The following is a 57,671-nucleotide window of genomic DNA, read 5'->3' as shown; positions in this document are numbered from 1 at the left end:
AGACTTTAACTGAGCTTTCGCAATCGAAGTACCTTGCTGATATTGAGAACTCGATGTACGTTGTAGTGAAATACCTAACTTAGAATAAACGATTTGTGTATATGCTGAGCAATCTACACCTGTCTTAATATCCGTTCCTCCATATTGATAAGGTACACCTATATATGATTTTGCTGTATTCGTTAAATCTTCTACTGTTGCTGCTTTCGCATCATGAACACCCATGCCTGTGAAAAACATAAACGATGCAAAAATGGGAAGTAACCATTTTTTCTTCATGTAAACTTACTCCTTTCAAAAAGCTTTCAGTTTTTAATAAAGTAAGAATAGCATGAAACAGCCATGAGTTATTTTTCAATCATATTACCGATTACCGTTAAACAGCAAAATTGAAACCTTATTTTTAAATGTGTAAAACTTCTGCAATAATCATGGGCAATTTTACTAAAAATATTTTAAATAAATGGTTATAGAGGGTTTAAAGGGTTAATTTAGCGGTTCCATCCAACATAAAAACGTTAAGTGATTCATTGCTTTTCCACATATAATCCAATCTAGTGCTTTATGGCACTGTTGTCCTTTTTAGTTTATCGCCTCGTTTAATAGCTAGATTTTTATACTTATATACGAAGACTTTCTTTACGAGCTAGTTCACAAAGGGGGAAAAAGCAACTTTCATCCCCATTGTATTTTCATAAAGACAATTGGACATTCTCCATAAATTTTTCATATTTTTTATTTATACTAAATAATTGATGTGTTTAATTAAATAAGGAAGGATTGGTGAATGGCTTTGGCAGGAGAATTGAATTTGTTTCTTTCCTTTGCAGCAGGGTTATTATCGTTTATTTCCCCTTGTTCATTACCACTTTACCCAGCATTTCTGTCGTATGTTACGGGGATGTCCTTTAATGAACTAAAGGATGACAAAGGCGTATTTCATAGGAAAGCTTTGATACATACACTTTTATTTTTATTTGGTTTCTCTATAATTTTTTTGGCATTAGGACTCTCTACATCTTTTATAGGCACTCTTTTTATTATGCATAAAGATTTGCTGAGACAAATTGGCGCTATTATTATCGTAATATTTGGTTTGATCATTTTAGGTGTTTTGAAGTTCGATTTTTTACTTTCAGATAAGAGAATACAGTTTTCGAAAAGACCTAAAGGATATTTTGGTTCTATTCTTATCGGTGTGGGCTTTGCTGCTGGATGGACTCCGTGTACTGGTCCAATTCTTGCCGGAGTGATTGCATTAGGCATATCCGATCCTAGTAGAGGAATGTTATATATGCTATTTTATGTACTTGGTTTCTCTATTCCATTTTTAGTTATGTCTCTATTTATTGGGAAAATGAAAATGTTTCAAAAACGAAGTTCTCTCTTTATGAAAATAGGTGGTGTGTTAATGGTTATTATGGGAATCATGTTATATTTTGATATGATGACTAAAGTGATCGCATTTTTAACACCGTTTTTAGGAGGATTTACAGGATTTTAGACGATATATAACGCGAGATAAGGAGGAGCATGCAATAAGGTGAATAAAATCTCTACTAAATTAGCAGCTAGTTTTTTTGTTGTCGTGCTAATTATGGAATTATTTCTTATGTTTTACCTACATCGAAATATTATTAAGTCGAAAGTTGAAGAAGAACTAGTCAGTTTATTAGCAAATGGAGAAAATCATAGAGATGTATTACTCGAGAATTATTCAGATATGACTATAAAGCATATCGTGTTAATGGAAAAGAATAAAGATCGAGAAGTCATGATCACAGATAAAAATGGGCGTATTATTGGTCGTTCCACTTTAAATAACACAATTATAGAAGAATACATGCCTTTAGTAAAAAATCTAAGTAAAAAAAAGGATCAAATACTAGTAGCAGACTGGCGAAACTCCCCATATATAGTCAGCGCGCACCCTTATAAAATAAATAACAACCAATCTGGTTATGTGGTCATGTTTCAAAGTACAAGTGCTATCAAAGAAATGGTTCATAATTTGAATAAACACTTTTTCATATCTGGTATTACTAGCATTGTTGTTCTTCTTGCTATATACGCATTATTATCGAAAGTTCTAACGAGACCATTAATCCGTATGAAAGCAGCTACTGAAAAATTAAGTCATGGTGACTTTAATGTAAGTCTAGCTGATATAGGAAAAGACGAACTTGGTGAGTTAGCAAAATCGATTCAGAAGTTAGCCGATGATTTAGAAAGGTTACAAAAAGAAAGAAATGAATTTCTAGCATCAATAGCGCACGAATTAAGCACACCCTTAACCTATTTAATTGGGTATTCAAAAGTAGCGATGAGAGAAAATTTGAACGAAAATGATCGAAATCACTATCTTGAAATTATTACAGAAGAGTCAAATCGAATGAAAGAACTTGTGAAAAACTTATTAGAATTAGCAAAAATGGATCAAAACACGTTTAGTGTGTTAAAGGAATATTTTTCTGCACATCTATTTTTAGATCATATATGTAAACGAGTTGCTCCTTCTTTTGACATGGATAACATAAAGTTAATTCTTGTTTGCGAAGAGGATTTTGACATATACGCAGATTCCATACGACTGGAGCAAATCATGCTAAATTTATTAGATAATGCTATGAAGTATTCAGATAAAAACACGAGAGTAATAATAGAAGCAATGAAACAAGAAGAAAGAACAGTAATAAACGTAATTGATGAAGGGATCGGTATTCCTTCAGACGAACTGGAATTGATTTTCGAAAAATTATACAGAGTGGAAAAATCACGTTCGCGAACTTTTGGGGGTTCAGGAATAGGACTTGCTGTAGTTAAAGAACTAGTCGAGGCCCATGGAGGTACAATTAAAGTGAAAAGCAATTTAGGCAAAGGCAGTACATTTACAATCACAATATAGAAGGGGATAGGAATATAAATGAAAACAATTTTATTAGTTGATGATGAACTAAGAATGTTGGATTTAGTAGAATTATTTCTATTGCCATATGGTTTTAATTGCATAAAGGAAACAAGTGGCATTAACGCAATTGAGCTCGCAAAGAAAGAAGGCATAGCTCTTATCATCTTAGATGTTATGATGCCCGAAATGAATGGATGGGAAGTTTGTGAAGCGATCCGCGAATTCTCAAATGTTCCAATTATTATGCTAACGGCACGATCCGATAAAGTAGATTTAGCAAAGGGTCTAAATACAGGAGCGGATGATTATATTTCGAAGCCTTTTGACGAACGAGAGTTGGTTGCAAGAGTAAATGCGATACTACGTCGAACTTATCGTGATGAGAATAAAATTATTCGTTACAAAGATTTCACATTGGATAAAGAAACATACTCCTTACACTATCAAGATTTAACTGTTCAGCTGACATTAAAAGAATTTAATATTATAAAAACTTTAATTTCTCGACCATCTAAAACGTATACTAGAGAAGAATTATTACGTTCTGCATGGGAATATGATGCTGATATCGATACACGAACAATAGACTCTCATATTCGAAATTTAAGAGAAAAATTAGTGAATGCTGGTTTTCCAAGTGATAATTTTATTAATACCGTTTGGGGAATCGGATATAAATGGGGGTAAAGAAGCGCAATGTATCTATAAAATAATGTTTTTTAGATGTCCATTAGTCAATTTTGACATGGATATCTTTTTTTATTGTCCGAAGGGCTATCATGATGTTTTTTAAGTATGATCTTGTAACTCCATAATTTCTTCATATTTATTTGCTACAGTTAGTTTGTATTGAAATGCAAGGAGGAAACATCATGAAACCTAAATTTTTGATTACTTCTCTATTAGTGAGTAGTGTGATCATTGGAGGATGTAGTGCTAGTAGTTCAAAATCAGATGAAACGATGGACCATTCTAAGATGACAAAAGAAGAAATGTCGAATATGGAGGGGATGGATCATTCCAATATGTCGGGAAAAGATATGGAAGCAATGAATGGACACGAAAGCCACACGAATCCATTAGCATTAAATCATTCGACTGGAGAAAATGAACTAGCTCTTCCACCTTTACTAGAAGCTAAAGATGGCATTTTTACCATTACTGCACAAGAAGGAATAAGTGAAATTTTCAAAGGCATTAACACCGAAACATATGGCTATAATGGCTCGTATTTAGGTCCTGTCATTAAAGTGAATGAAGGCCAAAAAGTAACGTTTAAAACAAACAATCAACTATCAGAGCCAACGACATTTCATTGGCATGGTGTAGATATACCAGGAGAAGCAGACGGAGGTCCACATCATCTATTACAACCTGGAGATACGAAAAATGTGAAGTTTACAGTAAAACAAGGAGCATCCACATTATGGTTTCATCCTCATCCTGTAGGAGCGACTGCAGAACAAGTATATAAAGGGTTAGCAGGATTAATATACGTGGAAGATGAACATTCTAAAAAGCTAGATTTACCGAGTGAATATGGGGTGAATGATTTCCCTTTAGTATTTCAAGATAGAAAATTTGACGATAATAAACAATTAAACTTTAAAGCTGCAATGAATGAGGATGGTACTATAGGTGGTACTTTGTTAATAAATGGCACAGTTAATCCTAAGCTAACAGTTGGCAAAGAAAAGGTCCGTTTACGTTTATTAAACGGTTCAAATGCTCGTAACTATACATTTAAATTAAATACTGGAGATTCATTTCAACAAATAGCTACTGATGGTGGTTTTGTAAATAAACCAATTTCGATGAATGAACTATCATTAACGCCAGGCGAACGTGCAGAAATTATTGTTGATTTTTCAACATACAATGAGTCAACGGATATAGCTTTAATGAATGAAGAAGACACTAAATTACTGTTATTTAATATCGTCGATAAAAAATCAGCAAACTCTAGTAATTCTCCAAAAAACTTAAATAATTATGTAGTAACCGATGAAGAAAGAAAATTGCCTGTTTCTAAAAAGCTGGAACTTTTCGGAATGGGGAAGATGGTCACTATTAATAATAAACAATTTGATATGAATCGAATCGACTTTACGCAAAAACAAGGAGAGACTGAGATATGGGAAATTTATAATAAACCAGATATGATGGGTGGCATGACACATCCATTCCATATACATGGTACTCAATTTAAAATTCTTTCCATTGATGGGAAAGAACCTCCGACAAACGAATATGGTTGGAAAGATACTGTCGCAATAGATGCTGGAGAAACAGTAAGATTAGCTGTGAAATTTAATAACAAAGGCATTTACATGTTCCACTGTCATATTCTTGAGCATGAAGAAAATGGTATGATGGGGCAAGTTAAAGTGGAATAGTACTAAATAATTAATGGAACGAAATGTCTTACGGTTTGAAGCCCTTTACAAAATGATGATTTGTAGAGGGCTTTTTCTATTGAAAATTAATAAAAATGCTAACATAAGACCAATTTACTATATTTTAACAAAATGGTTTTGTGGTATAATATCCCTAAGAAAGGAGTGGTAATTTTGGGAAATCGAAATCATTTTAACGTAATAAAATTTCTAGTCAGCTTATCTGTTATATTATGCATGATAAGTTATCCGGTTATTACCTTTGCTGAAACACTTGATACTCAACCTAGTGAAAAAAGCAATTCGAATGACATTGACACGGGTATAGCAAACTTGAACTACAATAACAACGAGGTTTTAGCAGCGAAAGGAGAGAAGATTGATAGTTTCGTTCCAAGAGAAGGTATTAACTCAAATGATAAATTTATAGTGGTGGAACGAAATAAAAAATCACTTACAACCTCACCAGTGGATATTTCAATTATCGATTCTATGGCGAATCGTACTTATCCAGGTGCATTACAACTTGCAAATCAAGCTTTTGTAGACAATCAACCTAGTTTATTAGTGGCGAAAAGAAAACCGCTAAATATTAGCATAGATTTACCTGGCATGAAAAGAGAAAATACTACGACCGTGGATAATCCTACATATGGTAATGTTTCTGGTGCAGTAGATGAGCTAGTATCTACTTGGAGTGAAAAATATTCAACAACCCATACTTTACCCGCTAGACTACAATATTCAGAGTCTATGGTTTATAGCAAATCACAAATAGCAAGTACGCTAAATGTGAACGCCAAAGTTCTTGATAATTCACTAGGAATTGACTTTAATGCCATCGCTAATGGAGAGAAAAAAGTGATGGTTGCGGCATATAAACAAATATTTTATACCGTAAGTGCAGAACTACCTAACAATCCATCAGACCTTTTTGATGACAGTGTGTCTTTTGAAGAGTTAACACGTAAAGGGGTAAGTAATGACGCTCCTCCCGTTATGGTGTCAAATGTAGCTTATGGCAGAACAATTTATGTAAAATTAGAAACAAGCTCTAAGAGCAAAGATGTACAAGCTGCATTTAAAGCCTTACTAAATAATGTGAATACGAATGTAGAAACTAGTGGACAGTATAAAGATATTTTTGAAGAAAGTTCTTTTACTGCTGTAGTATTAGGTGGAGATTCACAACAGCATAATCAAGTTGTCTCAAAAGACTTTAATGATATTAGAAAAATAATTAAAGATAATGCAGAATTTAGTCTTAAAAATCCAGCATACCCAATATCCTATACAAGTGTTTTCTTAAAGGACAATTCAATTGCTGCTGTCCATAATAATACAGATTATGTCGAGACGACATCTACAGAATACTCTAAAGGCAGCATCATCCTTGATCATTATGGGGCATATGTCGCTCAATTTGAAGTTGCATGGGATGAATTTTCATATGATGAAAATGGTAAAGAAGTGCTATCTCATAAAACTTGGAATGGAAACTGGAAAGACAAAACAGCTCATTTCTCTACTGTAATACCACTTCCGCCTAATTCGAAAAATATAAGAATTTATGCGAGAGAATGTACAGGTCTCGCATGGGATTGGTGGAGAACAATTATTGATGAATACAATGTTCCATTATCTAAAGAAATAAAAGTTTCAATTGGAGGAACTACATTACACCCAACAGGTACTATTAATTAGGTACCTATCATGATTCAATCTAAACTAGGACTTGAAGCGGGTGAATTGTCAAACTAAGTATTAAAAATACGATCATCCATCCTGGATAAACAAACGGCTGAGACTCTTGTTATACAAGAACTCAGCCGTTTCTATGTTCACAATTAGAAAGAACACCCACAAAGAATGTAGCAAGTGTTGTAGAAGAAATTTTACCTTTATTACATAATACGGAAAATGTTTTGTAACGTAGTTTAAACGAGTTCGTCGAATGGTAAGGAGGGATGTGCATGAAGAAATATTTTTTATATGTAGTAGCTCTTTTAGGACTTACTTTTATAACGGGATGTTCAAATGGATTGTCGGGAGAAAAGCCTCCTAAAGCCTTTATAGAGATTGAAAATAAAAAATTTGAAACTACACTCGGTACTTATTGTTGGCAAAATGGATGTGTTGATACTGCTGGGCCAATTGAACTTTTAGAAGGCCAAAAGCCTATAAAAGTTCAATCAGGTGAAACTATAACGCTTGTAATGGACTATGAAATAAAACCGAATGAATTTCATGTTGCGCAAATAAGTGGTAACAAGGAAACAGATGTCGTGGTCAAAGACAATCGTTTTACTGCACCTACACAACGTGGCGTATATTATTATTCTTATGGCGTTTGGTGGATGGATGAAAAGCAGGCGAATGTATCTAATGGAGACGCTTTCTATGCCTTTGTTTTAGAAGTAGAATAGCTATTACATTATAAAGCGCGGTATGGATCAACTACAGGTGAAAAAGTTGTGAATATGAATGGGGGAAGCGATGATCTCGAAGCGGTGTTATGGTTAATACCTGAAGAACTATTAAGCCACCCCCATTTAAAGGAAAGCATTAAACTTGGCATGCGTTGATTCAAATTCATTTGTCATCACTGCTTTAAATTAATCATAGAAGTAAAGTAGTTATACATAAATGGAGGGCTTTGTAATGAAAAAAAGGATATATATTGTAAGACATTGTGAAGCACAGGGGCAACCACCAGAGTCACAACTTACGGAAAAAGGATTGATACAAGCAAACTATTTATCTGAATTTTTCTCAAATAGAGAAATTGATCGAATTATTTCAAGTCCTTTTTTACGTGCAATTCAGTCAGTAGCACCGATTCGTGAGGAAACAAACATAGACATAGAGATTGATGAACGTTTATCAGAACGTACACTAAGTACTACGGATTTACCTGATTGGTTTGAAAAACTTAAAGCAACATTCAATGATTTGGAGCTGAAATTTCAAGGTGGAGAGTCAAGTAAAGAAGCTATGAGCCGAATAGTAACAGTTGTAGATGAAATTTTTAAAAGTGAAGCTGAAAACACAATAATCGTTACTCATGGAAATTTAATGTCTCTTCTGCTAATGCATTATGATAACAGCTTTGATTTTGATTGCTGGAACAGCCTTAGTAATCCTGATGTGTTTGTATTATATTACACAAACAATGAAGTAAATATAGAACGTTTATGGCAAGAAGAACTAATAGAAAAATAGTAAATTTAGGAATGTCTCCACTCACCAAAGTTTAAAACAAAAAAGCAGATTTATTCTACCCGTTTTGTAGAGTAAATCTGCCTTTTAGTTTTAGCCGCAATGACCTTTGGGAAAGACTGTTTTCTCAAATCTTCAACTAAGCATCCGGGCTATACGTTTATATAGCTAGCAAAAGTGAAAATAGTGTAATTCTTAATTTTGTCATACTCTATTTTGTACTAACGATGATTTCTTGGGTATTTCGAAAAGTGGAACAGAAAATAAAAGCGGTTCGAAAGCTATAGTTACTATGATAGAAGAATAGGAGCCGATGCAAAAGGTGAACGACTTTAAAGGTTCATCTAGCTGGGGTAAAATGTCTATTTTCGTGAAGATTAATCTTGGTCTAAGGCAACTTATTTTTACGCTCGAATTTTATTTAGTAATGGTGAAAAAGATTGCTGTAGACCCACTCGATATTCGTCTGATATCATAGTTGAGTATTAATTGGAGGAAGAAGAGTAAAGAGTATTTGAGAATAATTCTTCCCACATTTTTTATGGATAAAACTCTTACTCGGAGGAGATATAAATGGTTAGTGAGAGAGAACAAATTAGCAAAAAGGTTGCATGGATTGCACTTATATCCAACGTAATTCTTATGGTAGGTAAAATCTTCTTTGGTCTTTTTGGGGGAAGTGAGGCCGTTTTTGCAGATGGTATTCACTCTGGAGCAGATGTAGTTGCTTCGATTGCTGTGCTAGCGGTGGTTGGTATTTCTAATAAACCACCTGATAAGGATCATCCCTTTGGGCATGGTAAGGCGGAGGTTATTAGTGAAGCAATCGTTGGAATTATTTTAATATTAGTTTCACTATATATTTTAGTAGAAGCAATTTTAGCATTTTTTGATAAACCTAGCGTACCACAATACAGTGCATTGATTGCAGCTATTATTTCTTACATAGCGAAAGAAATACTATATAGATACTCTATAAAACAGGGGAAAAAGTGGAATAGTAAGGCGATTATAGCGATTGCGTTAGATCATAAAGGTGATATTGTTGCTTCACTTGCTGCATCTATTGGTGTCCTCTTAGCGATAATAGGAAATGCCATTGGATGGACATTTTTGTTATACGCTGACGCTATTGCCAGTGCTTTAGTAGCTTATTTTATTTTTAGAATCGCAATGGAATTAGTTAAACCTTCTGTTGACGTTTTAATGGAAAAAAGTGTAGATCAGGAACTTTTAGACGATTATGAAGCTACTATTCATGAATTTAATCAAGTGCAACGAATAGACAAAATTCGTGCAAGAGAACACGGTCACTATAAGCTTCTCGATATTCGTCTATCCCTTAATCATGATTTAACAATTAAACAAGGTCATGATATTGCTCGTGACATTAAAAATGCGATATTAAAAAAATACCCCGATGTCGGGGAAGTCCTTATCCATGTAAATCCATACTATATGGAACCTAATCAAGAGTAGTGCTACCGAGTTGCACAGCTTGAACTGGTGGCCCTACTATCTATGCAGCTATTGATTGTTTTATAGCTTAAATAAATGTTGCGTCCATATGATAAAAACAAGAAGCCTTCGAGTAAAAGGCTTCTTGTTTTTTCTTTGCTTATCGACCAAGAGGCTATAGAACTGTTCCATGTATCACAAAAAAGAGTGTCTTCAAAGTTCAACTTTGAAACACTCTTTTTTGTGATATCCAATATAAGGTGGAAGGGAAATCATTACACCGTTGATTTTTTGTCATTAAGCACGCTTTTTGTCCTACGATTGATAACATTTAAGAGTGTAATATACTTTTCGAAATCTTCAGCTGTAAACTGCTCGAGGTTCTTCAGATAATTTCGATACTCCTCTAGATCTAGCTTCTTATGATAGTCATAAACTAATTTGCCTTTTGGTGTTAATTCAATATTCAATTCTCGATAATTGTCCGGGTTTCTATATTTAACGACTAAATCCTTTTTAATTAATTTATCAACCATTTGAGAAACGGCACTTTTAGTACAATTTTTAATTTCCGCAATTTCGGAAGTAGTAGTTTTTACTTGATCCCCAATTACGTTGAGTGTATGAACCTCAATCATATACAATTCATCATCTATTCCATATTTCCTCGGAATACTTTCATATGAATTAATTACCCTAGACGTCTCATAAATCGTTTCCATTAGTTCATAAAAAATCTCTTCTTTATCCACAATGTATCCTCCTCTCCAGAATTAGAGGCAAATATAATTTTATTTTACCATCTGTTTCGAATCTATATAATTTTTAAAAAATTCTGAAATCTATCATTGACCATTTTACAGTTAAGGTGTTAAACTGAGAAAAATTTAATCTAAACGATTTTAAAACTGAGATTAAATAGAAAATTTGAACACAATCAAGAGGAGGGGAAGAGTTGAAATATAATTTTGATGAAGTGGTTAATCGTCGAAATACGTATTCTTTAAAGTGGGATGGCGAAGATTTCATTAAAACAATGGGTTATACAGAAAGGTATGACTATGAGACCATTCCACTATTTACAGCTGATATGGATTTGCCTGTACCGCAACCCTTGATCGATGCTCTTCATAAAACGGTGGATCATCGTATTTTTGGATATTCTACTTTTCCAGAGGCGTACTATGAATCCATTCAGCATTGGTTTATTAAGAGACATGATTGGACTATCAAAAGAGAAGAGATTGTATATAGCCCTGGAACTGTCCATGCTTTGAATATAGCTGTAAAAGCATTAACTAAGCCTGGTGATGGAATTATCATACAACGACCTGTTTATCCGCCATTTACTACTACGATCGAAGAAAATGGAAGAGTCGTTCGAAATAATGCGTTGAAATGTGACGCTGAAGGTTATTACACAATTGATTTTGAGGATTTTGAAGCAAAAGCAAAAGAAGAAAATACTACAATGTTCATTCTCTGTAGTCCTCACAACCCTACTGGAAGGATTTTAACATATGAGGAACTAAACAGGCTTTCAACTATTTGTGCGGAAAATAATGTGATTATTATAGCTGATGAAATTCATGGGGATCTCATTAGAAAAAGCAAAAAATTTTTACCAATCGCAAAAGTTGCTAAGGGTACGAACCATATCATCACATGTACAGCCATTAACAAAACATTTAATGTTGCTGGTCTGCACTGTACAAATGTAATTATTTCAAACCCCGAAATTAGAAAAAAATTTAGCGACACAATGGGGACGCAGTTACCATCACCGTTTACAATTGCAGCGCTTATAGCTGTTTACAACGAAGGAGAAGAATGGTTAGAGCAACTAATAGATTATATTGACGAAACAATAGTGTATGTGAAAAATTTCTTAGCTAAAAAAATGCCTACAGTCAAAGTGAGGATCCCTGAAGGTACATATGTAATGTGGATGGATTTTAGTGGGTATGATCTTTCAGCTCAAGAAGTTCATGATCGTATTTATAACAAAGCCAATGTCATCCTTGAAGATGGCCACTTCTTTGGAATAGAAGGTGAAGACTTCCAAAGAATTTGTATCCCTTCGCCAAGATCCCTTATACAAGAAGCACTCGAAAGAATCGCAATAGAATTTCAAGATGTCGAAACTAAAAATCATTTGGAAGAGGTGTATAGATAATGAAAATGATCGAATTGGAGCTTGATGCATGTAAAGCTGCAAAAGAAATAGAGGGTTATGTAATCGAGATAAGAAGAGATCTCCATAGACACCCTGAAATTGGATTACATGAAGTACGGACAATGAAAGTGGTGACAGACGAATTAATTAAATTGGGCGTTGATTACGAAATCGTTTCTGATGGAGGGATTATTGGTTATATCGAAGGGAATCAACCAGGAAAAACGTTAATTCTTAGAGCAGATCTAGATGCATTGCCGATGAAAGAAGAGGAAAATAACTTAAAAAAGAAAAAAGTAGTATTTTCTGAGACTGATCAAGCTGCTCATACTTGTGGCCATGATGGTCATACAGCAATGCTTTTAGGTGCAGCAAAAATCTTGACTCAAAACAAAGATAAAATTAAAGGAAGAGTACTTCTCGCTTTTGAACAAGGGGAAGAAATGGGCGGAGGAATTTATAATCTCTGTAAACGATTACACGAAATCGGAGGAGACGGAATTTGGGGAATCCACTTAAAATCTGATCTTCCGACTGGGAAAATATCTATTGACCAGGGCCCAAGAATGGCCGCTTCTTTTGTTTTCAATGTCTTAATAAAAGGAAAAAGCGGACATGGTTCAAGACCAGATTTATCAGTTGCTCCTTTAGATTGCTTTACCGATTTTTATAACAATTTAAAAGCGATGCGGTTAAATACTTTAGATCCCTTTAAAACCATTACCTATTCAATTGGAACGATTATTTCAGGTTCCGCAGCAAATATTATTCCAGAAAGTTTACAGTTTTCAGGAACAGTCAGGTATTTAGATGTTGATCAAGGTGCCCATGCAGCAAAAGAATTTAAGAGAATTCTAGAAAAAGTATGTGACCTGCATAATTGCACCTATGAATTTATTATAGAGCCTAAAGAATCGGACTTAATCGTCTACAATCAAAAAGAATGTGCACAGATTGCGATCGATGCAGTGAAAAAGGCAATTGGTACAGATACATTACATTCAATTCCCGCTTGGATGGCATCAGAATCATTTGCGTTTTATGAAAAGTACTTCCCAGGTGTGTTTGCATTCATTGGAATAGAAAACCTTGAAGAAGGGATAGGGGCTGAACACCATAATGGTTTCTTTGACTTAGATGAAGATGCTTTAAAACTAGGTGTGGCGGCAACAGTACAATATACAATCGATTTTCTAAATTACAAAAACCAATTTGAATTTACTCCTGATAAAAGAGATATAAAGAGTCTATTTATTGATAATGGATTCCAACAATTAATAAATGAATAAAAAAGGAGATAGGAATAATGACACGAAAAAAGCTCTGTTATTTGCTCACGTTCATTGCATATTTTGGGATGCCTTTAGGAATTCCCTTTATTAAAAGTACCGAGCCATATATTTTGGGTCTCCCATTTTTATTATTTTGGATGGTTTTATGGATCTTTTTAGGAACGGGTTTAATGATTTTAGTTCATCGTATAAATCCTGATGCAAAAGAGGAGGTGGAATAATATGATCATTTCAGTTGGAATCATTGCCATCTTCTTAGTGAATGCTTTATTTTTAGGTATTGCGGCAAGTAGAGGTAAAGATATGAGCCTTGAACAATGGAGTGTTGGAGGCCGTGGATTTGGATCTATCTTCATTTTCTTATTAATGGCTGGAGAAATTTATACTACAAATGCATTTTTAGGAGTAAGTGGTTGGATGTATGGAAAAGGTGGCGTAGCATTTTACAATATCGCGATGCTGAACTATGTAATTGCTTACTGGTTAACACCTAAAATATGGGCTTATGGAAAGAAACATAATTTATTATCTCAATCTGACTTTTTTGAACAGGCATATAACAGTAGAATTCTCGGCACACTCGTAGCCATTGTAGGGTTAGTAGCATTAATTCCTTATTTAATCATTCAATTAAAAGGGCTTGGCATTATTGTTTCCGAAGCTTCCTATGGAGCGATTGATCCGAAAATAACAATTTGGATTGGCACAATTGCAATGATTGCATATGTTATGGTTTCAGGAATTCATGGCTCGGCTTGGACAGCTGTAATAAAAGATTTTCTTATTCTTGGTGTTGTGATATTCCTAGGTATCTACTTACCTATACATTATTATGGTGGGATTCAACCAATGTGGGAAGCAATCGAAGCTGTTAAACCAGGGTTTTTAACACTTCCAGACTCAGGTTTTAGTGCCTCATGGTATATTTCAACGATCATGTTAACATCCTTAGGGTTTTATATGTGGCCGCATACATTTGTTGCTACTTTTTCAGCGAAAAGTGGAAATGCCTTAAGAAATAATGCGATTATGCTTCCTATCTATGCATTATTTTTATTATTTATCTTATTTGTTGGAGCAGCAGCAATTTTACAAGTACCAGGGTTAGAAGGAGGCGCTGTGGATTTAGCTTTATTTAAAATTTCCACGCAAACATTTAATCCCGTTATCGTTGGCTTTATTGGAGCAGCAGGGTTATTAACTGCCATTGTACCAGGTTCATTGATTTTGATGTCTGCAGCTACATTGCTTGCGAAAAATGTCGTAAAACCTATTCGACCTCAAACTACCGATCAACAAATTGGTATCATTGCTCGTTATTCCGTTCCAGTAATTGCACTTGTAGCACTATACTTCACTTTTAGTGGTGGCGGAGCAATTACGTTATTATTCTTAATGGGGTATGGACTAGTTACTCAATTTGTACCAGGGGTTGTATGTAGCCTTTTGAAGAAAAATCCATTAACTTTACAAGGTGTCTTTGCTGGGATTATCGTAGGTGTTACGATTGTGGGTTGGCAAGCAGCTACAGGTGCTCATTTAAGTAAGCTGTTTCCAAGCTGGCCATCCTATATACAAGATATCAACATTGGTTTCCTTGCACTGAGTGTTAATATTTTAGTAAGTATAACTGTTAGCGCATTTACAAGGAAAGTAACTGTTCAAAATGTATAACTACACATAAGTAAACTACTAAAATCAATGGTCTACCATGAAAGTCGGGGACTTTCCAATACTAGATTATTTCGACATCACATATAATCAAGGGAATGTAGTTATTGTAATGTTTTAGTAAGTAAGAAACATTCAGTAGCCTTATTGAAAAGCTGCTTTCATACAGCGTGGATCCAATATAAATAGCACTTTTTTTCTCCCCGCAGGAAAGGTGCCAACCATAAAAGGTCGTAAAAGTTCAATCATATTTATGCTCGCTCTTTGTTAACGGATATCTATCGCTAAAATGATTCGAAAAGGCACTGCAAAAATAGCAACAATCTTTGAGAAATGCTATTTCGTATGGATTGTTGCTATATTGATATCCAAATAGCCTTGATCAAGTTTTTTAGAAGTAATTTATTTTTGTTCTTGATAATTAATGGCCTCTTTAAATTCTTCGGTAGTGTAGATATTATAAAACATATTTCTACTATTTACGTTTGCTATTGTCCCTGTAAATGTATTGTCTATCCATAAATAGTATTCATCATCGTTTAGTTTGATCTTATATTGCGGGACTACATTGTTATCTACTTCACCAAACTCTCTAGCCTTTTTAAACGTTTTCTCTATAATTTTAATATCCTTTGCATCGGATATTAACTGTAATGTGTCGGGTTTTTCTTCTTCGAAATTAATTAATTCTTGAATTTCTATCGTTTTTGATTTTTCTTCATTACTGTTACAAGCCACTAACCACATAGTACAAATAAATAAAAACAAAATTGTTTTTAACTTCACCTTACCTTCACCTCTTATATACTATTTCTTCGCCATAATCGTTGAATTAATATATTCCCTTATAAGCACTTCTTCACATTGTAAGAAACCACCTGCTTTATCCGACAATTTAAAATTCTACTTATCTAAAATCAGGGAGCAACAACCTATAGTAAAAGAGCTATTAAATAGTTCTTCTAGATTTTATTTAGTTTCTTCATCAAATACTTCATTCAAAATAATCTTATCAACATTTTTTGCTTTCATTTTTGATGTAATTGATGGAAAGTAGCAGTTAACTTAATTGCTTATTGATGTATCTGTATGTATATACGTATGCATTATTGTATTGTTTAAAGGCTGCCAAGATACTTTGAAAAAGCAAGTATCCGTGAGAAACAGTGTTTGAAAGAAGTGGTTATGGTGTTATGTAGTTAGAGACTACTTTTTGTAAATATCAAAAAAGAGTATAAAAGCGAATTTTTTCATATTAAAATTCCAAAAACATTCGTGTTATTGCTATAAAAGTGCGATTTGTCCATCGGCTGTATACTTTTCAGATGAAATAAAACACGAATATTAAATTTGAAAATTATTTAACGTAATTAAAAAATGCCATAAGTGATGTAACGTGAAGCGGGTGGGTGGAAGGTCTGTCTTTTTTATCACATTTTTAAAAATATCATGCAAATCGTGCGGATCTAATGATTTTGTTTTATATTCAGGAAACTAGTTCTGATGGATCTGAACTTGAACTGATCTTAAAGTTGCTTGATTAGTTACTAGAAGCGGGTGAAGAGACAATATCCAAATAAGTTCAGAACGGCTCAGACATAGGGATGCAGCTGTACCTATATGTCGGCCCATAGAGAATGGATGTCTTTTAGGGGCATTCAAAATCGCCTGTCCATTCAGCAGTATAGGAGGATAAGATCAGACGCTCCTAAAAAGTGAGTACCTGGTCTTTTTGTGTTTAATTTATCTAGATTCCTCTTTTTCAAAATTGCTACGAACCTTAATGAAGGGTTAATGATAAGCCGACCAAATAACCATCTTCGTAGATTAAAGCGTACAGATGTAATTGCGTTGGAAATAATCAATCTTTAGTTTTATTAAGACGTAAAATCAAATTGGAATTTAAGGGGTAAACCGTTTTGAAATTAAGCCAACGATAAAAGTATAAATCGCCCTAAAACGGACAATTTAATAGTTATTGGAGGAAAGTACATTGGCAAAAGAAAAGCTAAAGAAAGAATTAGAAGTACCTGAAGAAAAAGAGCAAAAGAAAGAACAAAATGAAAATAAAGAAAAGCAGTAAAAAATGAATGCTATCATAAGCTTCAGATCGTGGTAAATAACAAAAAAGCCATAACGCGGTCGTTATAGCTTACGTATTGTTTACACTATATATTATTTTGTTCTAATTTCAGTTTATTTAGCTATGAAGGATAGCAGAGTGCATTAACAACTTGGGGCGATGCATGCAACAGATTGCTATCCCAAAACAAGTGTATGTACTTGTATTTAAAAACATTACAACCGTGGAAATGTAAGAAATGAAATTCGAGCTTTTTCTTAAAATTAGGCTGTTTTCGTATAGATTGTTGCTTATACGAATTTGATAAATGTCGAATATAATGCGGGTTCAAGGAAGCGTTTGATATTGTAGAGATATGTTTATGAAGTGGCTATGGAAATAAAGAATGCAGACCAAAAAACCTTATTTAAGACACTAGAACAAGGTCTCTATCTAAAAGATGTGATTAAAACGTCGAAGTGCAGATATAAAAGAATTAACGGCTGAACTATCATACCAATACCGATCATCATCAACGTCTTATTATTCTCTCTTAAATCACCCGATTCTTTTTTCATCGCTTTGTAATATTTTGTCGTCATAAACACGCCGCACATCAATAAAAAGGCGCCAACAATAAACGAAACGTTGTACGCTCCTAAGTCTTTACTAGTTTGGAAAGCCGCTACTGCATTAAAATATATAAAGGCTGCAAGCAAATAAGGGGCTCTTTCTTTCCTAAGCAATTTTCTACTTTTCTTTTTCGCCACTTTATACCGATGTATCAGATCTTCTTGCGACACATACTGCGTAACAAAGGCTTCCGCTTGTTTTGCATATTTTTTTTGAACCTTGACCGTATAAAAAAGCTCGTATACTTCAGACGACGGCTTTAAAAAGGTTTCGATATCTACTTCCAATGGGACATTACTTTTCTCTAAGTATTCGAGAATTGTCTGGACAGTATCTTCAAATGGAATGTTACTTGTCTCTAAGTGTTCGATCATTGCCTGGACGGTCTCTTCTGGCGGAACGTTCCCTTTTTCTCTGTGTTCAATCATTGCCTGGGCAGTATCTACTGAATGTCCAATCAATATTTTCTTTTTAAACATACTAAGCACCTCTTACGAAATAAGTTAAATAACGCTTAATTATACTATTTCATTCGACCTTTCTTGCAATCCAAAATATAACATACTCTTTTAAATATAGGCCCCTCGTTCGATTAACAACAATCATTAAGAAATCAGCCTAAAATTAAAAAGGCCACTTCCTAAAAAGAAAGTGACCAATACTAATTAAACACTCGCCATCTGGTTTTTCAATTTAAAAAAATCCTTATGAACAATGTTATACAAATTATAACCAATAGAATTAAAGTTATAATAATTGTGAGAAGTCCTCTAACGATAGCAGTTAAATTTTTTACATTCTTCAATCCATAATTGGCAAGAAAAAAAGTAATTATTGTTGCTACTAATAAAAATATTAGGGGATCTACGTGAAAGTAAGATTCAAAAAATAGTGTGAATTGAGTAGAGTTAATTGTGATAAAGAAAACTATTAGCCAGCATAATGACAGTAGGAATGACAATAAATTTAGATGTATAACTGTGGATTCCTCCTTTTAATATAAAGTGAATTGAAGAAGGAGAAGCGTATAATAATTATTGCGTCCATAAGGAACTGCTTTATCTTAACACTACTATTTATATGATTTAATAACTAAGGTTGGTTAGTTCATGGCCTTAAGAAATGAAAAAAGAGTGACAGTACTATAGCTCTTTATTCCAGTTATAAAGGCAAAGAAAAAAAGCAGAATAGAATAATCTATTCTGCCTCTGGTTTTTCGCTTTTTTCCATTTCCTCTTTCTTACTTCTAAGTAGCAATGCAATGAATAAAAAACTTGCTACCCAAAAGGAAAAGAAAAAATTCTCTAGTAAAGGCAAATTATTATTTTCGAAATAATCCCAAACCGATGTCAATAAAAATAGTGTTACAAAAAAAGCGATGTATAAACATTTTCCGAATTTAGTCATTTAAAGCACCTCGATATGTAATATAAATAAATTTTTACGTTTATAGGGGCAGTGGATGGATTGACCCACAAATGGGGAGGTCGTGACGGTCAACTAGCGCCACAACCTAAGTGCGTGCGAATACACTCAATACTAATGTGTACATATTTATGTTTTCTATACATAAAGAAGCCGCAACGTCGTCACACCCACAATGGAATGCTAAATACTCGATTTAATACAGTTATTACAAATCAAACCATTGACATTAAAAAAATTTTTTACTATTATTTAAAAATAGACCGGTCATTATAGAAAAAGGGAGGAGAACAATGAAAAAAAGTTCGACACGTGATCATTTGCTTGAAGTAGCTACAAGACTTTTTCATTTGCAAGGTTATCAGGCTACAGGTTTAAATCAAATTTTGAAAGAATCAGGGACACCAAAAGGTTCTCTTTATCACTATTTTCCTGATGGGAAAAATCAACTCGTTAAGGAAGTTGTTGAGTCGTCATCTCAACGTTTACTTGCTAACATTCAAATACACTTAAATTCTGATCCAAATCCAACAATCGCGGTGCAAAATTATTTGAATCATTTGAGTGAAAACTTTAAAAACCTAGACACCCCCGATATGTTAAATATGCCACCATTTGCATTGATTTCAATGGAGTCAGCTTTTGAGAACGAAGAAATTCGGGTAGTTTGTCAAGAAAATTACAGCAAGGTGCAACAGCACTATTATAATAAGTTTGTTGAATCAGGTATGGCTACAGATAAGGCAAAGATACTTGCAGTATCACTTAACGCAGCTATCATAGGTGTTTTAGTATTATCCATTACAGAGAAATCGAATGAACCTATTAAAATGCTTCAAAAAACAGTTCCAAGTTTCTTTTTATAAGAGCTTAGGACTTATTTTTTGAACTTAAAATATATAGACTGGTCTAATATTAGGATCGTTAATACGATTTATAATAAAATTATATAGACCGCCTTAAAAGGAGTAATTATGAATACAGAACAGCAACGAAACCCAAAACCAATGATTGCATTATTAATGATTGCAGCATTTGTTGGCCTTTTTGGAGAAACAGCCATGAATATGGCTATGACTGATGTGATGAGAGACTTCGGCATCAGTGCGCCGAGTGCACAATGGTTAACAACAGGTTATTTATTAGTATTGGGGATTTTAGTACCCATTTCTGCCCTTATTATTCAATGGATCTCAACACGTTGGATTATTATTATAGCAATTTCATTCTCCATTGTTGGTTCAATTATTGGGGCATTAGCACCAACATTTTCAATTTTATTACTATCACGTGTAATTCAAGCAGTTGGTACAGGATTAATTTTACCACTTATGATTAACGTTATTTTCATGGTTGTACCATTCGCAAAGCGCAGTGCAACAATGGGGATTATGGGAATGGTCATTACACTTGCTCCAGCAACTGGGCCAACAATCGCTGGCATTATCGTTGATATATCTAGCTGGCATTATATTTTCTGGATAAGCATTGCCCTATATATCGTTATTTTCTTTACCTTTATGCCAAAAGTGTACAATGTCACAACACTAACAAAACCGAAAATCGATTTTTTATCTATCGTTCTTTCAACAATTGCATTTGGTAGTATTATCTATGGATTAAGTACTATTTCAGAAGATTCTACACTGGCAACAATCATTATAGTTGTAGGTATTGTAGCTCTTTTACTTTTCATATGGCGTCAACTTACAAGTAAGCATCCGATGATTGATTTACAAGTTTTCAAATATCGCAATTTCACTATTGGGTCAGTTTTAATATTTATTGTATTCTCATTACTTTTAGCAATTGCGATTCTTATGCCTTTGTATTTAAAAGGATCTTTATTACTTTCAGCGACGAATGCTGGGTTAGCGATGTTACTTGGAAACATATTGAACGCCGTCTTTGCTCCAATTGTTGGTAAAACTTTTGATCGTGTTGGTCCAAAATTTTACTTGCGTTTTGGGTTCTTATGCTTAGTTATTTCAACAAGTATATTATTCTTTGTCATTAGCGCCACAACACCACTTTGGTTAGTAATAGTTTCATGTATGATTTTCTACGTAGGTGTATCAACAACTATTATTCCAGCGCAAACAAACGCACTTAATGATTTACCCAAAAAATTGTATTCACACGGTTCCGCTGTCATAAACACACTTCAGCAAATTGCAGGTGCAGCAGGTACCGCATTAGCAATTACACTTATGACAACAAGACAACACAGCTATACAGTAGAGCATTCTACTGCAACCCCTGAAACACTAGTTGCAGTAGGCACTCAATTTGCATTTGGGGCTATAGTGATTGTGGCCGTAATCGGTCTACTATTAGCATTTTTTGTGAGACGCCCAGAAAATAACTGAACACATATAAAATAATAGAATCAAACGCTAGGATCAATGGTAAATCATTGATCCTGGCGTTTTTAGTTACCCTTAAATTTGAAAAACAGCGTTATGGTATTCTGATATACATACGAATAAATGACAACAAGAAGATCGCGGGTTATTGTAGGCGGTCATTCAGCTATCAATACTTTTTTATTATCTCTGGTTGAATTACAAAAAGAGAATCCTTCAGCGAAACTTGTTTGGATTATGCGTAAAAATTTTGTTGAAGAAGTATATGGTGGGGAAGAGAAAGATGCCTTGAAAGTATGCGGGGCGCTAGGTATACGTATTCATGAATTAGTAGATGCAGGTAAGATTGAAGTATTGACACAATTTTATATGGCAACAGGTTTTGAACAAGTTTTATAGATATAAATTTTTCACCTAAATATTACATTGACAACGATAATCTTTACTGATATTCTTTTTGAGAATGATTATCATTGTCGATTAAAGAGGGTAAGTATTTCGAAAAGTAGTTGTGGCATGTACATAAAAAAACCTGGAAAAATGGCTATACCCTTATCGGAAAAGAGGGAAGATCTTTGAACTCGTCAAGTTGAAAATGTGAAAGAGTTTAAAAACCAAAGGAATAAAAATTAATAGTAAGCAAGAATTATACAGAGGAGGGCAAACCTTCCCAAATAAACGGTAGAGGACAATTAAGCATATGAAATTATTATCAACACGATTTGGAGAGCAAGCCTTTCAATCACTAGTTACTTTAATGCGACTGCTTTTTGGGATTGGCTGGCTTTTTGCGGGTATAACGAAAATTACAGAGAAAAATTGGTTTAGTGAACCAGGAATATTTATTAAAAATTACTTAATGATGGCACTAGACAAACCGAATGTGCCAGAATTTTATAAGTATTTCATCGAACACTTCGCATTAAAGCATATTATGTTTTTTAATTACACGATTCCAATCGTTCAAATTATTATCGGGATTGTTCTGATAGTAGGATTAATGATCATTCCCTCTGTTCTTATTTGTCTTTTTATGCATATAAATTTTATTCTTTCTGGGAATATGAATTTAATTAGTTTAACTCTTTATACTAGTGCATTTTGTATATTGCTATTTTTAAACAAAAGTTATGTTTTAAGCTTAGATCGTTACCTTGGGATTGAACATCGATTTAAAAACATAAAACAAAAGGTTAGAAAAAACATTACGTATACACCATCAAAGGCTTCTTAGAGTAAACTGCTAAAGTGTTTTTAGTAATGTCCTACCTATATTTGCTGAAGCCAAAGGTGGGAGTATGGAATGAAGCACATTCTCCAACTTTACACTTAGTAGCAGAAGAACATAATTAGTAACTGCATAATTTTAATGCCCAGGTTTCAATTATTATTGAGCCTGGGCATTTGTGTTGATTATAACTTCTCTAAAATTTTTATTAGGGCTGTTAAAACAATTGTAGTGATAGCTGCAATTATTAAAATTCCAATGGTAGATAACTCAACAGAAGTAAGGTGGAGAGTTTTCATCCAATAATATCCTACAACTATAGAGATAAATGACGTCAAAACAGTGATAATAAAACCTAGAAAGCCTAATTCTTCTATTTTTTGTTCAGTTAAACCTACAAGGCTTAATACTTTAGTGAAAATACCAGCAATTATAAATAGCGCAATTGATAATATAAATAATGAACTTATTCTTGAGTGAGTAATTTCATTAGGCATGAAATTAACTAGGACCATCATTATAAATGCAGGTAGAAAGATTGGTAATATTAAACCAGCAATAATAGCTAATGAAGATAAATATTTATTTTTATTAGGGTTGCTCATAAATCCTCCGAAAAAATAATATAAAAATGCTGATTCATTATATCAAATCGCAGTAATCAACTGGACTTTATTATTTTTTCTGATAAGAATCACATTTTGCATGTATAGTGGGTTGAAGGAAATCATGCAACGTTGCATTTTTTGTTCTAGGCATTTCACAACCTGTAGTTAGTCAGCATCGCGAAAATTAAAGGATGCAGGTATTATTACTGAACGTGTTATAGTTTAGCGAAGGTTCAAATGCAGTTGATAAAGGGCATTTTAGTTCAGATTGAGTCTTTAAGTGGATGTAATTGTGGCACCGATTGGGCTAATTATGATGATGTATCCACCGTTGGCAAAAGTAAAATATGAGGAAATGTGGCGTGTGTTTAAAGATTAGAAAGTTCTTTTTCTTTTCATTTATAGTTAGTTGTATTATAAGAGCCATGTACATGTATAGCGTAGCATGGCTCTTTTGGTTTTTACAATAAATAACTGTTCCATTAAAAAACAAAAGTTGGATAATTTAATGGCTGTGTCCTTCATAGTCTTTTTTTATTGAGATGAGACAAGCAGGAACTTAACTGGTTTATCTCGGTAATTGTACCAATAATGTGTTTTTCGAGCATCAAACATTTTAGATTCGTTTTCTTTTAAAACATATTCTTGTTCCTCAATAATAACGGTTAATTCACCTTCTACAATATAAAGAAATTCATGACCGTCATGTGAAAGAGCATTTCCCTCATTTTCTCCAGATTTTAACGTAACAAGGATCGGGAAATAGGAAGCACCTATACTACCATCTGATAAGTCCGAATAATGGAATTGGGAACGTATTTCGTTTAATTCTTCATTGTTAGTAGTAAAGAAAACACTTGGATTTACTCCTAAAGCATCTGAAATTTTCTTCAAAGAGTCTAATGTTACATTGGATTTTCCTCTTTCAACCTGAGATAAGAAGCTAATAGAAACTCCTGTTTGAGAGGCAAGCATTTTTAAGGTAAATTGTTTTTCTTTACGTATTCTTTTTAATGTCTCCCCTAGAAAATCTGATGTCATTTTATCAAGCTCCTTTATTGCTTATAATATTTTATTCTATACACGTTTCAATAGAAAGTCATAATAAAAAAATAATCTACATTATTGACAGATAATTCAGGCGATTGTAAAGTAAGAACAAGGAGAAATTGAAGTTCCACTTCAATTTTGAACAAAGGGGGAAACTATATGGGTGCAAAACAAATGAGAAAGATTTGGATTGCTAGTTTAGTAGGGAGTTCAATTGAATGGTTTGATTACTTTTTGTATGGTACAGTTGCTGCACTCGTTTTTAATCAATTGTTTTTTGTGAATGAAGATCCAACAGTAGGTTTGTTACTTGCTTACGCATCATTTGCTTTATCATTTTTTATTAGGCCGTTTGGTGGAGTAATTTTCAGCCATATTGGAGATAAGATTGGCCGTAAAAAAACATTAGTATTAACGTTGAGTTTGATGGGGATTGCAACTTTTGGGATGGGGTTACTTCCTACATATCAAGCCATTGGCATCTGGGCTCCAATATTATTGATTACTTTAAGATTAGTGCAAGGGTTAGGTATTGGTGGTGAATGGGGCGGAGCACTTTTACTTGCTGTAGAATACGCACCAAAAGAAAAAAGAGGATTATATGGAGCTATTCCGCAAATGGGTGTAACGATTGGTATGGTATTTGGAACTGTTGCATTGTCTATTATGACTTTACTTCCTGAAGGTTCTTTTATGACATGGGGATGGCGTATACCATTTTTAATAAGTGCATTTTTAGTTTTATTTGGTTTATGGATTCGTAAAGGAATTGATGAGACGCCTTCATTTAAAAAAGTTCAAGAATCAGGTGAGATTCCAAAACTACCAATTATAGAGACGTTGAAAAACTATTGGCGTGAAGTATTAATTGCTATTGGAGCCAAGGTTGTAGAAACAGCACCTTTTTATATCTTTGGGACATTTGTTGTATCCTATGCAACATCAAATTTAGGTTTTTCTAGAACAGTCACGCTAACTGCCGTAATGATTGCAACAATTATTACGACGATTTTAATTCCAATAATGGGGAGCTTATCAGATAAATATGGTCGCAAAAAGTTATACATTATTGGAACTATTGGAATGATCCTATTTGCATTCCCTTATTTCTGGATGTTACAGCAACAATCGGCCGTATTACTTGTAATAGCTACAATCATCGGTCTAGGCGTTATTTGGTCGCCAATTACAGCCGTACTAGGTACAATGTTTTCAGAAATTTTCGACGCAAAAATTCGTTACACAGGGATCACATTAGGATACCAAATTGGTGCAGCTGTAGCAGGAGGAACAGCTCCATTAGTAGCAACAGCTCTTTTAGTTAAATTTGATAATTCTTATGTACCGATTGCGCTATATATTATCTTTACAGCAATCGTTTCATTAATCGCTATTTGGGCTGTTAAAGATCGTAGTCAAGAGACTTTAGATACTGACATACAAAAAGATTCTAAAATAGAAGATACGGAAAAAATCCCAGTCGGGACTATGGAGTCGTAATGATAAAATTCATTGGAGGGTTTTTGATATGTTGATATTAAATGAAGATCAAATTATGAAAAGCTACAGTATGAAAAATGCTATAGAGGACATTAAGAAGGTATTAATAGCAAAAGAGGAAAACAAAATTGTGAACATGCATCGTACTGTCATAGATTTTCCTGATTATGATGCGTCTGCACTATATATGCCAAGTGCCGATTTAGTAAGTGAAGTTGCAGCTGTAAAGGTGGTTACCATTTTCCCTAAAAATTCTCCAATGGGGTTACCAACAACTCAAGGTGTCTTATTACTAACTGATGCAGAGAATGGTACACATATGGCTATGATGAATGCCTCGTATTTAACTCGACTTAGAACGGGTGCTTTGAGTGGAATTGCTACTGATTATTTATCTAAAAAAGATGCAACTATACTAACAGTAATCGGTACAGGTGGGATGGCATTTGAGCAAGTACTAGGGGTATTAGCTGTAAGATCTATAACTAAAATATTACTAGTCAATAAAACAACATCAAAAGCACATCGTTTTGGTAATAAATTGGAAGAGCACGGTGTGGAGATCCCTTTTGAAGTAATAGAAGAAGTATCTGAAGCAGTAAAGCTAGCGGATATTATTTGCTGTGCTACTAGATCAACTAGTGCCGTTTTAGATGGAGATCATTTAAAGCCAGGCGTTCATATTAATGGCATAGGTTCATATTTACCAAGTATGCGCGAAATTGATGAAACATCGATTTTGAAGGCTAAGAAAATTGTAGTAGATGATTATAATGGTGTAAAAAATGAAGCTGGAGAATTTATTCATGCTGTTGAAAAAGGTATATGGTCATTCGATAATATATATTGTGAACTTGGTAAACTTGTCACAGAAACTAGTAAAGGTAGAGAAGATGAAAACGAGATAACCATTTTCAAATCAGTAGGTGCAGCTTACTATGATTTAGCAGTCGCAAAAGGAATATTTCAAAAGGCAAAGCAACAAGGAATCGGTATTGAAATTGATGTGTAATTTAAGGTACAAAAGCTCTTAAGGAGATGCTTAATAGATAATAAAGTTCGTTGAAAGTAACCTCTTTGCGTATTATATCTGCAAGAGGTTATTTTTTTATTTTTCGAAAGAGAATGGAATCAGGGTTTAGAGAATTTATTTAGATTAAATTACGTGGATAATCATGAAAATTATAAGGAGAGCATTACAATGCTTCATGCTGTCGAGGATGTTGGAATTAATCATATTAATTCTAATGGTGGTCATAACTAAATGCTGATCACCCAAAATGATTTTTAGTTTACATAATATTTATATCTTATTCACATATTACTAATTATCGGATTCTTCTCATAGTCTTAGATTTTTCGACTTATTAGCAATGAGAATTAGCGATACATACGTCGAATACACTTTAAAAGTGATCATTAAACAATGTTAAAATTCCTTAAGTAATGCTCTTTGAAAAGAGAGAAATTGAAGTAATATATAGTTAGAGACGATTGATTGCAAAAATTCCTGGTAAACGGTAATTAACGAACAACTATCAATAAAACTACATAGAATATTCGTATATATATAATGAAAGTGCCATTCGTCTAGCAGCTAGATGCTACATCAATCGACACGAATATTATCTTTAGGGAAAAGTCTCGAATGGAACTTTTTATGACTTGACCCATAACATTAATGAAACGGAGGGAATCGTAATAAAACACTTTAAAAATAAGCGTTATTGGATACTTATGCCACCATTTTTTATCATTACAATATTACTTATTGTGCAACTTCCTAGCGAATATAAACACTATTCATTTTTAGTAGTCATTATATTTTGGGTGGTTTTAAAAAGTTGGGATTTCTACTCAAAAATTAAGAACGAAGTAAAAGAAGAGAACTCATCTAAAAAATAGGAACGTTCGAGCGCTTTTGTTATGTTCTTCAAATTGACCTGAGCGTAATCCATGTAACCAAGTACCCGTCAATATGATTCTCGAATCGTCTGAGCGCTGTTCTGTGGATCACTAAAAAATATAACCAGTTTCGTAAGGCACTGATTTTATCGAAAACAGTTCTTTAGACTGCAGCTTTCTACTCGAATGGATTTTATACTATGCTAAGCAAATGGAGGAGAGGCATTTGTGGTTAAACAATTGATTGTTGGCGACGCAATGCATGAATTGGCTACTACACGTCGCATTCTGGAACGCTTATCCGAGGAACATATGCCATGGAGACCACATGAGAAATCGATGACGCTTGGCGAGCTGGCCACACACCTGATCAACCTGCTGAACTGGTAAATCGCAATTCTTCAGTACCCAGAGTTTGATCTTTCGACCGTGCCACTGCGACGGAAGCCTTTGGAAAAACAATCTGACGTTCTCGATGAGTTTGACGCAAACATCGGTAAATTGAAAAATTTTCTGACCGAATGTGACGAGAAAACGCTCGGTGAGGAATGGACGCTGCGCCATGGTGACCAAATCATCCGCCGCGAGCCCGAGCAACTGCGTTCCGCACTTTCGGATTAAACCACATGGTCCACCACCGGGCACAGCTCGGGGTATACTTGCGCCTACTTGATATTTCGGTGCCGGGCATCTACGGTCCCTCGGCCGATGAGGAAGCCCAATGAACTAAGTTTTTCTGCAAAATGTATGACAATAAGTGCAGCTACTAATAAATGGCTGTTCTTCAACGACAACATTAACAACTACTGATAACTGAAACAGCATAATGCTAGGAGTATATTAAAAAAACGAATTTCGATGATGGAAATCGTTTTTTTTTACTTTAAAAAGGAATAATGCAATTTTGTTAGAGTCTAAAACATGGTACTTAGAACGGCCATATTTTTCGCTAAGTTGTAACTAGTATTATGATTTTAACTTTTATAATCAAAGTTTAGATAATATTAATTAGCGTAAATTATACATTAAAGTGTAATAATGGTATTGTATAAAGAGATAGACTTTTCACTCAATTCAAAAAAGGAGGAGTTTTCATTATGATATCTTTTTCTAAACCAGATGTAGAACAGTTTTTACGAACATTTTCGATTGGGGATTTTGCGATTAGTCCAGATGAAAAACAACTAGTTTTCAGTACTAATTTAAGTGGTAAGTATAATTTATGGGCCATGAATTTACCAAATACGTTCCCGACACCGCTTACTTTTATTGACCAGAGCTGTCAAGGACTCCTCTATGATAAACAAGGACGGTTCATCATTGCCGGTTTTGACCAGAATGGGGACGAAAATACGCAGTTTTATGGACTTCCGCTTCAAGGTGGGACAATGAAGAAAATTATTTATGAAGAAGGAACCCGCAATGCTATGCCAATTTTATCAGAAGATGGGAACAAGCTATACTATACATCTTCGAAAGGAAATCCTACGTATTTAAATGCATATGCCTATGACTTAGTGACCGGTGAGGAAGAAACAATTCTTGAGGGAAAAGATGCGCCCACTTTTTTAATCGATTTTAGCCCTAATGAAGAGGCAGCCCTCTACTATAAACATTTTGCTAATACGTATACACTCCTATACGCCAAACGAGGAGAGGAACATATTCTCCTGACACCGCCAACAGATCAGCAACATACTGTCAGTGACGCAGTTTTTGTATCCAATGAGCTCATCTATTTATTAACGAATTACAATGCTGATTTTACGTATTTGGCTTCGTATAATTTAGAGACAAATGAGTTTGTAAAATTGAAAGATTTGGAGAATGAAAGCTTTACTTCGTTGAAATATAACAAAGAAAAGCAGTGCCTGTATGTAATTAGTGAAAAAGGTGTAGAAGATCGTTTATACATGCATGATTTGCTATCGAATAATTGGGAAGAACTAGATTCACCGTGCAGCGTCATCGAAAAGCTTATCGTCACAAAATCCGGAAGTTTGTATTTATTAGGAAGAGGGGCTACGAAGCCGCATAATATTTATCAATTTAAGGAAAATGGGTGGGCATCTTTAACGGGATACACAGTTCCAGGTGTAGATCAAAGCGAATTAGTTGAGCCGGATGTGATTACTTATTCTTCCTTTGACGGACTTGAAATAGAGTCCTTATTTTTCAAAGCTAAAAAGGAAAATGATAATGGTGAAATCATCTTTTGGCCGCATGGTGGTCCGCAAGCTGCAGAGCGTAAATTTTTTAGAGCTTCCTTCCAATTCTTTTTAAATCATGGGTATAGCATCTTTGCTCCGAATTTCCGCGGTTCGACAGGCTATGGATTGGCTTTCACGAAAATGGTAGAAGGAGATTGGGGACACGGCCCACGCCTTGATAATGTAGCTGCTCTCGACTGGCTCATTGATAATAACTACGCTGAAAAAGGCAATATCTTATTGATGGGCGGAAGTTATGGAGGATACATGGCCTTATTGCTTCACGGTAGACATTCTGAGTATTTCAAAGCCGTAGTGGATATATTTGGTCCATCTGATTTGTTCTCATTTATCAACTCGGTTCCTGAAGACTGGAAGCCAATTATGGATCAATGGGTAGGAAATCCTGAAAGAGACAAGCAAAAACTCATTGAATACTCACCATTAACGTATCTAGAAACCATGGTCAAACCAATGCTCGTTATCCAAGGAGCGAATGACCCACGTGTTGTGAAAGAGGAATCTGATCAAATCGTACAAGCTTTAAAAGATAAAGGGCGTGATGTCGAGTACATGCTTCTTGAAGACGAAGGACATGGGTTCTCTAAAAAAGAAAATGAAATTGCTGTTTATCAAAAAATCCTCTCATTTTTTAATCAATTCGTTGGATCTAAAGTGAAAGCATAACGATGTGTATCACTCCGACTGGGAAGAAAACTATTCTTTAAGTAATGAGTGTGTAAGTTGATGGAAATACTGTTTGAAATTAAATGAAAAGACTAGGTTCTACTATGATAGAACCTAGTCTTTTTCATAAACCAACCAACATCCCTTTTGTTACCACATAAACGCCCCACATGTTCTAGTGAGGGATCGAATCACTTGAAGATATTTCAGCAAATCATATCAAGTTGTCTCGAATTCAGTACTGCAAAAATACAGGTAAGTGCTGATTTGTTTGCAAAAATTCCAGACAAATACAATTAACGAACGTTTTCGTGTGTAATCATTACAAACATTCGTGTTTATATAATGAAAATGCCATTCTTTCATCGGCTGGATACTATATCAATCGAATAAAACACGAATTTTATCTTTTGAAAAGGTCACGAATGAAACCTTTTTATGACCTTACCATAACTTAAATGAAACGGGGGGATAATAAAACACTTTAGTTGAACAGCAATTAGGTTTATTAGGTTAATACAAAAAATTGAAATAATAATCGGTGATAAAGCGAAATAAGAGTTTTTACTATTTTTAACCAATCAAATATATATTGAGGTGATTAGTGATGACACTTAAATGGCTGTGGATATTGGTTATTGCGTTTAGCTTACTAGAATGGATTTCAATCCCATTCATAGGTGCATTTACAGGAAAATTATATCAATTAGTTGAAGGTGTATTAATAATTACTTTTATTATTTACCCATTATTTTTCGTGACTTCTCTTTTACTATTACAAAGAGGAATTAAAAAAATTGGTGCAGTAATTTTGCTTATTCCACTAATCGTGTATGCACCCTTGCTAATAAATCTTCAAACATTGCTTAAATAATGTACTTATTGAGCTAGCTGAACAGTTTAGTGAGATAAATTCAAAATACATCGAATAAAAGGACGGGGTAAAATTTAAATTTCGATATTTTAGTTGTCTGTTTATGATGTTGGTCTTACTTTCTGCTTGTAATACTAGAATAGAACCAAAGGAACTTTTAGGAGGAGTATATACAATTGTATTGGACTCTATTATGGAATGAGATGAAGCTTTAAGTAGTAATATGAAATTCATAGCTATTGATATGAATAATTTTGAGGACGTAGAGGAATACAATGTCTAAAAGTTTTTATCCATATACAATACAAATACAGAGGGTATTATGGAGAGTGGACGTATTCAAGCCCCTACTCTACGGCAAATAATATTAGTTTACATAATGTTACTACTTTCTAATTATCGAAAGCTTCCTATAATTTATCGTTCAAAAGGGAATTTTTCGTTTAAATAATGCTAATTATCGTTTAATGTGGATTTGTCCAATATGTATGAAAATTATTCATAATTGTGAACAAACTAAGCTGGTTGATACCTTCTCTTACCAAAGGATAAAAAGTTGATATGGAGTTTGAATAAAGGAAAGCTGGTGCAATAACCAGAGTAGGATTAATCTTCGATTATTAATTACTCTAAACCCATGACTTTACAGTATATAAAAAGCTGACGTTTTGAATAAAGATTGATCAAAATGACAGCTTTCTTTATTAATAACTGTTTATATTAATAATAATTCCAAATACATTGAAAAACAGTCCTTAACTGTCATATAAAAACAGTTAAGGTTTTTTTATGAAAATTCTTTGATATATTGGTAATGTATGTTATATTACAAATATAACATACATTATACAGAGAGGAGGGTGGATTGCTTTGATTTTTCATTTAGAGTTTGAGTCTAAAACACCAATTTATATACAGCTTATCCATTGTATTATTGCAGGTATTGCAAAGAAGGAGCTTGTTCCAGGTGAACGATTACCATCTGTTCGCTCATTGGCAGCAGATATAGGAATCAATTTACACACGGTGAACAAAGCGTATAAAGAGCTGGAACAAAAAGGATTTATTCTAAATCATCGTCAAAAAGGAGTTCTGGTTAATCCAGAAGGAGTTCCAAAGGCAGATGTATCTTTTCAGGAAGAAATGAAAGAAATATTACATCCCCTTATTGCAGAGGCCATTTGTCGAGATGTAAATAAAGAAGATTTTATGAAGCTTTGTGAAGAGATTTTTACTTCATATGTTCAGGGGGGAAGCTAAACGATGGATCATATCTTTTGGATTTCAATTATTTTATTCATACCTATTTTTATTATTTTGATTGGTATGCCGTATTGGACACGACGTACAGAGAGTTTTGGAGTTTCTATTCCGTCTGATGTCTATATGGATAAAAAACTAAAAAAAATGCGAAAACAATATGCTTCAGTTATGACAGCTTTTAGTATTGTTATACTATTTATTTTTTATTTAATCGTAGGAAAGCATTCTCCAAACGATGGAGAGACAATGGGGATTGTTTTATCGATAACTATACCTGGTTTTATGATTATTTCATTTTTAATCTATTTAGTATTTCATAAGCAAATGAAACAACTGAAAGAAAAGGAGAAATGGAATGAACAAAGACAACAGAAGATTGTACTACAAACAAATTTTTATCAGCAAAAATTAATTTATTCTAATTACTGGTTTTTAATTACTTTTGCTTTAGTAGCTGTCACGCTATTTATTACCTTTACGCAGTATGGAAAAATTCCTGAACGGATTCCAACGCAATATGATTTATTTGGTGGGGTTACCAATTGGACAGAAAAATCATATCGATCTGTCTTAATCATGCCAATAACACAAATCTATATGATTGCATTATTCATGTTTATTAATTGGATGATTGGTAGATCAAAACAACAGCTGAATGCTCAAAATCCAGATGGATCAATAGAACAAAACATTATTTTTCGTAGAAGGTGGTCGGTTTTCCTAATTGCTAGTGGAATCTTGCTTACAGTTCTTTTTAGTGTAATCCAGCTATCATTTATTTATTCGATTTTAACAACTTATATGACTGTAATTTCATTAATGTTTCCAGCAATCATGATTATTGGTGTGATTGTACTTGTCATTACAACTGGGCAGGGTGGAAGTCGTGTGAAAAATGTAAGAACGGCAGATGGTACAGTAATAAATCGTGATGACGATCACTATTGGAAGCTTGGTCAATTTTATTTTAATCGAAATGACCCCTCATTGTTCTTAGAAAAACGTTTTGGAGTTGGCTGGACAATAAATTTAGCAAAGCCGCTTGCTTGGTTAATTTTAATCGGAATTTTTGTAATAGCTGCTGGCTTACCAATATTACTAAGTAAATAGAGATTTCAGGAGCATCTGAAATGTTAGCCTTACTCTCCTAAATTCCCATTTTCATTATAATAATAATTGCTCTTGTCATTGGACTTTTCACTCAATGGGACACGCTTTCAAAGATGCAGCAAATTCGTAAACGGTTAGACAAAGCTCTTTTTTGTTTTATCAGAAAAATTCACTCTTATAACAAAACTGGGTTGCTTTGTGTATAACAGATTTATTATGGATAGTAACCAATGCAGTTTGGAGGCGAGGTTCTGATCTAGATTGGCAATATACATATGAAAGAGCTCGATATATCCAATTTATGTTAATTTCAAAGAAGGAGAGATATAATGAGGAAAATAATTTTAATGGTATTGGTAATGGTACTTTGCTCTGTATCAGCTGCTTCTGCAAATGAGGGAATGTTGACACCTTCAGGGATACCTTATGCTGAACTAAAGGATCGCGTGGATAAATATGCATCTAAATTCATTGGGACATCTACTGCTGGAGCGAATGTGTTAATTGTGAAAGACGGAGAAATTTTCATGAATACGTCTTATGGCTATGCAGATGTTGAAAATCAAATAAAAGTCACAACAGATACTGTTTTTGAATGGGGATCTGTTACGAAGCTTCTTGTGTGGACCAGTGTAATGCAGCTTGTAGAGCAGGGAAAGTTGGAATTAGATGAAGATATTCGCACGTATTTGCCGGACGGGTTTTTGACAAAACTGCAATATGATACCCCTATTACGATGTTGAATCTTATGCACCATAATGCTGGGTGGGAGGAGAAATCTACAGATTTATTCTATAAGTCAGCGGATGAAGTAAATCCCTTAGAAGAAACGCTTCACATTATTGAGCCTTATCAAGTGCATGAGCCAGGAGATGTGGTCGCCTATTCGAACTATGGTGTGGCACTCGCAGGGTTTATTGTAGAACAGCTCGCGGATCAGCCATTTTATGAATATGTTAATGAACATATTTTTTCTATTTTGGAGATGAAGGACACAACGATTCATCCTACACAGGAAGATAACCTAGATATAGCAACGAACAGAGAAGCAGTTTATGGATACAGTGTTAATAGCAACGATGAATTTAGTATTTCAAAAAATAAACGGGTATTTATTGGTTTGTATCCTGCTGGTAGCGCAATTGGTACGATTACGGATGCAGCGAAATTTATGGTGGCGCTCATGCCAGCAGATGGCGTGAAAAGTCCATTATTTCAAAACAATCGTACATTAGATGAAATGCTGACGACGAGTGATTTCTATGGTGATGGCTTTCCTCGAAATGCGCATGGTTTTTGGGAAGGGCTATATTCAGTAGATGTATTGGAACATGCAGGAAATACAGATAGTTTTTCGAGCAATTTCACTTTTTCAAAAGATGAGCATTTGGGTGTAATTGTCATGACCAATCAAAGGGGTGAAGTAGGGCTGAGTTATGGCTTACCAAAATTCGTGTACGGCGAGTATTCTGCAGTAGATGGCAATCAAGTACTGCCAAATACGCAGGAGCTTGAAGGAAGTTACATTATGGCAAGACATCCCTATAAAGGTTTTAACAAGTTGTACGGGGCGCTAAGTATTAGGGATATTGATGCGACAGATTCGAACATATTTAATGTTTTTGGGATGACATATGAACAAATCGCTCCGTATCTTTATAAATCTACAGATGATCATAATATATATCTTCATATTACGTTGAACGATGGTGAAGTGGAAAAGATCTCAATGCCGACAATTGATATACTAACGGTCTCTCAAAGTACGAAAATCTTTAATATATTCAGTATCGTGGCAGTAGCTTTCAGTGTCCTATACACTCTCATTGCTTTACTAATCGTGTTGATCCAAGCGATAAAGCATCGAAAAAAAGAAGTTCAATTTACAGTGATGAAGAAGTGGGAAACGCTATTACTCTTAGCGGGTATTGTACCTGTTATTAATTTCATAATTATAACTTTCAGAACTTTTAATTATACTTCTTATACTGCGCTGAATATTCATTTCTTGGTGAACTATGCGTATATCGCCATCGTAGCAATTAGTCTAGTGTCCCTGCTAGTGCAGTGGAAGAAAACGACAACAACGCGTGGTCAAAAAATCGTCTATGTACTTTCTTGTGTCTCTGCGCTACTACTGGTTGTCTTAATTTTTAGCTGGGAGCTTTATTATTAAATTGACTCTATTATATCCTTACTTTTGTAATTTTCGCTTCAAGTCAGTGAGTTCTAGGGGAGTAAGCAATAAATAGGATTAGAAGAAACTAAAACACATCATAAGATAAGGAGATGAAAGAATGGGAATCCTAGATATTAAAAATTTTTCAAAAGTGTATAAAGGTCAAAAAAAAGCTGTCGATAACATAAGCTTATCTGTAGAAAATGGCGATGTTTTTGGATTTATAGGTCATAATGGAGCAGGGAAAAGTACAACAATCAAATCAGTAGTAGGAATCCTAGATTTTGAGGAAGGCGACATCTACATTGATGGGCATTCTATTAAGAAAGAGCCTCTTAGAATGAGGGAGGATGTGACGGTCAATCAACGCCACAACCCAATAAGTGCGAGCGATACACTCCATATAAATTTGTTCAGGTAGAGGTTACTTATACATAAAAAAAACGCAGCGTGGTCACACGCTACAGCAAACTAATGAACATTATTAGAAAGAATAATCAAAAGGTATTGTTTAGAAAGGACAATAAAATACGGCTAATAAATGTGAGGTTTATTTTGTAATAAAGAGTATAGCAAGGATTAAGAATGGAATGTCCATATTACTTTACATGTGAGCTAATAATAATAAGTGTTATTCCCGTAAATAGGCAAATGATTCTCGCCACAGGAATTTTATCAGCTAGTCCAAATAATGCAATTGCTGTCGTTACGATTAAAACAGTTGGACCAACCAATGCAAGCATTGTATTAATATAGAATGCTTTTTCTAAATTATTCAACTTTAGCATCAACAATCCAGCACTTACTTCAATACTTCCAGACAATACACGTAAAATAACCATAGCAAGAACCGATTTTTCTATAATTGTCATCATCCTATCTTTATAAATAATTTTCGCTTATATTATAATTCCATCATTAGGATAATTATAGCGTTCTGTTTTAATGAATTACTAAACCAATATATGTATTATTCTTATCAAATATTCAATTAGGCTTTATAGTGTTAATTTTATAGGTGATTTTCTAGTTAAAAGTTCTTCAAAGAATTTATTAATGCAATCAGTTTTATAAATCCATTTTCTGTTTTTAAAAGGAAATAGTATAGATGCATATAATAAAATCCTAAAGATTTATGGGAAAGGTAGTACTTTTACAAGATGCAGGCTTTACATTTAGTTCAGAAAAAAGCAAAAAAATCGCTATCTTCACTGTATGTGAAGGGCGATTTTTTAAACTTAATCTTACTAATAAATTTCATGTTAAATAACCAAATAACTTACAGTTACTATTCGTGTTTTAAAATTGTTAATCCATTTTTCTTGCCAGAAGCAATTAATTGTTCCGCTTGTTTTTTTGAAACAGGTTGATTTGGCAATTCAGTTGCAGAAGTGACAGGTCTAGCGATATCACGAATGACATTTTCAAAATCAGTTGATGTAAGGGATAAAATCGCTTTTACAGTATTTGTTTTTAATTTGAACGTATGAGATTTCCCTCTTGGTACAAAGATTGTATCACCTGCAACTGCATGAATTTCTTGCTCCTCTAAAAAGAATGTAATTTCTCCTTCAACTATACGCCAGATTTCATCTTCATTTTCATGAATATGAAACGGAGCTTCTAATCCTTTTACTTCAATAAATTCAAATACTGAGAAATTCCCGCCAGTTTCTGTACTTAATAATAAAGGTTTTACGCGAGCTCCTAAAAAAAGATAATCTTCATTCGTCAATAATTCAGTCATATCATTTTCCCCTTTATTGATAACGATGTGTAGTAGTTTAATAAAAAGATTTGTCACGTTCATCATTTTATATATTAAATGATAGATATTCAAGTGGAACACCTTCGGAATTGACTTATTCTTAGTAAAAGACGGAAATAGTTTGATTTTAAGGGTATAGATATAATATTTATAATTAATACAAATAGGTGAGAATTCATGACATATTTACGTATGCATTACCAAACTGCTTATCGATACTGTAAAATAGTGAAGAAATCATCTTTATATTAGGAAATAAGATATTTCTAATAAAAGATAAAATCAATTTTTTGCAATTATAACAAACATCAATTAATATATTAAATGATAGGGGATTATTATGAAATACTCATTAAGAAGAATTCGATTAAGCTATATTGCCTGGTTTCGTTACACCCGTTTTTTTAACCAAAGTATGACCTGTAGCAATCGTCATTTAGCCAAGTGGGGATTACGGACAGGTCAGTTTGATATTATTAGTCATTTAAAAGAAGGTGAACGGGTTACGCAATCAGAATTAGCGAACCGTCTTGTAGTGACCAATTCAAATATTACCCAAATCTTAAGCAAACTAGAAGTAGCAGGCTTTATTCAACGTGAACAAGAGTGGAAGACAAAATATATTTCACTTACACCAAAAGGCGTTGCACTACGAAATGAAATTGTCCCTGCACAAGAGCAATTCCGAGCAGGGCAATTTGAGAATTTAACAGAAGATGAACTTGAACAGTTGATCCAGTTACTAAAAAAGGCGAATCAAGGAGTGCATGAAGAGTGAATATTTTACGAAATGAACAAGCATATTCAAACGGTGGAGGCGTATTTTCCCTACAAATTCATCGACCAGGTTTAATCGATGGAATCTTTGAAAAAGAGGATCATGCATTTGGTCCACTTAGCCGAATTGACCACGCAAAAATTGGGAAAGGTACAATGATTCGTATGCACGAACATATTAATGATGAAATTTTAAGTTATATGTGGCAAGGCGAAATGCTACATGAAGATTCATCAGGCTTGAAAGAAACTTGCTCACCAACAAAGCTAATGCTAATGGGTGCTGGGAGAAGCTTCTTCCATGAGGAATCGACACCAACAGGCCCTGTTGAAATGCTACAAGTATTTATACGTCCGTCTGAAAAAGATTTTGAGCCTCGCGTTCAATTTGCGGAAATGAAACTACCAGAAGTCAGTGACTGGCGTTTAATTGCAGGACCAACAGAAGCGAAAGCCCCACTTGAAATTCGTCAGCAAATCATTGTTTATGATGTACACGGAAAAATAGATGAAGCCTTTACATTACCGATTGTGGCAGGCTATACGCCTTGGCTATATGTAATGGATGGCGAAATTATGGCACATGGGGAAAGCCTATATAAAGGCGATGCAATTTCAGGTACTGCGGAAGAGTTAACAACAATACAAATAACAAAAGATTCAACCGTTGTTCTATTCCTAGTCGACCTAAAGGCCCCAATGACACTTGCTGGTAATTTTAGTGGTGTCAAACGATTTTAAAATATAAAAGGTAACAGGTCTGTCTCAATAAAGTGACAGACCTGTTACTTTTTAGAAAGAGTAGGATCTGGTATCGACAGTCACCACTTAGGTTTCCAAACCTGTACGAAACTCAACAGGCAAGAGACTACCTAAAAGTGCCATTGTCATTTGGAAGGTTTTTCCGAATAGTATTAATATAATGTTCCCGATTGGTTTGAAGTTTTTTAAAAAGGAAAAATGTCTGCACATAGTAAAGAGCAGACGTTTTTTTGTGGAGATATCTTGATATGAAGATGTACCATTTGAAATGTAATTTCCTAAATTTAATATGGGACTTAGAAATATATTAGTTATGTGGGCGTATTAACAATACATAAAAGAAACAGTTATTAAATAAATAAAAAATTTATTTCCGTACTATTGCAATTAAACAATAGGGAGCATAATATAAGTGTATAGTTATATATTGATTTAATCACCTGCAATTAATTGGTGATTTTATTTTCAATAATATATAAGTAAATGGTTATATAAGGAGCGCAGATAGGATGGAAAATACACTAATTGAAAAACAATTAAAAGCAACAGCTGACTTGAATCGCATTAAATTACTTGCATGTATGAAAAATGGGGAGGTATGTGTATGTGATTTTGTGGATGTCTTAGGCATTTCACAACCAGCAGTTAGTCAGCATCTTCGAAAATTAAAAGAGGCAGGCATTATTATCGAACGAAAGGTTGGTACATGGAAACATTATCGTTTAGTTGAGGAGCAGACACCACTTATGAAAGGTATTTTAGACCAAATTGAGCCATTAAATGGATGCAATTGTGGCTCTGACTGTACACACATAGGGGAGGAAAATTAATGGATAATGATTCTTTAACAAAACAGCTTTCGTTTTTAGATCGCTATCTCACTCTTTGGATTTTTGTTGCAATGGGGATAGGCGTTTTATTAAGTATTTCAATGCCTAATATTGGTGAAGCATTAGAGTCTATGTCAGTTGGCACGACATCTATACCTATTGCCATAGGGCTGATTGTTATGATGTATCCACCTTTGGCAAAAGTAAAGTATGAGGAAATGTGGCGTGTGTTCAAGGATTGGAAAGTTCTTTTATTGTCACTTTTCCAAAACTGGTTACTTGGTCCGTTTCTAATGTTCTTCTTAGCCATTATATTCTTGAGAGACTATCCAGAGTATATGGCTGGGCTCATTATGATTGGGTTAGCTCGATGTATTGCAATGGTAATCGTATGGAATGATTTAGCTCGTGGAGATCGCGAATATGTAGCTGGTCTAGTTGCATTTAATTCTATTTTTCAGATTGTAACATATTCAATTTTTGCTTATTTTTTCTTAAATGTATTACCTGGTTGGTTTGGATTAGAAAACTTTAATGTATCCATTTCTATGTGGGAAATTACAAAAAGCGTTCTTATTTACTTAGGGATACCATTTGCTGCAGGATTCCTAACACGATTAATAGCTATAAAAACAAAAGGGAAACAGTGGTATGAGGAAAAGTTCTTACCAAAAATTTCACCGCTTACTTTAATAGCACTTCTATTCACAATTGTGATGATGTTTGCATTAAAGGGTGAAAAGTTAGTCGAACTACCACTCGATGTTGTACGAATCGCTATCCCATTATTCATTTATTTTGTTGTGATGTTTGCAGTTTCATTCTTTTCTTCACGTAAAGTAGGTGCATCTTATCCTGTCACAGCAGCCCTTTCTTTTACAGCTGCTAGTAACAATTTTGAGTTAGCAATTGCTGTAGCTGTAGGTGTTTTTGGACTTCATAGTGGGGTGGCTTTTGCTGCTGTTATTGGTCCACTTGTCGAAGTGCCAGTACTTATTGGACTTGTTTGGGTTGCCTTATGTTGGCAAAAGAAATATTTTAAAACCATTAAATTATAGGAGTTCTTCAATTAACAGAAGTCACAATTCATGCAGAAGAAGAGAATGGCGAATTAGGTTTAGTCTTATTAGGATATTCACCAAAATCCTGCTGATGAAGTTGATATTCCACATAAGTAAAGGTGAAAAATACATTGTCACAGCAATTACATAAGCTGATAAATAGGAGGATGAAAACATGACAGTAAATCATGCCAGTGTGTTAACAAAAGAATACTTCATTTCCTATTTGACCCTTATTATTACTAGTAGAGATTATACAGTAGCTCAAGCCAATTCATTTGCTTTTGATTTCTTCTTTAAAGGAGATAAAGATCGCTATGGTTCTTCAACATGGTGCCAATTCGAGAAAGCAAAAATAGAAATTGAGAAAAAAATGTGTGAGATTGAAGCATATTAATTCCATGTTTTAAGTATAACTGCGTCTAGCTTAATGCTAGACGTAAAAAATAAACTGTATATAAGGAAATGCTTATATTGAAATTTTATAGAAAAGAAGGGTTTATTTATGAAAACATTTAATATAATTCAGCAAAATAATTCTTGCTGTACTACTAATAACATTAAAGCACAAGAGGCTTTTAATGATTTAAATACGAATTTACCTACTGTAATAATTGGTGCTGGTCCAATTGGGTTAGCTGCAGCTGCTCATTTAGTGGAACAAAATCAATCCTTTATATTACTAGAGGCTGGGCGTGAAATAGCTCATAACATTCGCACTTGGGGTCATGTTACACTTTTTTCTCCATGGCGATATAACATCAATAAAGCTGCTAAAACCTTACTTGAGGATACGGATTGGCAAGAACCTAACTTAGAAACATTACCGACTGGACATGAATTAATTGATCTCTATTTAAAACCTTTAGCAGCGTTAGCACAAATAAAACCTTTCATTCAATTAAACTCGAAAGTAGTGGGCGTTTCACGTCAATTAAATGATAAGATGAAATCAAAAAATCGTGTAAATCAGTCCTTTATTATATATATTGAAACGGAAGACGACATAAATGTCATTGAAGCTAAAGCTGTTATTGATGCAACAGGTACTTGGGGAAACCCAAACCCAGCAAATTCGACAGGTGTTTGGCTTCAAAATGAAAAAATATTAGCAGGTCGCATAGAGTATGGTATTCCAAATATTCATACGAATACTAAAAGATATGCTAACAAGAAGATCGCGGTTATTGGAGGCGGTCATTCCGCTATCAATACTTTATTATCTCTGGTTGAATTACAAAAAGAAAATCCTTCAACGAAACTTGTTTGGATTATGCGTAAAAAATCTGTTGAGGAAGTATATGGTGGGGAAGAAAAAGATGCCTTGAAAGCACGCGGAGCGCTAGGTGTACGTATTCATGAATTAGTAGATGCAGGTAAGATTGAAGTAGTGACACCATTTTATATTTCAATGGTGAAAAAAGATGAAAAAATAAATATTGTTGGTACTACAAATGGAGAACAAACAGTATTAACAGGATTCGATGAACTCATTGTAAATGCAGGGAATCGACCGGATTTTTCAATAAACAGCGAACTACGTCTTTCCATCGATAATGTAACAGAGAGTGTGCAAGCATTAGCACCACTCATTGATCCTAATATGCATAGCTGTGGGACAGTACGAGCGCATGGAGAAGAAATATTAAGACAGCCGGAAAATGGTTTCTATATTGTCGGAGCCAAAAGTTATGGACGCGCACCAACATTTTTAATGGCTACAGGTTTTGAACAAGTCCGATCAATAACTGCCTATTTAGCAGGCGATGAGGAAGCTTCGCAACGTGTGGAATTAGAGCTACCAGAAACAGGCGTATGCAGTAGTAATCTTTCCAATCAATCCAATACATGTTGTTAATTATTCGACTGTTAGCAATTGCTAGCAGTCCTCTTCTAAATAATAAGGAGGAAATTGAATGGTAACATTGCTTATTCGAAAAATGGAACACAAAGATTTAAAAGAGGTATTAAACATCTATAAAGAATGAATCGATACTGGGATGGCCACGTTTGAAACATATGTACCGGGTGAACAAGTATGGGATGAAAGACATCATGCAACTTTACGCTTTGTAGCAGAGGAACATAACAGAGTGATTGGATGGATTGCCATCTCACCTGTCTCTACACATACTGTATATTCTGGAGTTGGGGAAGTAAGTGTTTATATATCAAATAAGAGTAAAGGGAAAAGTATCGCCTCCAAGCTGCAGCACCACAAAATACAGATAAAAATTTTGTGAGTTTTTTGTTCGTTAAATTCTTCAAATCATCTTATTCACTTTGATTTTAAACGTTAAATAGTAGTTTGAAACACACCAGAGAAATAGCATTCAATTTTTCCATTCACATTTCATCAGTAATTGATCTCCATTTAATTTTGCAGATAAATTTCCATCCATCTTTATCATGAGGCTTTTTGCAATATACAATCCTAAACCTGTACTTCTCTTTGTTCTTGTTTGATCAACTTTATAAAAACGGTCAAAAAGAAGGGGGAGGTCTTGTTCTTTTAATTCTTTGGCAGGATTCATTATGTTAAGTTGAACAGATGACGAATTTTTAACAAGTTGAATAGTAATATTGCCACTCGAATGTTTAATCGCATTGGAAACTAAATTTTCTATTACACGTTTAACAGCTGATGAATCGCCTGTAATATAAATTTCATCATCTGGAATAAGGATTGATGGTTCGATCTGTGCTTTATTGAAATCATCATAAAAACCAATTAACACTTCAACTAGCAGTTTATTTAATTTGAGGTTCTCCACCTTTAATGGATAATCAGCTGATTCAATAGTCGATAATTCAAAAAACTCATCTAATAAAACCTTCAATCTCAGTGCTCCATTTTTAATGTTCTTTTGGTATTTTATCCTTTTCTCAAGACCTATATCATCGGATTCTAAAAATTGTATATAACCTAAAATAGACGTCATTGGCGTACGAATATCATGCGAAATATTTGCAATTGCCTGCTTCATTTCATTTTCAGTTCTTAATTTCTCAAAAATTGCTTCATTTGTTAAATCAATTTGGTCATTAATATTTTTTGCTAAATTCTCAAGATCTTTGTCATAAAATGTTAGATCTATTTTCTTTGAGATTACTTTATTGTTTAACTGATTTAATTGTCGAGTAACTCGTTTTAGTTCCAGTTTCAATAAGTAAAAGCGAATGAGGATAAAAAATACAGCTATAACAGATATAATTACTATATAGATCATCATTTCACTCGCCTTTCTTTTTATTATTTATTTAATTTCTTTCTTTTGGAATGCTAATACTCCTAGTAATCCAAATATCACATAAGTTACAATCGGGACTATCGCTAATTTAAATACTTCAATGCTTTCCAAAGCATTTATATTAATGAAGTCGTATGATAACTTAAATACCGAATAATTATAAATATATTCAAATAAAGTGATCTTACTAGCTAACATGAACATTACACCATCAAATAGAAGGAATATTAAGATTAGCAAGCCAATCGTTTTTCCACTATCTGTAAACATCGTTGCAAATAACATCATTATTGATGCAAATGCTGCAGCATATAACATAGTAAAAATAATTATTTGAGCAAAGTATTTTAAATCGGGCATATCGTTAAATTGAGAAAGAATAGCCCCAGTTCCTGTCATACCAATTGGTAATATTACTGAAAAAATGATTGCCCCAAATGAAAATACCATTAATTTGGAGATATAAATTCTAATTCTGCTATTGCCCGAAGATGCAATACTTTTCATAGTACCCAAAGAATATTCACTAGCGATAAAATAACCAGCTAAAAGACATGGGATTAATTTTAACACGTAATTGTTCTTACCAATGATAGTTAGAAATAATTCATTAACGCTAATTTGCTCTGTTCCATAAATACTCGCTATTAGAGGAAAAAGGGCAGCAATTAACATCAATGCCAATGTCAGTTTTTTAAACGATGTATCCTTTTTTAACTTAAATAGTTCTGATTTTAATAGATTACCCATGCTGAATTCCTCCAATAAGCTTTGTAAAGTAACTTTCTAAATCTTGACCCATTGACTTAAACTGTTCAATGATTAACCCTGCGTTAACTAATGCTGTAGAAACTTTGGTTGGTTGATCAAGATACTTATATAGTCTAATCACACCATCTGGCATGACCTCGAAATCATTAGTAGAAAGCACAGTTTCAATTATTGTTGCAGCTTTTTCGGTATTATCTACTTTAATATGGAAATATTGCTGACATTTATCTTCTAGCTGATGAAGTGTCATTTGCTCAATCAATTCTCCCTTATGAATGAAGCCATAATGAGTAGCTAACAAATGAAGTTCACTTAAAATATGACTTGATATCAGTATAGTAACGCCTTTTTCACTATTGAGCTTTTTTAATAACTCTCTTATTTCTACAACTCCCATAGGGTCTAATCCATTAATGGGCTCATCTAGAATTAAAAACTCTGGATCTCCTAAAAGAGCAATCGCAAGAATAAGTCTTTGTTTCATACCTAAAGAAAAATTCTTCGCCTTCTTTTTCCCCGTATCATGAAGACCAACAAGTGCTAGTGTTTTTTGAACACATTCTTTACCTGGGACGCCTTTTAAAAGTCTATGTGCTTCTAAATTCTCAGCAGCTGTCATATGTGGATATATTGCAGGTTGCTCAATCGTAGCACCGATACGCTTTCTAGCTTGAATTAACCTCCTTTCGTCCGTTTCTCCAAATAACTCTACAGTACCTGATGTGGGCATTGCTAATCCAGTCACTAAACGAGTTAGCGTGGATTTACCAGCACCATTCTGCCCAATAAAGCCGTAAATAGAACCTTTTTCAATCGATAGATTCACTTTATTTAAAGCAACTTGATGTTTATATTGCTTTGATAATTGATTTGTCTTAAGTACACAATCTTTCATATACTTACCTCCCTTACTTGATATACTTAGTATAGTAAGAAGAACATAAGAGAAGCTTAAGTTAAATCTAAAGAAAACCTTAAGATTTAAGACGGTAGCCCATTCCCCAGATTGTTTCAATATATTCAACACCGGGGCTAGCCTTAGAGAGCTTACTTCTTAAATTGCTCATATGAACATTAATGGTATTATCATCACCATAAAATGGTTCATTCCAAACATTTTCAAACAAGTTCTCTTTCGTGAAAATTTTGTTAGGTGATGACATAAGAAGGACTAAAATATTGTATTCACGAGCTGTAAAAGCGAGTGATTTCCCCTCAACAACTACTTTTTTAGCTTCTGTATCAATCACTATGTTTTTGTACCTTAATTCTTTTTTCATCGGAAGTTCCTGCAAACGTCGATATCTTCTCAAATGAGAGTCAATTCTCGCTGATACTTCATCTATATCAAATGGTTTCGTAATATAGTCATCTGCCCCCGATCTTAAAGCATCAATTTTAGCTTGCTGCTCCAGTTTTGCTGAGATAATAAGGACTGGAGTGTTACTTTGTTCAGCTATTTTTGACAGTATTTCTTCTCCATTCATACCAGGAAGCATTAGATCGAGTAATACCATATCCCAATCTTGCTTCTCCAAGTAAATCATGGCTTCTGTTCCTGAGAAAGCTGGCTGTGAAGCATATCCACTTTTTTCAACGATCCTACATAATAATTGATTTATATCATTGTCGTCTTCAACAACTAATATGTTGATTAATTGTGCCACCACCATCAACTCCTTTAACTATGAGGCTTGATTATATTACTTAATAAATCATTCATAATCAAACATATTATTTTAACCCAATTTGTCTGTAAATTACTCTTAAAATCATTGAAGGCACAATGCATGATGAATAATTTTTTTTATTGAAGAGAAGATACGTTCGTACTATCAACAAGCCCATTCAATAAAAGCTTCTTTCGGGGTAGTACCAGGGGCTTTACTTGAAGACCATTGAGCTGCTTTGACAGCTCTCTTTTCTTATTGTAGGAAGAAATTACATATATAAAATAAGGCAATACATTGTTAAGATTTGATAGGTAAAGTATTCTATGGAATGAAATAGGAACGGTGGCGTTTCTCCAACAAGTGAGGAAGTTTTTTTACTAACAGAGCAAGTTAGCTCAAAAAAAGCCTAAAATAAAGAAAGTAATAAATAGTTTGAGGAAATTCATCATTTAGCATGAAATCCAAATTATCGACCATGAGCGATTTCGGGTGGAAGAGTAGCCACTTATAGACACTCAACTAAGGATTTAGTTATTTTTCATAATAGTAAAGAAATCGGATCTTTCTATAAACCCAAAAATGGTTTTAAATATTTTCAAAATTTAAAGTGAGTTGGTGAAAAAAATGTTTACATGTAAAGTTTGTGGTTTTGATAAATTAGAATGGCCGCAGTATTTAGAAGATGATGCACCAAACTTTGTAATTTGCGATTGTTGTGGTTTCCAATCTGGATATGATGATTTAGATCAAGGTTTAACTTTTGAAGAATATCTAGATAAATGGATTAAAAGAGGGGCTACATGGGTAGATAAGAGTAAAAAACCAAAAAATTGGTCTCTTGAAAAGCAATTGAAAAATATTAAGAAATTAAATATTTAGAGTCAGTAAAAATTAGCAAGCGTTTAGTTAGTATTGGCTAAAGTCCTGAGAGATAATTTCTCTCAAAAGTTTTCCTCTACAAAATAAATGAATAATCCTTATTAAGCTAACGGAGTTCGATTGTTCAATTAGAGCAATTTCTTCTTATGCTAACAGAGTAGGTTAGCATAAGAATATAGCAATAGTTGTGAAAAAATTGGAAATGAGGTGGATTCAATGGGGAATGTTAAATGGATAAATGGAAGCTATAAAGAGGATAACCGTATTTTTGATTCGGAGTTTGAAGTTAAAGAATGGACAGAAGCATTATATCCAGATTTTGTTGCCTATTTAAGTGATAAAAATAATGTAGGATATGCAACACCTGATGAAAAAGTAATTAAATATTTAGCATCCCTTTTTCCTCAATGGGCTGTTTATAACAACTTGCAAATCGGTGTCTGTACAGGAAAAACAGAAATAAATGGACAAATCATCTATAAAATTTGGACAGTAAAATTATAATTATTTTCGCTAACGGGGCAGGCTACTTGAATATGGAAAAACAAATAAACTGTTTAAAAGCTATTCTTAATCGTGTTCTAAAGGAGGTCTATCAATGAGTTCAATTAATGAAAAACTGGTCCTGTTACATAATGATATGATAAGCATGGGTGGGATAATAGACTTAGACTGGTGTGGCAAATTATTTTATCCCTATTATAAACATTTTAATGACGATAATTTCAGATATAGAGCAGGTTCACTTACTGCTTTTTGGGGACTTCTCTTAGAGTGGGAAGACGCAAGTGGATTTCCATTCTATACAGGTGTTGAAGAATGCGACTGTCATCATTTTGATAAGTACCTTAAAGAGTTTTTAAAATATTCTTCCGACATAAAGAAGCAATACCCGAACATTTATCTTATTATCATTGAATCGCTAAACAAACTGAATAAAAGAGAGGTTTGGGAAAATGAATTTCCTCACATTACAAGTGACCTATTTAGTACCATTAGAAAAGAATTGCTGGAGACTGATGTTCAAAGATTAAACGGTGAGGTTTATGATCTTGCATTAAAAGAAGCAGGAATGTCTTTTAAACTCCCATGAAAATAAAACTCTTCAATTTCGGAATAAAGACAACACGAAAGCAGACGCAGCCCATTTGTTTTTTAGAATTTGCAGCGTCAAGATAGGAAAGAATTATCTGTTGGATTAGGAGGCATCCGGTTCAACGATTGTGTAGCTTTTGTTACAATACTACATGCTTCGCTTTTGTTTGGTAAGGGTTTAAGAACTGCTAATTTTTCAAAAGACAATCAGTTAGAAATAATATATGTTGAGAATGGTAGTAAACAAAAAATAACAGCAAATTATTATATTGAAAAAGATTCTGTATTATATATTTCTAATACCTAGCTAAAAAACACGAAAATTAATGAAAGTATTAAATTATATTGTAAGTAGCAATATAAACAAGTATTTTTAAAATTTTAGTAAACAATATACAATAAGATTTGGTCAGGGTAATTTAGTATCTATTGTGAAGAAAAGTGGTCCAGGAGATAGAAGAATTTTTTCATTTGAATATGCAATAGTTACTTTCAAAAATGGGAAAAAAACTGTTAAAGAAAAAGCTTGGCATTATCATTTAGGGAATCCTAATGTTCACTATGTTTTCAGATGGAATGGTCAGTATATAAAAGGATATACATTTACTGGTGAAAAGAAATATATGTGGGTATGGTAAAAGGAAAATATAAAGGAGTTAATTATGGGGTTTTACTTTGAGTATGTAAATATTGATTGTGAGAATGTCCAAGATTATTTAAAAAAGATGCCTTTTGCTATCAAAGAATTACCTCAATTTCTTATTGATATTTCTGGGCTTTATTTACCTGAATGTAATGAGAATTGGTTTCCTTCTTGGATAAAAAAGATAAATGGATTTCCACTGTACTTTTTCATTGAAGTTGAAGATTACATGAAAAAAGAATTCAATTCATTTTGTGTTCAATATGCATTTTATCCTAAAAACTATGATTTAGAAGGAAAGTATAAAATTATAGAAGTTGTAAATGAAGGCAAATTGAAACAGTTGTTTTCTTTAGTCATACCAATATCATGTGCAGGGGATCTAGTATTGTGGGTCACGCAAAAAAATATATTCTTTGAGAAGAATAACTCAAATAGTAAACAAATTCGCATGCTAGATGGTCAAAATATTTTTTGCATAGGACACGATTGCGAAAATTTGCTTATCTTGTCAAATGCCTCTAACTTCAAAAATGCTAAAGAAATGTCCAATACTTTTCCAGAAGGTACAAAGTATGAAGATAATAACGGTTAAATAGGTTTTAAAAAATAGTTAAAGAAAATGATGAACATCAAATTCTCGATGTTCATCATTTTTTACTTTTAACAACACACATTATAAAAAAGTCGGAATGACTAACTGTGTAAACTTTGTGTCCCGTTTTTTTCGAAATTACGAATAAATTGCGAATGTGCGTACTTGGTGTTCTTTTACAATTATGGGGTGTTGGCGTATAAGCCCTCCCTCAAGCCAAATGATTTTAGTTTACATAATATAAATACCTTGGTCACAACTTTCTAATTATCGGATGGTTCCAATAATTTATCCTTCACAAGGGGATTATTCGTTTAAATAATGCTAATTATCATTTAATGTAGATTTGTCCAATATTCATAAAAAATATTCATAAGAGCGAACAAACTAAGCTAGTTGATACTATATCTTAACAAAGGATAAAAAGGTGATACGGAGTATTTTTCCTTATCAACTTTTTTATTATTATGAAATTATTTTGTGGATAGTTTAGTCAAATTAGTTAGTAGCAACATCGAATACGGAAATTGAATTAGCTGAAAAATGCTGACAGCAAACTTCGTATTTGTCTGGGGTTGAAATAGGGGATAGGAAGATTACCATTCAGACGTTAGAAAAGATTACTGAGGGCTTGGAAAAAGACACCAAGTCGTATCTTTAAATTTGACACTCTAAGCTTCGATAATAAGTATTTTGAAAAAAAGAGTTGAGTATGATCTTGCAAAATCTAATAGAAGATAAAAGGAAAAAATTACTAATGAGATATTTAATACATACAAATATTGAAGGGATAAGGAAAAGCTGTAGTCTAAAGTTGTAGAACAGGAGGTGCTCATCCTATATTATGTAAAATCAAGAAACACGGAATACTTTTATTGTGCGCTGTGAGAGCAATCGAGATGGGCAAGGGTACGTGTTACTGAATCTCGATTGCTCTCACAGCATTATTATCAATGTGAAAATTTAGTAATTAAAGTATGGCTTTCGGAGTGAATTCGTTATTTGCTGGCTTATTAGCTCCATTCGCACCGAACGATTCTATAATCCTATTAATCGTTGCGCTTTCTTTCCTTGGGTTGGGCTAGAAATTTGGAATAAGTGGTACTGCTCCTTATCCAAATTTCTATATAGGGATTGTGGCATAAATCAGGATATTTAGTTGAACATCGGGAAAGATACTCCTAAAAATGATTATGTGTCGGGACCCCATCTTTTTGTTTGTTCGTATTTTTTCGTTAAAAAGCGAATGGGAACCCTAGATACATTATTTTAATTTTGCTAAACGACTTGTTAACGGTTCACGCCAATCCTCTGCTAGTTCTGGAACAGCTACAATTTTCTCCATTGCCTCAATATCCTTCCGTCTATGAAAATATACTTCGTTAGAAAATAGAATAGAAACTGAGTCAGGATGACGTTCTAGCAGTTTTATTTGTGAATCTTTACGAACGATACCTTCTTCAAGAACGCGACATAAATAACCAGTATAACCGGTCGCTACAATGCGAGGTAAAATCCCAGGAATGCCAAGTCTTTTTGAAATGGTACTGCATGGGATTCGGCTTTGTGTAACTTGAATAATGGCCTCTCCTAATTGATATGTATCCCCGATGAATACATCACATTCTAACATATTTGTTACAGTAATGTTTTCACCAAATGTAGATGGAGGGAGCTTCGTTTGAAATTCTTGTTCCCACTGTGCGTAATGTTCATAAGGATAGACGCAAACTGCTCGATCAGGCCCACCATGGAACCTTAGGTCAGCTACACCGTCTCCCAGAAATCCATCTTTTGATAGGAAAACCTCTTCAGCAAGTTCTTTACAGATACCTGTTGTCATTTCTTTATTTACTGCATATTTCATTGGTTTCGGTTTACCAATGCTAAAATGAACAAGTTCAATTCCCATATATGTTCTCCTTTAATACTGTTTTCAATATTGTTGTAGTTTTGAAATACTCTTGTTTTTATAAAAAATTTTGTTCACTTCTGTGTCCTTATGCCATTAAAGCATCCCTTTGTTGAAGTTCATAAAAATCTTTTTTCATATCCCAAATCGCCTCCTGATACCCTCATTTTATACAAATATAGAAGGCTAATAAATATGTTTAATAAGGATATTTGATTGTTTGTATTTATTATATAAAGAATTTAGGGTATTCTATTTTATAAAAAAAGGTCGTATAATTTATGGACCAAATTGATAAAAATATCGTGGGATTATTACAGTCAAATGCAAAAATTTCAATGAAGGATTTAGGGAAAGCCGTTCACTTATCTTCTCCGTCAGTAACTGAGCAAGTATGGAAGTTAGAGGAGCAACAAATTATTGAAGGTTACCATGCACATGTTTCTCTAAAAAGCTAAACCGTCCAATTTCTGCACTAATATTGTTTACATCAAAGGATTATTACTTTAAAATACAATAACTTAATAACTAAATTATCTGATTAACAAAAGTAATAAAAATTTCATTAAAAAGGATTGAAGTAGTATGGAATTACGGCATTTAGAGTATTTTTTAATGGTTAGTAAGGAACTACATTTTACAAAAGCAGCTGAAAAATTAGGAATCTCACAGCCCACTTTAAGCCATCAGATTAAGATGCTTGAAACAGAAATAGGTTATTCACTATTTAACCGGGTTGGCAAGAAAATTGAACTTACTAAGGTAGGAGAAATTGTCCAACAAGAAGCATTGAATATTCAAGGTTCTATTCAAAGTATATCTTCTCAAATTGCAGCATTTTCGAAAGTAGAAATCGGGGAATTGAGGATTGCTGTGTTGCCCGGGGAAATAACGGATTTGGTATCTACTTTGTGTATTCAATTTAACCAGCTATATCCGAACATTAAAGTGTTCATTGAAACTACAGACCAAGTAGAACAGGCCATTCTAGAGAATCGAGCTGATTTTGGTATTGGTTTTCAACTTAATCAATATGAACTGTTGCAAGTAACGAAGTTGTATGAGGAAGAATTTTATTTGATTAGTAATCAAAGTAGTGAAGAGCAAAAAGTTTCATTTTCTTCTGTTTTAGATGGCCCTCTTATTTTATTTCCAAGTATGCATCAATGTAGAAAAGTACTTAATAAGACCAGCAATGAAATTGGTAAGCCATTAGAGCCTATTGTTGAAACGTCTAGTATTAAGTCTATCTTAGATTTAGTTCGAAGTGGTGCTGGTCGTAGTGTTATCTCGCGCACATTATACGAATTTTATGATACAGAGGATTTATTTTTCCAACAAATTGAAAAACCATCTTTGACAAGGGCAGTGTATCTCATGTTTAAAAAGAACTGTTTTATTAATTATGCAGCACGTGAATATATTAAGTTACTAGTACGTGAAATCGAAAAGCTTCATTTTCACACAGAGAAAGATGACATTAATTCTTTGTATGGTTTTGTATTATAGTTTTTATCTATCATTATTATAGAAATGATGTAATAGACGAACAGTGGAGTCCTCTTTACAATGTAGACAAGACAGCTCATGGAGATGAGAAGTAGACATTGTAAGGGGGTTTTTAATTGACAACAATGTCTATGAATATCATGTCAAAAATTTGTAAAGTAAAAACAAGGTATAAAACTAATATGAGGTGATTGTTAATGGGAAAAGATTTAAGTCAATTCATCAGAAATAAAGCATTTGTAGATAAAGTTGTTTCGGCAGAGGAAGCAGCTTCTTGGATTGAAGACGGAATGAATCTTGGAATGAGTGGATTTACACTTTTCGGTGAGCCAAAAGAATTTCCACTTGCACTTTCTAAGCGTGGTGAGAAAGAAGACTTCAAAATCAATCTATATACCGGGGCTTCATTAGGGCCAACTGCTGACCAATCAATGGCTGAAGCTGACATCATTAATTTACGTGTTCCTTACCAAGCTAACCCTGTAATGCGTGGGAAAATCAATGCAGGTGAGATATACTATATTGACCAACATGTATCACATACAGCAGAAGAAGTAAGAAAAGGGTCATTAGGAAACCTTGATTATGCAATTATCGAAGCAGCTGCGATCACTGAAGAAGGTTATATTATTCCAACTGGTTCTGTGGGGAATTCACCCATCTTTGTGGAACAAGCTGATAACGTTATCATTGAACTTAACACTACTGCTCCTAAAGCGTACGAAGGCCTTCATGATATCTTTGTACCAAAGAATCAAGGTGAGCGTAGAGAGATTCCACTGTACAAAGTTTCAGATCGAATTGGAGAAATTGGAATCAAAGTTAATCCAGATAAAGTAAAAGGAATTATATTATCAGAACAGCCTGATATTCCTTCACCGTTATTTGAGCCAAATGAAGAAACACAGCAAATTGCAAATAACTTATTAGAATTCTTAGCTGGTGAAGTAGAAGCTGGAAAATTGACAGAATCATTAGCTCCATTACAGTCTGGGGTAGGGTCTGTTGCTAATGCAGTTTTAAATGGTATGAAACATTCTCAGTTTAAAGATATCGAAGTTTTTTCAGAAGTATTACAAGATGGTATCTTTGACTTGATCGATGCTGGTGTAGTTAAATTTGCAGCTGGTACTTCGTTCTCACTTTCGAAGAAGCGTGTTGATTCACTAGCTGAAGATTTAGAAAAATACAAAGGGAAAGTTTTGTTCAGACCTCAGGAAATTTCTAATCATCCAGAAATTATTCGTCGTTTAGGCGTTATTTCATTTAACACTGCGATTGAAGTAGATATTTACGGAAACGTAAATTCAACTCACGTTAGCGGAACAAAAGTGATGAATGGAATTGGTGGATCTGGTGACTTTGCTCGTAATGCTAGAATTACAATCTTTGTAACGTCTTCCCTAGCAAAAAATGGAGCTATCTCAACAATCGTTCCTTTCGTATCACATATCGACCATACAGAGCATGATGTAGATGTAATTGTGACAGAGCAGGGATATGCTGATCTTCGTGGACTTCCACCGGTGAAGAGAGCAGAAAAGCTTATCGAAATCGCACATCCTAAGTATAGACCACAATTACGTGCTTACTTTGAAGAAGCAAAAGAAAAAGTGGGTGGGCATACACCACATATTCTTGAGAAAGCTTTTTCTTTCCATACAAGCTTAAAAGAAAAAGGTACGATGTTAATTGAGAAAGAAAAGATAAAAAAATAATTTATGAGACTAAAAAGGGGTGCATATGTAATATGTAGCCCTTTTTATATTTTTTTCTGAAATCCAAATTTAAATAATTTTTAAGTGCTTCATTATAGATTTTATCTATCATTATCATAGAAATGATACAATAGACGAATGATAAAATTCTCTTTACACTGAAGATAAGTTCATAAAGAACTATCAAATTGTAAAGGGGTTTTTTTTATGATGTTTCAAGAAATAGCAGGCATTAAAATTCCAGATTCTCAATTGGCGAAAGATGCAGTAGATATTTTACGTGAGCATGGAAATGACTTGTTGTGGAATCATTCGAATCGTGTGTTTTTATTTGGTGCAGTCAACGGAAAAAATGCTAAACAGAATTATGATTTAGAGTTGCTGTATGTTAGTGCATTATTCCATGATTTAGGCTTAACAGAAAAATTTAGTAGCCCAGATTTACGATTTGAAGTGGACGGTGCAAATGCAGCAAGAAGCTTCCTACAGCAGTATCAAATTCCAGATGAATCGATTCGTCTAGTATGGGATTCGATCGCATTACACACTACACCTGGCATTGCAGAACATAAAGAGACTGAAGTAGGATTACTCTTTTCAGGTGTTGGCTTAGATGTGATGGGGGATGGATTTGAACAATTTCCTGCGCACCTACGTGAAGAAATTATAAAAGCCTTCCCTCGTAACAATTTCAAACAGGAAATTATTCCTGCGTTTTATGGAGGCTTTAAGCATAAGCCAGAAACTACTTTTGGTAATATGAAAGAAGATATTGTTCAACATTTTAGACCGGAATATAAAAATAAGAATTTCTGTCATTGTATCTTACATTCACCATGGTCAGAATAAGAAACCGCAATAGCAGCGTAACGAGGTAGAAAGTTTGAACATTTGTATAGGGTTATTCTTTGAATTTTTAAACGTTGTAAACCCGTATTTTTCTGACCACTAAAGGAGTAAAAGAAATTTAGGTAGATGACGACTGTTCAACAATCGGGCGCTTTCATGGAAACATGGAAAGCGTCTTTTTAGATTATTCAATGATTGAGATTTATCAATATCTTAGATTATTGAATATTCTCAGTAGACAAATATAGTTTTTAATTTCCCAAAATGAAAACAAAAAAAGGAGAGTTATTATGTCAACCCAAAAAGAACCAATTCAATTTCCAAATAGCAAACAAACACAGTTTGCAAAGGGCGTAACGCTAATCGACATTGTTAAAGAAATCACAAGACTAGCGAAAAAAGCCGCTGCGGAAAGTGTAAATTGAAGTGAATTATATTGTTAGAGCTAATTGTCCGTAAATAATCCTAACAAAATATAATAAACGAATTATATTGCACCATTTGTTCTGAAACATTCGTGTTTAAGAGATAGAAGTGCTATTTGTCCATCGGCTGAACACATCAAGAATTAAATAAAACACGAATATTATATTTAAAGTTGTCTATATGAAACTGAACGGAAATGTGGTAATCGATTTGACGAATGTTAATCCGAAGTAAGGAGAGGTGGAGTCAGATTTATGCGGATACAGCGATAAGGACAAACATACCCAAACCACGCTTTTTGGTGCATTTTTACTTCAACTTACGTGGCAGAATAATGAAAAATCAGTTAATATTAAAAATAAACATTTTTGAAAAGAAAAGGGGAGAAATTTATGTTTTCTAATGAAGAAAGAGAGTCTATTTATAAAGTTATTTATAATAGGAGAGATATTCGAAGTTTTTTATCAACTCCTATCCCTGAAAACATTATACATAGAATATTAAATGCAGCTCATCATGCACCTTCAGTAGGATTTATGCAACCTTGGAACTTTATTTTGATTTCCACTGACAAAATTAAAGAAAAATTGGCTTGGGCAGCAGAAAAAGAAAGCCGAGCATTAGCTATTCATTATGATGGGGAGAAAAAAATGAAATTCCTTGATTTAAAAATTGAGGGTTTAAAAGAAGCTCCTATGACTATTTGTGTTACATGTGACCCTACAAGAGGAGGTTCCCATGTATTAGGACGAAATTCAATTCCTGAAACAGATATTTTATCAACAGCCTGTGCTATTCAAAATATGTGGTTAGCAGCTTGTGCTGAAGGGCTTGCGATGGGGTGGGTAAGTTTTTATAAAAAGAATGATATTAGAGACATTTTAGAAATACCACCACACATCGATCCCATTGCTCTTATATCAATCGGTTA

Annotated in this window: 56 protein-coding genes and 3 pseudogenes (2 of these 59 cut by a window edge); 45 read left to right on the top strand and 14 right to left on the bottom strand. The window is 33.8% G+C overall.

From position 1 onward, the window contains the following. Window positions 1–279, bottom strand: partial view of a C40 family peptidase gene (locus ACQKN4_RS11290; protein ID WP_079562566.1) — the start only. It extends 627 nt beyond the left edge of the window; 279 of the gene's 906 nt are visible here — the first part of the coding sequence; it begins with the start codon at window positions 277–279; its stop codon lies off the left edge, out of view. Between the two features lie 508 nt (window positions 280–787). Here ACQKN4_RS11290 and ACQKN4_RS11285 point away from each other — a divergent pair. The 9 genes from ACQKN4_RS11285 to ACQKN4_RS11245 all read left to right on the top strand — a co-directional run bounded on the left by ACQKN4_RS11285 (window position 788) and on the right by ACQKN4_RS11245 (window position 10,002). Next, window positions 788–1,504, top strand: coding sequence for a cytochrome c biogenesis CcdA family protein (locus ACQKN4_RS11285; protein WP_427483694.1), 717 nt, complete (start codon window positions 788–790; stop codon window positions 1,502–1,504). A 39-nt stretch (window positions 1,505–1,543) separates the two neighbouring features. Then, window positions 1,544–2,905 (top strand): HAMP domain-containing sensor histidine kinase, encoded by a 1,362-nt coding sequence (locus ACQKN4_RS11280; protein WP_427483693.1) that lies wholly within the window; start codon window positions 1,544–1,546, stop codon window positions 2,903–2,905. A gap of 18 nt (window positions 2,906–2,923) precedes the next feature. Then, entirely contained in the window at window positions 2,924–3,595 is a 672-nt protein-coding gene (locus tag ACQKN4_RS11275; RefSeq protein WP_427483692.1) for a response regulator transcription factor, read from the top strand. 185 nt (window positions 3,596–3,780) lie between these two features. Then, window positions 3,781–5,304 (top strand): multicopper oxidase family protein, encoded by a 1,524-nt coding sequence (locus ACQKN4_RS11270; protein ID WP_427483691.1) that lies wholly within the window; start codon window positions 3,781–3,783, stop codon window positions 5,302–5,304. Window positions 5,305–5,541: 237 nt separating this feature from the next. After that, window positions 5,542–7,008 carry a thiol-activated cytolysin family protein gene (locus ACQKN4_RS11265; RefSeq protein ID WP_240518324.1) on the top strand — a complete coding sequence of 489 codons (1,467 nt, stop codon included), beginning with the start codon at window positions 5,542–5,544 and terminating at the stop codon, window positions 7,006–7,008. Between the two features lie 269 nt (window positions 7,009–7,277). Beyond that, window positions 7,278–7,730: a hypothetical protein gene (locus ACQKN4_RS11260; protein ID WP_427483690.1), complete on the top strand. Its 453-nt coding sequence runs from the start codon at window positions 7,278–7,280 to the stop codon at window positions 7,728–7,730. A 235-nt stretch (window positions 7,731–7,965) separates the two neighbouring features. After that, on the top strand, window positions 7,966–8,526 hold the full coding sequence (locus ACQKN4_RS11255) for a histidine phosphatase family protein (RefSeq protein WP_427483689.1): 561 nt from the start codon (window positions 7,966–7,968) through the stop codon (window positions 8,524–8,526). 319 nt (window positions 8,527–8,845) lie between these two features. Continuing rightward, window positions 8,846–9,001 carry a hypothetical protein gene (locus tag ACQKN4_RS11250; protein ID WP_427483688.1) on the top strand — a complete coding sequence of 52 codons (156 nt, stop codon included), beginning with the start codon at window positions 8,846–8,848 and terminating at the stop codon, window positions 8,999–9,001. Between the two features lie 95 nt (window positions 9,002–9,096). Further along, entirely contained in the window at window positions 9,097–10,002 is a 906-nt protein-coding gene (locus tag ACQKN4_RS11245; RefSeq protein WP_079562573.1) for a cation diffusion facilitator family transporter, read from the top strand. A 254-nt stretch (window positions 10,003–10,256) separates the two neighbouring features. Here ACQKN4_RS11245 and ACQKN4_RS11240 read toward each other — a convergent pair whose 3' ends face one another. Beyond that, a complete protein-coding gene (locus ACQKN4_RS11240; protein WP_427483687.1) occupies window positions 10,257–10,733 on the bottom strand; it encodes a MarR family winged helix-turn-helix transcriptional regulator in 477 nt (158 codons plus the stop codon). Window positions 10,734–10,936: 203 nt separating this feature from the next. On the opposite strand from ACQKN4_RS11240, the gene ACQKN4_RS11235 reads away from it, so the two are divergent. Genes ACQKN4_RS11235 through ACQKN4_RS11220 form a run of 4 tightly spaced genes read left to right on the top strand, consistent with a single transcriptional unit; the run spans window position 10,937 to window position 15,123 of the window. Continuing rightward, window positions 10,937–12,157: a MalY/PatB family protein gene (locus ACQKN4_RS11235; protein ID WP_079562575.1), complete on the top strand. Its 1,221-nt coding sequence runs from the start codon at window positions 10,937–10,939 to the stop codon at window positions 12,155–12,157. A gap of 14 nt (window positions 12,158–12,171) precedes the next feature. Continuing rightward, a complete protein-coding gene (locus ACQKN4_RS11230; protein ID WP_427483686.1) occupies window positions 12,172–13,446 on the top strand; it encodes an amidohydrolase in 1,275 nt (424 codons plus the stop codon). Between the two features lie 17 nt (window positions 13,447–13,463). After that, a complete protein-coding gene (locus ACQKN4_RS11225; protein WP_079562577.1) occupies window positions 13,464–13,670 on the top strand; it encodes a DUF3311 domain-containing protein in 207 nt (68 codons plus the stop codon). 1 nt (window position 13,671) lies between these two features. Continuing rightward, on the top strand, window positions 13,672–15,123 hold the full coding sequence (locus ACQKN4_RS11220) for a sodium:solute symporter family protein (protein ID WP_427483685.1): 1,452 nt from the start codon (window positions 13,672–13,674) through the stop codon (window positions 15,121–15,123). A 399-nt stretch (window positions 15,124–15,522) separates the two neighbouring features. Here the strand turns inward: ACQKN4_RS11220 and ACQKN4_RS11215 are convergent, their stop codons facing one another. The 3 genes from ACQKN4_RS11215 to ACQKN4_RS11205 form a co-directional block, all read right to left on the bottom strand. Then, a complete protein-coding gene (locus ACQKN4_RS11215) occupies window positions 15,523–15,906 on the bottom strand; it encodes a hypothetical protein (RefSeq protein ID WP_079562579.1) in 384 nt (127 codons plus the stop codon). Window positions 15,907–17,631: 1,725 nt separating this feature from the next. Next, a complete protein-coding gene (locus ACQKN4_RS11210; RefSeq protein ID WP_427483684.1) occupies window positions 17,632–18,294 on the bottom strand; it encodes a hypothetical protein in 663 nt (220 codons plus the stop codon). A 718-nt stretch (window positions 18,295–19,012) separates the two neighbouring features. Further along, a complete protein-coding gene (locus tag ACQKN4_RS11205; protein ID WP_079562581.1) occupies window positions 19,013–19,222 on the bottom strand; it encodes an RNA polymerase subunit sigma in 210 nt (69 codons plus the stop codon). A gap of 311 nt (window positions 19,223–19,533) precedes the next feature. On the opposite strand from ACQKN4_RS11205, the gene ACQKN4_RS11200 reads away from it, so the two are divergent. The 4 genes from ACQKN4_RS11200 to ACQKN4_RS11185 all read left to right on the top strand — a co-directional run bounded on the left by ACQKN4_RS11200 (window position 19,534) and on the right by ACQKN4_RS11185 (window position 22,840). Further along, window positions 19,534–20,106, top strand: a complete 573-nt coding sequence (locus ACQKN4_RS11200; RefSeq protein WP_079562582.1) for a TetR/AcrR family transcriptional regulator — start codon at window positions 19,534–19,536, stop codon at window positions 20,104–20,106. A gap of 108 nt (window positions 20,107–20,214) precedes the next feature. Continuing rightward, window positions 20,215–21,609 carry a DHA2 family efflux MFS transporter permease subunit gene (locus tag ACQKN4_RS11195; protein WP_427483683.1) on the top strand — a complete coding sequence of 465 codons (1,395 nt, stop codon included), beginning with the start codon at window positions 20,215–20,217 and terminating at the stop codon, window positions 21,607–21,609. Between the two features lie 120 nt (window positions 21,610–21,729). Then, window positions 21,730–22,005, top strand: coding sequence for a hypothetical protein (locus ACQKN4_RS11190; RefSeq protein WP_427483682.1), 276 nt, complete (start codon window positions 21,730–21,732; stop codon window positions 22,003–22,005). Between the two features lie 301 nt (window positions 22,006–22,306). Further along, window positions 22,307–22,840: a hypothetical protein gene (locus ACQKN4_RS11185; RefSeq protein ID WP_427483681.1), complete on the top strand. Its 534-nt coding sequence runs from the start codon at window positions 22,307–22,309 to the stop codon at window positions 22,838–22,840. A 179-nt stretch (window positions 22,841–23,019) separates the two neighbouring features. On the opposite strand, the gene ACQKN4_RS11180 is transcribed toward ACQKN4_RS11185, so the two are convergent. Continuing rightward, the gene (locus tag ACQKN4_RS11180) at window positions 23,020–23,439 is read right to left on the bottom strand and encodes a hypothetical protein (protein ID WP_079562585.1); all 420 of its coding nucleotides are present in this window, start codon (window positions 23,437–23,439) and stop codon (window positions 23,020–23,022) included. A gap of 537 nt (window positions 23,440–23,976) precedes the next feature. Then, the gene (locus ACQKN4_RS11175) at window positions 23,977–24,483 is read right to left on the bottom strand and encodes a helix-turn-helix domain-containing protein (RefSeq protein WP_427483680.1); all 507 of its coding nucleotides are present in this window, start codon (window positions 24,481–24,483) and stop codon (window positions 23,977–23,979) included. Between the two features lie 168 nt (window positions 24,484–24,651). Between ACQKN4_RS11175 and ACQKN4_RS11170 the strand changes: the two genes are divergently transcribed. From ACQKN4_RS11170 to ACQKN4_RS11130, 9 genes and pseudogenes are all read left to right on the top strand, one after another. Further along, complete coding sequence (locus tag ACQKN4_RS11170) at window positions 24,652–25,992, top strand: MFS transporter (protein ID WP_079562587.1); 1,341 nt, start codon at window positions 24,652–24,654, stop codon at window positions 25,990–25,992. A gap of 28 nt (window positions 25,993–26,020) precedes the next feature. Further along, window positions 26,021–27,004 carry an ornithine cyclodeaminase family protein gene (locus ACQKN4_RS11165; RefSeq protein ID WP_079562588.1) on the top strand — a complete coding sequence of 328 codons (984 nt, stop codon included), beginning with the start codon at window positions 26,021–26,023 and terminating at the stop codon, window positions 27,002–27,004. Between the two features lie 1,121 nt (window positions 27,005–28,125). After that, window positions 28,126–28,622, top strand: a pseudogene (locus ACQKN4_RS11160) (DinB family protein). Window positions 28,623–28,994: 372 nt separating this feature from the next. Next, a complete protein-coding gene (locus tag ACQKN4_RS11155) occupies window positions 28,995–30,794 on the top strand; it encodes a S9 family peptidase (RefSeq protein WP_427483679.1) in 1,800 nt (599 codons plus the stop codon). Between the two features lie 607 nt (window positions 30,795–31,401). Then, window positions 31,402–31,668, top strand: coding sequence for a hypothetical protein (locus ACQKN4_RS11150; protein WP_079562590.1), 267 nt, complete (start codon window positions 31,402–31,404; stop codon window positions 31,666–31,668). An 870-nt stretch (window positions 31,669–32,538) separates the two neighbouring features. Beyond that, window positions 32,539–32,928, top strand: a complete 390-nt coding sequence (locus ACQKN4_RS11145; RefSeq protein WP_079562591.1) for a GntR family transcriptional regulator — start codon at window positions 32,539–32,541, stop codon at window positions 32,926–32,928. 3 nt (window positions 32,929–32,931) lie between these two features. Beyond that, window positions 32,932–34,041, top strand: coding sequence for a DUF1648 domain-containing protein (locus ACQKN4_RS11140; protein WP_427483678.1), 1,110 nt, complete (start codon window positions 32,932–32,934; stop codon window positions 34,039–34,041). A 329-nt stretch (window positions 34,042–34,370) separates the two neighbouring features. Then, window positions 34,371–36,218: a serine hydrolase domain-containing protein gene (locus tag ACQKN4_RS11135; protein ID WP_427483677.1), complete on the top strand. Its 1,848-nt coding sequence runs from the start codon at window positions 34,371–34,373 to the stop codon at window positions 36,216–36,218. A 127-nt stretch (window positions 36,219–36,345) separates the two neighbouring features. Beyond that, window positions 36,346–36,570: pseudogene (locus tag ACQKN4_RS11130) on the top strand (ATP-binding cassette domain-containing protein); the annotation flags it as partial. Window positions 36,571–36,820: 250 nt separating this feature from the next. On the opposite strand, the gene ACQKN4_RS11125 reads toward ACQKN4_RS11130, so the two are convergent. Together ACQKN4_RS11125 and ACQKN4_RS11120 are read right to left on the bottom strand one after the other, a co-directional pair. After that, window positions 36,821–37,096: a YqhV family protein gene (locus ACQKN4_RS11125; protein ID WP_079562595.1), complete on the bottom strand. Its 276-nt coding sequence runs from the start codon at window positions 37,094–37,096 to the stop codon at window positions 36,821–36,823. Window positions 37,097–37,509: 413 nt separating this feature from the next. Then, entirely contained in the window at window positions 37,510–37,968 is a 459-nt protein-coding gene (locus ACQKN4_RS11120; RefSeq protein WP_427483676.1) for a cupin domain-containing protein, read from the bottom strand. A 361-nt stretch (window positions 37,969–38,329) separates the two neighbouring features. On the opposite strand from ACQKN4_RS11120, the gene ACQKN4_RS11115 reads away from it, so the two are divergent. From ACQKN4_RS11115 to ACQKN4_RS11085, 7 genes are all read left to right on the top strand, one after another. Further along, the gene (locus ACQKN4_RS11115; protein ID WP_079562597.1) at window positions 38,330–38,767 is read left to right on the top strand and encodes a MarR family winged helix-turn-helix transcriptional regulator; all 438 of its coding nucleotides are present in this window, start codon (window positions 38,330–38,332) and stop codon (window positions 38,765–38,767) included. Further along, entirely contained in the window at window positions 38,764–39,507 is a 744-nt protein-coding gene (locus ACQKN4_RS11110; protein ID WP_427483675.1) for a pirin family protein, read from the top strand. The genes ACQKN4_RS11115 and ACQKN4_RS11110 overlap by 4 nt, the downstream gene beginning before the upstream one ends. A 530-nt stretch (window positions 39,508–40,037) precedes the next feature. After that, a complete protein-coding gene (locus tag ACQKN4_RS11105; RefSeq protein ID WP_079562599.1) occupies window positions 40,038–40,358 on the top strand; it encodes an ArsR/SmtB family transcription factor in 321 nt (106 codons plus the stop codon). Continuing rightward, on the top strand, window positions 40,358–41,416 hold the full coding sequence (arsB, locus tag ACQKN4_RS11100) for an ACR3 family arsenite efflux transporter (RefSeq protein ID WP_427483674.1): 1,059 nt from the start codon (window positions 40,358–40,360) through the stop codon (window positions 41,414–41,416). The genes ACQKN4_RS11105 and arsB overlap by 1 nt, the downstream gene beginning before the upstream one ends. Window positions 41,417–41,594: 178 nt before the next feature. Next, entirely contained in the window at window positions 41,595–41,816 is a 222-nt protein-coding gene (locus tag ACQKN4_RS11095; protein ID WP_079562601.1) for a hypothetical protein, read from the top strand. A gap of 108 nt (window positions 41,817–41,924) precedes the next feature. Continuing rightward, the gene (locus tag ACQKN4_RS11090; RefSeq protein ID WP_079562602.1) at window positions 41,925–43,277 is read left to right on the top strand and encodes an NAD(P)-binding domain-containing protein; all 1,353 of its coding nucleotides are present in this window, start codon (window positions 41,925–41,927) and stop codon (window positions 43,275–43,277) included. Between the two features lie 142 nt (window positions 43,278–43,419). Next, complete coding sequence (locus ACQKN4_RS11085) at window positions 43,420–43,662, top strand: N-acetyltransferase family protein (RefSeq protein ID WP_427483673.1); 243 nt, start codon at window positions 43,420–43,422, stop codon at window positions 43,660–43,662. Between the two features lie 90 nt (window positions 43,663–43,752). Here the strand turns inward: ACQKN4_RS11085 and ACQKN4_RS11080 are convergent, their stop codons facing one another. From ACQKN4_RS11080 to ACQKN4_RS11065, 4 genes are all read right to left on the bottom strand, one after another. Next, complete coding sequence (locus tag ACQKN4_RS11080) at window positions 43,753–44,652, bottom strand: sensor histidine kinase (RefSeq protein WP_346426992.1); 900 nt, start codon at window positions 44,650–44,652, stop codon at window positions 43,753–43,755. 24 nt (window positions 44,653–44,676) lie between these two features. Continuing rightward, a complete protein-coding gene (locus tag ACQKN4_RS11075) occupies window positions 44,677–45,420 on the bottom strand; it encodes an ABC transporter permease (protein ID WP_079562604.1) in 744 nt (247 codons plus the stop codon). Next, window positions 45,413–46,336, bottom strand: a complete 924-nt coding sequence (locus ACQKN4_RS11070) for an ATP-binding cassette domain-containing protein (RefSeq protein WP_079562605.1) — start codon at window positions 46,334–46,336, stop codon at window positions 45,413–45,415. The genes ACQKN4_RS11075 and ACQKN4_RS11070 overlap by 8 nt, the downstream gene beginning before the upstream one ends. Before the next feature lie 79 nt (window positions 46,337–46,415). Further along, window positions 46,416–47,108, bottom strand: coding sequence for a response regulator transcription factor (locus tag ACQKN4_RS11065; protein WP_427483672.1), 693 nt, complete (start codon window positions 47,106–47,108; stop codon window positions 46,416–46,418). Window positions 47,109–47,738: 630 nt separating this feature from the next. On the opposite strand from ACQKN4_RS11065, the gene ACQKN4_RS11060 reads away from it, so the two are divergent. The 6 genes from ACQKN4_RS11060 to ACQKN4_RS11035 all read left to right on the top strand — a co-directional run bounded on the left by ACQKN4_RS11060 (window position 47,739) and on the right by ACQKN4_RS11035 (window position 50,326). Beyond that, the gene (locus tag ACQKN4_RS11060; RefSeq protein WP_079562606.1) at window positions 47,739–47,993 is read left to right on the top strand and encodes a hypothetical protein; all 255 of its coding nucleotides are present in this window, start codon (window positions 47,739–47,741) and stop codon (window positions 47,991–47,993) included. A 216-nt stretch (window positions 47,994–48,209) separates the two neighbouring features. Next, complete coding sequence (locus ACQKN4_RS11055) at window positions 48,210–48,497, top strand: hypothetical protein (RefSeq protein WP_079562607.1); 288 nt, start codon at window positions 48,210–48,212, stop codon at window positions 48,495–48,497. 94 nt (window positions 48,498–48,591) lie between these two features. Further along, window positions 48,592–49,086: a hypothetical protein gene (locus ACQKN4_RS11050; protein ID WP_079562608.1), complete on the top strand. Its 495-nt coding sequence runs from the start codon at window positions 48,592–48,594 to the stop codon at window positions 49,084–49,086. Between the two features lie 69 nt (window positions 49,087–49,155). Beyond that, window positions 49,156–49,395: a hypothetical protein gene (locus ACQKN4_RS11045; protein ID WP_079562609.1), complete on the top strand. Its 240-nt coding sequence runs from the start codon at window positions 49,156–49,158 to the stop codon at window positions 49,393–49,395. Window positions 49,396–49,519: 124 nt separating this feature from the next. Further along, complete coding sequence (locus ACQKN4_RS11040; protein WP_079562610.1) at window positions 49,520–49,726, top strand: hypothetical protein; 207 nt, start codon at window positions 49,520–49,522, stop codon at window positions 49,724–49,726. A gap of 24 nt (window positions 49,727–49,750) precedes the next feature. Next, window positions 49,751–50,326, top strand: coding sequence for a hypothetical protein (locus ACQKN4_RS11035; RefSeq protein ID WP_427483671.1), 576 nt, complete (start codon window positions 49,751–49,753; stop codon window positions 50,324–50,326). A 1,264-nt stretch (window positions 50,327–51,590) separates the two neighbouring features. Here ACQKN4_RS11035 and ACQKN4_RS11030 read toward each other — a convergent pair. Next, window positions 51,591–52,238: an MOSC domain-containing protein gene (locus ACQKN4_RS11030; RefSeq protein ID WP_079562612.1), complete on the bottom strand. Its 648-nt coding sequence runs from the start codon at window positions 52,236–52,238 to the stop codon at window positions 51,591–51,593. 281 nt (window positions 52,239–52,519) lie between these two features. Between ACQKN4_RS11030 and ACQKN4_RS11025 the strand changes: the two are divergent. The 6 genes and pseudogenes from ACQKN4_RS11025 to bluB all read left to right on the top strand — a co-directional run. After that, window positions 52,520–52,737, top strand: a pseudogene (locus ACQKN4_RS11025) (Lrp/AsnC family transcriptional regulator); the annotation flags it as partial. 86 nt (window positions 52,738–52,823) lie between these two features. Then, complete coding sequence (locus tag ACQKN4_RS11020) at window positions 52,824–53,747, top strand: LysR family transcriptional regulator (protein WP_079562613.1); 924 nt, start codon at window positions 52,824–52,826, stop codon at window positions 53,745–53,747. Window positions 53,748–53,944: 197 nt separating this feature from the next. Further along, a complete protein-coding gene (locus ACQKN4_RS11015) occupies window positions 53,945–55,465 on the top strand; it encodes a succinate CoA transferase (protein ID WP_079562614.1) in 1,521 nt (506 codons plus the stop codon). A 210-nt stretch (window positions 55,466–55,675) separates the two neighbouring features. Beyond that, window positions 55,676–56,314: an HD domain-containing protein gene (locus ACQKN4_RS11010; RefSeq protein WP_079562640.1), complete on the top strand. Its 639-nt coding sequence runs from the start codon at window positions 55,676–55,678 to the stop codon at window positions 56,312–56,314. A gap of 290 nt (window positions 56,315–56,604) precedes the next feature. Then, a complete protein-coding gene (locus ACQKN4_RS11005; RefSeq protein WP_427483670.1) occupies window positions 56,605–56,739 on the top strand; it encodes a hypothetical protein in 135 nt (44 codons plus the stop codon). A 393-nt stretch (window positions 56,740–57,132) separates the two neighbouring features. Continuing rightward, a protein-coding gene (gene bluB, locus ACQKN4_RS11000; RefSeq protein ID WP_079562615.1) for a 5,6-dimethylbenzimidazole synthase crosses the window boundary here: on the top strand, window positions 57,133–57,671 show its 5' portion. It continues 103 nt past the right edge of the window; only the first 539 of its 642 coding nucleotides appear in the window; its start codon is at window positions 57,133–57,135; its stop codon lies off the right edge, out of view.

The organism is Lysinibacillus sp. NPDC093692 (assembly GCF_050280125.1).
Taxonomy (GTDB): Bacteria; Bacillota; Bacilli; order Bacillales_A; family Planococcaceae; genus Lysinibacillus.
Note: the sequence above shows the minus strand (reverse complement) of the source record. Positions and strands in the feature narration are given on the sequence as shown.

Bases quoted from the DNA above. Each gene is read 5' to 3' on its own strand.
- ACQKN4_RS11005 (WP_427483670.1), top strand. From the start codon at position 56,605: ATGTCAACCCAAAAAGAACCAATTCAATTTCCAAATAGCAAACAAACA.
- ACQKN4_RS11275 (WP_427483692.1), top strand. From the start codon at position 2,924: ATGAAAACAATTTTATTAGTTGATGATGAACTAAGAATGTTGGATTTA.
- ACQKN4_RS11225 (WP_079562577.1), top strand. From the start codon at position 13,464: ATGACACGAAAAAAGCTCTGTTATTTGCTCACGTTCATTGCATATTTT.
- ACQKN4_RS11175 (WP_427483680.1), bottom strand. From the start codon at position 24,483: ATGACATCAGATTTTCTAGGGGAGACATTAAAAAGAATACGTAAAGAA.
- ACQKN4_RS11165 (WP_079562588.1), top strand. From the start codon at position 26,021: ATGTTGATATTAAATGAAGATCAAATTATGAAAAGCTACAGTATGAAA.
- ACQKN4_RS11075 (WP_079562604.1), bottom strand. From the start codon at position 45,420: ATGGGTAATCTATTAAAATCAGAACTATTTAAGTTAAAAAAGGATACA.
- ACQKN4_RS11115 (WP_079562597.1), top strand. From the start codon at position 38,330: ATGAAATACTCATTAAGAAGAATTCGATTAAGCTATATTGCCTGGTTT.
- ACQKN4_RS11140 (WP_427483678.1), top strand. From the start codon at position 32,932: ATGGATCATATCTTTTGGATTTCAATTATTTTATTCATACCTATTTTT.
- ACQKN4_RS11090 (WP_079562602.1), top strand. From the start codon at position 41,925: ATGAAAACATTTAATATAATTCAGCAAAATAATTCTTGCTGTACTACT.
- ACQKN4_RS11060 (WP_079562606.1), top strand. From the start codon at position 47,739: ATGTTTACATGTAAAGTTTGTGGTTTTGATAAATTAGAATGGCCGCAG.
- ACQKN4_RS11200 (WP_079562582.1), top strand. From the start codon at position 19,534: ATGAAAAAAAGTTCGACACGTGATCATTTGCTTGAAGTAGCTACAAGA.
- ACQKN4_RS11105 (WP_079562599.1), top strand. From the start codon at position 40,038: ATGGAAAATACACTAATTGAAAAACAATTAAAAGCAACAGCTGACTTG.
- ACQKN4_RS11035 (WP_427483671.1), top strand. From the start codon at position 49,751: ATGGGGTTTTACTTTGAGTATGTAAATATTGATTGTGAGAATGTCCAA.
- ACQKN4_RS11285 (WP_427483694.1), top strand. From the start codon at position 788: ATGGCTTTGGCAGGAGAATTGAATTTGTTTCTTTCCTTTGCAGCAGGG.
- ACQKN4_RS11015 (WP_079562614.1), top strand. From the start codon at position 53,945: ATGGGAAAAGATTTAAGTCAATTCATCAGAAATAAAGCATTTGTAGAT.
- ACQKN4_RS11185 (WP_427483681.1), top strand. From the start codon at position 22,307: ATGAAATTATTATCAACACGATTTGGAGAGCAAGCCTTTCAATCACTA.
- ACQKN4_RS11135 (WP_427483677.1), top strand. From the start codon at position 34,371: ATGAGGAAAATAATTTTAATGGTATTGGTAATGGTACTTTGCTCTGTA.
- ACQKN4_RS11120 (WP_427483676.1), bottom strand. From the start codon at position 37,968: ATGACTGAATTATTGACGAATGAAGATTATCTTTTTTTAGGAGCTCGC.
- ACQKN4_RS11010 (WP_079562640.1), top strand. From the start codon at position 55,676: ATGTTTCAAGAAATAGCAGGCATTAAAATTCCAGATTCTCAATTGGCG.
- ACQKN4_RS11050 (WP_079562608.1), top strand. From the start codon at position 48,592: ATGAGTTCAATTAATGAAAAACTGGTCCTGTTACATAATGATATGATA.
- ACQKN4_RS11020 (WP_079562613.1), top strand. From the start codon at position 52,824: ATGGAATTACGGCATTTAGAGTATTTTTTAATGGTTAGTAAGGAACTA.
- ACQKN4_RS11150 (WP_079562590.1), top strand. From the start codon at position 31,402: ATGACACTTAAATGGCTGTGGATATTGGTTATTGCGTTTAGCTTACTA.
- ACQKN4_RS11190 (WP_427483682.1), top strand. From the start codon at position 21,730: ATGACAACAAGAAGATCGCGGGTTATTGTAGGCGGTCATTCAGCTATC.
- ACQKN4_RS11270 (WP_427483691.1), top strand. From the start codon at position 3,781: ATGAAACCTAAATTTTTGATTACTTCTCTATTAGTGAGTAGTGTGATC.
- ACQKN4_RS11260 (WP_427483690.1), top strand. From the start codon at position 7,278: ATGAAGAAATATTTTTTATATGTAGTAGCTCTTTTAGGACTTACTTTT.
- ACQKN4_RS11055 (WP_079562607.1), top strand. From the start codon at position 48,210: ATGGGGAATGTTAAATGGATAAATGGAAGCTATAAAGAGGATAACCGT.
- ACQKN4_RS11155 (WP_427483679.1), top strand. From the start codon at position 28,995: ATGATATCTTTTTCTAAACCAGATGTAGAACAGTTTTTACGAACATTT.
- ACQKN4_RS11210 (WP_427483684.1), bottom strand. From the start codon at position 18,294: ATGTTTAAAAAGAAAATATTGATTGGACATTCAGTAGATACTGCCCAG.
- ACQKN4_RS11070 (WP_079562605.1), bottom strand. From the start codon at position 46,336: ATGAAAGATTGTGTACTTAAGACAAATCAATTATCAAAGCAATATAAA.
- ACQKN4_RS11205 (WP_079562581.1), bottom strand. From the start codon at position 19,222: ATGACTAAATTCGGAAAATGTTTATACATCGCTTTTTTTGTAACACTA.
- ACQKN4_RS11170 (WP_079562587.1), top strand. From the start codon at position 24,652: ATGGGTGCAAAACAAATGAGAAAGATTTGGATTGCTAGTTTAGTAGGG.
- ACQKN4_RS11255 (WP_427483689.1), top strand. From the start codon at position 7,966: ATGAAAAAAAGGATATATATTGTAAGACATTGTGAAGCACAGGGGCAA.
- ACQKN4_RS11245 (WP_079562573.1), top strand. From the start codon at position 9,097: ATGGTTAGTGAGAGAGAACAAATTAGCAAAAAGGTTGCATGGATTGCA.
- ACQKN4_RS11195 (WP_427483683.1), top strand. From the start codon at position 20,215: ATGAATACAGAACAGCAACGAAACCCAAAACCAATGATTGCATTATTA.
- arsB (WP_427483674.1), top strand. From the start codon at position 40,358: ATGGATAATGATTCTTTAACAAAACAGCTTTCGTTTTTAGATCGCTAT.
- ACQKN4_RS11125 (WP_079562595.1), bottom strand. From the start codon at position 37,096: ATGATGACAATTATAGAAAAATCGGTTCTTGCTATGGTTATTTTACGT.
- ACQKN4_RS11265 (WP_240518324.1), top strand. From the start codon at position 5,542: ATGATAAGTTATCCGGTTATTACCTTTGCTGAAACACTTGATACTCAA.
- ACQKN4_RS11030 (WP_079562612.1), bottom strand. From the start codon at position 52,238: ATGGGAATTGAACTTGTTCATTTTAGCATTGGTAAACCGAAACCAATG.
- ACQKN4_RS11080 (WP_346426992.1), bottom strand. From the start codon at position 44,652: ATGATGATCTATATAGTAATTATATCTGTTATAGCTGTATTTTTTATC.
- ACQKN4_RS11220 (WP_427483685.1), top strand. From the start codon at position 13,672: ATGATCATTTCAGTTGGAATCATTGCCATCTTCTTAGTGAATGCTTTA.
- ACQKN4_RS11095 (WP_079562601.1), top strand. From the start codon at position 41,595: ATGACAGTAAATCATGCCAGTGTGTTAACAAAAGAATACTTCATTTCC.
- ACQKN4_RS11180 (WP_079562585.1), bottom strand. From the start codon at position 23,439: ATGAGCAACCCTAATAAAAATAAATATTTATCTTCATTAGCTATTATT.
- ACQKN4_RS11085 (WP_427483673.1), top strand. From the start codon at position 43,420: ATGGCCACGTTTGAAACATATGTACCGGGTGAACAAGTATGGGATGAA.